Origin of the sequence: Leclercia adecarboxylata (genome assembly GCF_023639785.1) — a bacterium.
Classification (GTDB): Bacteria; Pseudomonadota; Gammaproteobacteria; order Enterobacterales; family Enterobacteriaceae; genus Enterobacter; species Enterobacter adecarboxylatus_D.
In genome coordinates, this window is the sequence record NZ_CP098325.1 from 1888921 (window position 1) to 1944194 (window position 55274).

Annotated in this window: 61 protein-coding genes and 1 other annotated feature (2 of these 62 only partly in view); of the genes, 40 read left to right on the top strand and 21 right to left on the bottom strand. The window is 56.6% G+C overall.

Annotated elements, in window-relative coordinates:
• Positions 1-109, bottom strand: the 5' portion of a protein-coding gene (sppA, locus tag NB069_RS08985) for a signal peptide peptidase SppA (RefSeq protein WP_250589026.1). 1748 nt of this gene lie to the left of the window's left edge; 109 of the gene's 1857 nt are visible here — the first part of the coding sequence; its start codon is at positions 107-109; the stop codon falls past the left edge of the window.
• 165 nt (positions 110-274) lie between these two features.
• Here sppA and NB069_RS08990 point away from each other — a divergent pair, with 165 nt between their 5' ends.
• The 3 genes from NB069_RS08990 to NB069_RS09000 all read left to right on the top strand — a co-directional run bounded on the left by NB069_RS08990 (position 275) and on the right by NB069_RS09000 (position 3896).
• Positions 275-826, top strand: coding sequence for an NAD(P)H nitroreductase (locus tag NB069_RS08990; RefSeq protein ID WP_039029033.1), 552 nt, complete (start codon positions 275-277; stop codon positions 824-826).
• A gap of 117 nt (positions 827-943) precedes the next feature.
• Positions 944-1987 (top strand): selenide, water dikinase SelD, encoded by a 1044-nt coding sequence (gene selD / locus NB069_RS08995; RefSeq protein WP_250589027.1) that lies wholly within the window; start codon positions 944-946, stop codon positions 1985-1987.
• A gap of 4 nt (positions 1988-1991) precedes the next feature.
• Positions 1992-3896: a DNA topoisomerase III gene (locus tag NB069_RS09000; RefSeq protein ID WP_250589028.1), complete on the top strand. Its 1905-nt coding sequence runs from the start codon at positions 1992-1994 to the stop codon at positions 3894-3896.
• Between the two features lie 117 nt (positions 3897-4013).
• On the opposite strand, the gene gdhA is transcribed toward NB069_RS09000, so the two are convergent.
• On the bottom strand, positions 4014-5357 hold the full coding sequence (gene gdhA / locus NB069_RS09005) for an NADP-specific glutamate dehydrogenase (protein ID WP_250589029.1): 1344 nt from the start codon (positions 5355-5357) through the stop codon (positions 4014-4016).
• A 236-nt stretch (positions 5358-5593) separates the two neighbouring features.
• Between gdhA and NB069_RS09010 the strand changes: the two genes are divergently transcribed.
• The gene (locus NB069_RS09010; RefSeq protein WP_250589030.1) at positions 5594-5869 is read left to right on the top strand and encodes a YnjH family protein; all 276 of its coding nucleotides are present in this window, start codon (positions 5594-5596) and stop codon (positions 5867-5869) included.
• Here the strand turns inward: NB069_RS09010 and NB069_RS09015 are convergent.
• Positions 5820-6245: a pyrimidine (deoxy)nucleoside triphosphate diphosphatase gene (locus tag NB069_RS09015; RefSeq protein WP_250589031.1), complete on the bottom strand. Its 426-nt coding sequence runs from the start codon at positions 6243-6245 to the stop codon at positions 5820-5822. The two genes, NB069_RS09010 and NB069_RS09015, sit on opposite strands and share 50 nt — an antisense overlap.
• 139 nt (positions 6246-6384) lie before the next feature.
• Here NB069_RS09015 and NB069_RS09020 point away from each other — a divergent pair, with 139 nt between their 5' ends.
• Both NB069_RS09020 and NB069_RS09025 read left to right on the top strand, forming a co-directional pair.
• Positions 6385-6885, top strand: coding sequence for a carboxymuconolactone decarboxylase family protein (locus tag NB069_RS09020; RefSeq protein WP_250589479.1), 501 nt, complete (start codon positions 6385-6387; stop codon positions 6883-6885).
• Entirely contained in the window at positions 6878-7501 is a 624-nt protein-coding gene (locus NB069_RS09025; protein WP_250589032.1) for a CDP-alcohol phosphatidyltransferase family protein, read from the top strand. The genes NB069_RS09020 and NB069_RS09025 overlap by 8 nt, the downstream gene beginning before the upstream one ends.
• On the opposite strand, the gene NB069_RS09030 is transcribed toward NB069_RS09025, so the two are convergent.
• The 6 genes from NB069_RS09030 to xthA all read right to left on the bottom strand — a co-directional run bounded on the left by NB069_RS09030 (position 7502) and on the right by xthA (position 13718).
• Positions 7502-8809, bottom strand: coding sequence for a sulfurtransferase (locus tag NB069_RS09030; protein WP_250589033.1), 1308 nt, complete (start codon positions 8807-8809; stop codon positions 7502-7504).
• 87 nt (positions 8810-8896) lie between these two features.
• Positions 8897-9529: an ATP-binding cassette domain-containing protein gene (locus NB069_RS09035; RefSeq protein ID WP_250589034.1), complete on the bottom strand. Its 633-nt coding sequence runs from the start codon at positions 9527-9529 to the stop codon at positions 8897-8899.
• The gene (locus NB069_RS09040) at positions 9529-11064 is read right to left on the bottom strand and encodes a thiamine ABC transporter permease (RefSeq protein ID WP_250589035.1); all 1536 of its coding nucleotides are present in this window, start codon (positions 11062-11064) and stop codon (positions 9529-9531) included. Before NB069_RS09040 ends, NB069_RS09035 begins: the two co-directional genes overlap by 1 nt.
• Positions 11037-12200, bottom strand: a complete 1164-nt coding sequence (locus NB069_RS09045) for an ABC transporter substrate-binding protein (RefSeq protein WP_434543622.1) — start codon at positions 12198-12200, stop codon at positions 11037-11039. Before NB069_RS09045 ends, NB069_RS09040 begins: the two co-directional genes overlap by 28 nt.
• Before the next feature lie 21 nt (positions 12201-12221).
• The gene (locus tag NB069_RS09050) at positions 12222-12902 is read right to left on the bottom strand and encodes a TVP38/TMEM64 family protein (protein WP_250589480.1); all 681 of its coding nucleotides are present in this window, start codon (positions 12900-12902) and stop codon (positions 12222-12224) included.
• 6 nt (positions 12903-12908) lie between these two features.
• Positions 12909-13718: an exodeoxyribonuclease III gene (gene xthA, locus NB069_RS09055; RefSeq protein WP_250589037.1), complete on the bottom strand. Its 810-nt coding sequence runs from the start codon at positions 13716-13718 to the stop codon at positions 12909-12911.
• Between the two features lie 444 nt (positions 13719-14162).
• Between xthA and astC the strand changes: the two genes are divergently transcribed.
• From astC to ves, 7 genes are all read left to right on the top strand, one after another.
• On the top strand, positions 14163-15383 hold the full coding sequence (astC, locus tag NB069_RS09060; protein ID WP_250589038.1) for a succinylornithine/acetylornithine transaminase: 1221 nt from the start codon (positions 14163-14165) through the stop codon (positions 15381-15383).
• Entirely contained in the window at positions 15380-16414 is a 1035-nt protein-coding gene (astA, locus tag NB069_RS09065; RefSeq protein ID WP_250589039.1) for an arginine N-succinyltransferase, read from the top strand. The genes astC and astA overlap by 4 nt, the downstream gene beginning before the upstream one ends.
• Positions 16411-17898 (top strand): succinylglutamate-semialdehyde dehydrogenase, encoded by a 1488-nt coding sequence (astD, locus tag NB069_RS09070; RefSeq protein ID WP_250589040.1) that lies wholly within the window; start codon positions 16411-16413, stop codon positions 17896-17898. Before astA ends, astD begins: the two co-directional genes overlap by 4 nt.
• A complete protein-coding gene (astB, locus tag NB069_RS09075; protein WP_250589041.1) occupies positions 17885-19210 on the top strand; it encodes an N-succinylarginine dihydrolase in 1326 nt (441 codons plus the stop codon). Before astD ends, astB begins: the two co-directional genes overlap by 14 nt.
• Before the next feature lie 10 nt (positions 19211-19220).
• Positions 19221-20186: a succinylglutamate desuccinylase gene (gene astE / locus NB069_RS09080; protein ID WP_250589042.1), complete on the top strand. Its 966-nt coding sequence runs from the start codon at positions 19221-19223 to the stop codon at positions 20184-20186.
• 338 nt (positions 20187-20524) lie between these two features.
• Positions 20525-21013, top strand: coding sequence for an ATP-independent periplasmic protein-refolding chaperone Spy (gene spy / locus NB069_RS09085; RefSeq protein WP_039029050.1), 489 nt, complete (start codon positions 20525-20527; stop codon positions 21011-21013).
• Positions 21014-21306: 293 nt separating this feature from the next.
• A complete protein-coding gene (ves, locus tag NB069_RS09090; protein WP_250589043.1) occupies positions 21307-21864 on the top strand; it encodes an environmental stress-induced protein Ves in 558 nt (185 codons plus the stop codon).
• On the opposite strand, the gene cho is transcribed toward ves, so the two are convergent.
• Complete coding sequence (gene cho, locus NB069_RS09095; protein ID WP_250589044.1) at positions 21833-22720, bottom strand: excinuclease Cho; 888 nt, start codon at positions 22718-22720, stop codon at positions 21833-21835. The genes ves and cho overlap by 32 nt on opposite strands.
• An 85-nt stretch (positions 22721-22805) precedes the next feature.
• A complete protein-coding gene (nadE, locus tag NB069_RS09100; protein WP_250589045.1) occupies positions 22806-23633 on the bottom strand; it encodes an ammonia-dependent NAD(+) synthetase in 828 nt (275 codons plus the stop codon).
• Between the two features lie 230 nt (positions 23634-23863).
• Between nadE and osmE the strand changes: the two genes are divergently transcribed.
• From osmE to chbG, 7 genes are all read left to right on the top strand, one after another.
• Positions 23864-24205, top strand: coding sequence for an osmotically-inducible lipoprotein OsmE (osmE, locus tag NB069_RS09105; protein ID WP_039029054.1), 342 nt, complete (start codon positions 23864-23866; stop codon positions 24203-24205).
• A 275-nt stretch (positions 24206-24480) separates the two neighbouring features.
• Positions 24481-24798 carry a PTS N,N'-diacetylchitobiose transporter subunit IIB gene (chbB, locus tag NB069_RS09110; RefSeq protein WP_250589046.1) on the top strand — a complete coding sequence of 106 codons (318 nt, stop codon included), beginning with the start codon at positions 24481-24483 and terminating at the stop codon, positions 24796-24798.
• 84 nt (positions 24799-24882) lie between these two features.
• Positions 24883-26241 (top strand): PTS N,N'-diacetylchitobiose transporter subunit IIC, encoded by a 1359-nt coding sequence (gene chbC, locus NB069_RS09115; RefSeq protein ID WP_250589047.1) that lies wholly within the window; start codon positions 24883-24885, stop codon positions 26239-26241.
• 46 nt (positions 26242-26287) lie between these two features.
• Positions 26288-26641 carry a PTS N,N'-diacetylchitobiose transporter subunit IIA gene (gene chbA / locus NB069_RS09120; RefSeq protein WP_250589048.1) on the top strand — a complete coding sequence of 118 codons (354 nt, stop codon included), beginning with the start codon at positions 26288-26290 and terminating at the stop codon, positions 26639-26641.
• 28 nt (positions 26642-26669) lie between these two features.
• Positions 26670-27488, top strand: coding sequence for a transcriptional regulator ChbR (gene chbR / locus NB069_RS09125; protein ID WP_250589049.1), 819 nt, complete (start codon positions 26670-26672; stop codon positions 27486-27488).
• A 103-nt stretch (positions 27489-27591) separates the two neighbouring features.
• A complete protein-coding gene (locus NB069_RS09130) occupies positions 27592-28947 on the top strand; it encodes a 6-phospho-beta-glucosidase (protein ID WP_250589050.1) in 1356 nt (451 codons plus the stop codon).
• An 11-nt stretch (positions 28948-28958) separates the two neighbouring features.
• Positions 28959-29714 carry a chitin disaccharide deacetylase gene (chbG, locus tag NB069_RS09135; RefSeq protein WP_250589051.1) on the top strand — a complete coding sequence of 252 codons (756 nt, stop codon included), beginning with the start codon at positions 28959-28961 and terminating at the stop codon, positions 29712-29714.
• Positions 29715-29800: 86 nt separating this feature from the next.
• On the opposite strand, the gene katE is transcribed toward chbG, so the two are convergent.
• Positions 29801-32059, bottom strand: a complete 2259-nt coding sequence (katE, locus tag NB069_RS09140; protein WP_250589052.1) for a catalase HPII — start codon at positions 32057-32059, stop codon at positions 29801-29803.
• Between the two features lie 211 nt (positions 32060-32270).
• On the opposite strand from katE, the gene cedA reads away from it, so the two are divergent.
• Positions 32271-32510: a cell division activator CedA gene (cedA, locus tag NB069_RS09145; RefSeq protein WP_250589053.1), complete on the top strand. Its 240-nt coding sequence runs from the start codon at positions 32271-32273 to the stop codon at positions 32508-32510.
• A 58-nt stretch (positions 32511-32568) separates the two neighbouring features.
• Here the strand turns inward: cedA and NB069_RS09150 are convergent, their stop codons facing one another.
• The 4 genes from NB069_RS09150 to hxpB all read right to left on the bottom strand — a co-directional run bounded on the left by NB069_RS09150 (position 32569) and on the right by hxpB (position 36352).
• Positions 32569-33960, bottom strand: coding sequence for an L-cystine transporter (locus NB069_RS09150; RefSeq protein WP_250589054.1), 1392 nt, complete (start codon positions 33958-33960; stop codon positions 32569-32571).
• Positions 33961-34089: 129 nt separating this feature from the next.
• The gene (locus NB069_RS09155; protein WP_039029065.1) at positions 34090-34680 is read right to left on the bottom strand and encodes a metal-dependent hydrolase; all 591 of its coding nucleotides are present in this window, start codon (positions 34678-34680) and stop codon (positions 34090-34092) included.
• A gap of 92 nt (positions 34681-34772) precedes the next feature.
• Positions 34773-35534, bottom strand: coding sequence for a 2-dehydro-3-deoxy-D-gluconate 5-dehydrogenase KduD (gene kduD / locus NB069_RS09160; protein ID WP_250589055.1), 762 nt, complete (start codon positions 35532-35534; stop codon positions 34773-34775).
• A 149-nt stretch (positions 35535-35683) separates the two neighbouring features.
• Entirely contained in the window at positions 35684-36352 is a 669-nt protein-coding gene (gene hxpB, locus NB069_RS09165; protein ID WP_250589056.1) for a hexitol phosphatase HxpB, read from the bottom strand.
• A gap of 144 nt (positions 36353-36496) precedes the next feature.
• Here hxpB and NB069_RS09170 point away from each other — a divergent pair, with 144 nt between their 5' ends.
• Complete coding sequence (locus tag NB069_RS09170; protein ID WP_250589057.1) at positions 36497-37033, top strand: YniB family protein; 537 nt, start codon at positions 36497-36499, stop codon at positions 37031-37033.
• A 39-nt stretch (positions 37034-37072) separates the two neighbouring features.
• Here the strand turns inward: NB069_RS09170 and NB069_RS09175 are convergent, their stop codons facing one another.
• The 3 genes from NB069_RS09175 to pfkB all read right to left on the bottom strand — a co-directional run bounded on the left by NB069_RS09175 (position 37073) and on the right by pfkB (position 39350).
• Positions 37073-37933, bottom strand: a complete 861-nt coding sequence (locus NB069_RS09175) for a fructosamine kinase family protein (protein ID WP_250589058.1) — start codon at positions 37931-37933, stop codon at positions 37073-37075.
• Positions 37934-38037: 104 nt separating this feature from the next.
• Entirely contained in the window at positions 38038-38328 is a 291-nt protein-coding gene (gene ghoS, locus NB069_RS09180; protein ID WP_250589059.1) for a type V toxin-antitoxin system endoribonuclease antitoxin GhoS, read from the bottom strand.
• Between the two features lie 89 nt (positions 38329-38417).
• A complete protein-coding gene (gene pfkB / locus NB069_RS09185) occupies positions 38418-39350 on the bottom strand; it encodes a 6-phosphofructokinase II (protein WP_250589060.1) in 933 nt (310 codons plus the stop codon).
• Between the two features lie 292 nt (positions 39351-39642).
• Between pfkB and NB069_RS09190 the strand changes: the two genes are divergently transcribed.
• Entirely contained in the window at positions 39643-40401 is a 759-nt protein-coding gene (locus NB069_RS09190) for a DUF481 domain-containing protein (protein ID WP_250589061.1), read from the top strand.
• A 255-nt stretch (positions 40402-40656) separates the two neighbouring features.
• Positions 40657-40890 (top strand): hypothetical protein, encoded by a 234-nt coding sequence (locus tag NB069_RS09195; protein ID WP_072036628.1) that lies wholly within the window; start codon positions 40657-40659, stop codon positions 40888-40890.
• A gap of 187 nt (positions 40891-41077) precedes the next feature.
• Here the strand turns inward: NB069_RS09195 and yniD are convergent, their stop codons facing one another.
• Both yniD and yncL read right to left on the bottom strand, forming a co-directional pair.
• Entirely contained in the window at positions 41078-41185 is a 108-nt protein-coding gene (gene yniD, locus NB069_RS09200) for a small membrane protein YniD (protein ID WP_223074218.1), read from the bottom strand.
• A 100-nt stretch (positions 41186-41285) separates the two neighbouring features.
• Positions 41286-41378 (bottom strand): stress response membrane protein YncL, encoded by a 93-nt coding sequence (gene yncL / locus NB069_RS09205; RefSeq protein WP_072036629.1) that lies wholly within the window; start codon positions 41376-41378, stop codon positions 41286-41288.
• A 327-nt stretch (positions 41379-41705) separates the two neighbouring features.
• Between yncL and thrS the strand changes: the two genes are divergently transcribed.
• From thrS to selO, 16 genes are all read left to right on the top strand, one after another.
• A complete protein-coding gene (thrS, locus tag NB069_RS09210; protein WP_250589062.1) occupies positions 41706-43634 on the top strand; it encodes a threonine--tRNA ligase in 1929 nt (642 codons plus the stop codon).
• Between the two features lie 3 nt (positions 43635-43637).
• Positions 43638-44180, top strand: a complete 543-nt coding sequence (gene infC, locus NB069_RS09215) for a translation initiation factor IF-3 (protein ID WP_023616141.1) — start codon at positions 43638-43640, stop codon at positions 44178-44180.
• A 97-nt stretch (positions 44181-44277) separates the two neighbouring features.
• The gene (gene rpmI / locus NB069_RS09220) at positions 44278-44475 is read left to right on the top strand and encodes a 50S ribosomal protein L35 (RefSeq protein WP_003030583.1); all 198 of its coding nucleotides are present in this window, start codon (positions 44278-44280) and stop codon (positions 44473-44475) included.
• 51 nt (positions 44476-44526) lie between these two features.
• The gene (gene rplT / locus NB069_RS09225; protein WP_000124850.1) at positions 44527-44883 is read left to right on the top strand and encodes a 50S ribosomal protein L20; all 357 of its coding nucleotides are present in this window, start codon (positions 44527-44529) and stop codon (positions 44881-44883) included.
• Between the two features lie 117 nt (positions 44884-45000).
• Positions 45001-45124, top strand: a sequence feature (Phe leader region).
• A complete protein-coding gene (gene pheM, locus NB069_RS09230) occupies positions 45006-45050 on the top strand; it encodes a pheST operon leader peptide PheM (RefSeq protein ID WP_001386830.1) in 45 nt (14 codons plus the stop codon). (Overlaps the previous feature by 45 nt.)
• Before the next feature lie 40 nt (positions 45125-45164).
• Positions 45165-46148, top strand: coding sequence for a phenylalanine--tRNA ligase subunit alpha (gene pheS / locus NB069_RS09235; protein ID WP_250589063.1), 984 nt, complete (start codon positions 45165-45167; stop codon positions 46146-46148).
• Positions 46149-46163: 15 nt separating this feature from the next.
• Positions 46164-48551 carry a phenylalanine--tRNA ligase subunit beta gene (pheT, locus tag NB069_RS09240; protein WP_250589064.1) on the top strand — a complete coding sequence of 796 codons (2388 nt, stop codon included), beginning with the start codon at positions 46164-46166 and terminating at the stop codon, positions 48549-48551.
• A 4-nt stretch (positions 48552-48555) separates the two neighbouring features.
• Positions 48556-48855 carry an integration host factor subunit alpha gene (gene ihfA, locus NB069_RS09245; RefSeq protein ID WP_006820203.1) on the top strand — a complete coding sequence of 100 codons (300 nt, stop codon included), beginning with the start codon at positions 48556-48558 and terminating at the stop codon, positions 48853-48855.
• Between the two features lie 101 nt (positions 48856-48956).
• Positions 48957-49937: a vitamin B12 ABC transporter permease BtuC gene (btuC, locus tag NB069_RS09250; protein WP_250589065.1), complete on the top strand. Its 981-nt coding sequence runs from the start codon at positions 48957-48959 to the stop codon at positions 49935-49937.
• A 270-nt stretch (positions 49938-50207) separates the two neighbouring features.
• Positions 50208-50369, top strand: coding sequence for a hypothetical protein (locus NB069_RS09255; RefSeq protein WP_250589066.1), 162 nt, complete (start codon positions 50208-50210; stop codon positions 50367-50369).
• Between the two features lie 398 nt (positions 50370-50767).
• Entirely contained in the window at positions 50768-51382 is a 615-nt protein-coding gene (locus NB069_RS09260; RefSeq protein ID WP_250589067.1) for a hypothetical protein, read from the top strand.
• Between the two features lie 356 nt (positions 51383-51738).
• Positions 51739-52290, top strand: coding sequence for a glutathione peroxidase (locus tag NB069_RS09265; protein WP_250589068.1), 552 nt, complete (start codon positions 51739-51741; stop codon positions 52288-52290).
• Complete coding sequence (gene btuD, locus NB069_RS09270; RefSeq protein WP_250589069.1) at positions 52290-53045, top strand: vitamin B12 ABC transporter ATP-binding protein BtuD; 756 nt, start codon at positions 52290-52292, stop codon at positions 53043-53045. The genes NB069_RS09265 and btuD overlap by 1 nt, the downstream gene beginning before the upstream one ends.
• A 72-nt stretch (positions 53046-53117) precedes the next feature.
• Positions 53118-53582: an NlpC/P60 family protein gene (locus NB069_RS09275; RefSeq protein WP_250589070.1), complete on the top strand. Its 465-nt coding sequence runs from the start codon at positions 53118-53120 to the stop codon at positions 53580-53582.
• A gap of 284 nt (positions 53583-53866) precedes the next feature.
• On the top strand, positions 53867-54580 hold the full coding sequence (locus NB069_RS09280; protein WP_250589071.1) for an EAL domain-containing protein: 714 nt from the start codon (positions 53867-53869) through the stop codon (positions 54578-54580).
• A gap of 61 nt (positions 54581-54641) precedes the next feature.
• A protein-coding gene (selO, locus tag NB069_RS09285; protein WP_250589072.1) for a protein adenylyltransferase SelO crosses the window boundary here: on the top strand, positions 54642-55274 show its start. Its footprint extends 810 nt past the window's final position; 633 of the gene's 1443 nt are visible here — the first part of the coding sequence; its start codon is at positions 54642-54644; its stop codon lies off the right edge, out of view.

Genomic DNA, 55274 nt, shown 5'->3' on the forward strand with positions numbered 1-55274 from the left:
CCATTACAATCAGGATGAAAAAGAGATTCATCACCAGGTTGCGGACGAAATTAAGCAGTCGCCACGTCCATTTAAAAAAGCCGGCAAGCAGTCGCCAGAGGGTTCGCATGTATTCTCCCTGTCCAGATAATGACCTGTCCGTCCACGCTGGACGGTGTTGTCGGGCTATCGTAATGACCCGACCGTCACTTGTCAGCAGGAATCGCCTGCTACGCTGTAACAAAATCTGCCGTCGTGTTAATTTTGAGTAAATTTTAAGACAGGAGTTAACCCAATGGATGCACTCGAACTGCTTGTTAACCGTCGTAGCGCCTCGCGCCTGGCGGAACCTGCTCCGGCCGGCGAACAGCTGGACAACATTCTCCGCGCCGGGATGCGCGCCCCGGATCACGGCACCTTACAGCCGTGGCACTTCTTTATTATCGAAGGTGACGGTCGCGATCGCTTCAGCACCCTGCTGGAGAAAGGCGCCATTGCTGCCGGGCAGGATGAGAAGGCGATTGAGAAAGCCCGCAACGCGCCGTTCCGCGCCCCGATGATCATCGCCGTGGTCGCCAAATGCCAGCCGCAGCATAAAGTGCCGGTCTGGGAGCAGGAGATGTCTGCCGGTTGTGCGGTGATGGCGATGCAGATGGCGGCGGTTGCGCAAGGCTACAACGGTATCTGGCGCAGCGGCGCCCTGACCGATAGCCCGGTTGTACGTGAAGGACTCGACTGCGGCGCAGACGATAAAATCGTCGGTTTCCTCTATCTCGGCACCCCGCAGCTTAAAGCCTCAACCACCGTTTCCGTGCCCGATACCGCACCTTTCGTCACCCGATTCTGAGCCACGACATAAAAACTGTCTGGATCCTGAGCAAGCGCCGCAGAATTCAGACAGTCATACTTATCACTTAATGGAATGAGCGCTAACATAGTGCAATTGTAATGAAAGGAGATTGTCATGAGCGAGCAAGCCATTCGTTTAACGCAATACAGCCATGGAGCCGGTTGCGGTTGTAAAATTTCACCTAAAGTGCTGGAGACCATTCTGCACAGCGAGCAGGCGAAGTTTGTCGACCCGAACCTGCTTGTGGGCAACGAAACCCGCGATGATGCCGCAGTCTACGATCTGGGCAACGGCACCAGCATTATCAGCACCACCGATTTCTTCATGCCCATCGTCGACAACCCGTACGACTTCGGGCGCATTGCGGCCACCAATGCCATCAGCGACATTTTTGCCATGGGCGGCAAGCCGATCATGGCGATTGCGATCCTCGGCTGGCCGATCAATACCCTGGCCCCGGAGATCGCCCGCGAGGTGATCGAGGGGGGGCGTTTTGCCTGCCAGCAGGCGGGGATTGCCCTGGCGGGCGGCCACTCTATCGACGCCCCGGAGCCGATTTTCGGCCTGGCGGTAACGGGCGTGGTGCCGACGGAGCGCGTTAAACGTAACAGCACCGCAGAAGCGGGCTGCAAGCTGTTTCTCACCAAGCCGCTGGGTATTGGCGTACTCACCACCGCCGAGAAAAAATCGCTGCTGCTGCCGGAGCACAAAGGGCTGGCGACGGAAGTGATGTGCCAGATGAACCTGGCCGGCGCCGCCTTTGCCAATATTGACGGCGTGAAGGCGATGACCGACGTGACGGGCTTCGGGCTGCTGGGCCACCTCAGCGAAGTGTGCCAGGGCGCGGGCGTTCAGGCCCAGGTCTGGTATCAGGAGGTGCCGAAGCTGCCGGGCGTTGAAGCCTATATTGCCCAGGGCGCCGTTCCGGGCGGGACGCAGCGTAACTTCGCCAGCTACGGCCATCTGATGGGTGACATGCCTGCCGAGTGGCGCGATCTGCTGTGCGATCCGCAAACCTCCGGCGGCCTGCTGCTGGCCGTGACGCCAGAGGCCGAAGACGACGTCCGCGCAACCGCCGCCGAGTATGGCATCAGCCTGACCGCCATTGGCGAGCTGGTGACCGCCCGCGGCGGCCGTCCGATGATTGAGATCCGTTAATTCAATGCGGTTATTTATTGCCGAAAAACCGAGCCTCGCCAGGGCGATTGCGGATGTCTTACCCAAACCGCATCGCAAGGGCGACGGCTATATTGAGTGCGGAAACGGGCAGGTGGTCACCTGGTGTATCGGCCACCTGCTGGAGCAGGCCCAGCCGGATGCCTACGACAGCCGCTACGCGCGCTGGAATCTTAACGATCTTCCTATCGTGCCGGAAAAGTGGCAGCTGCAGCCGCGCCCGTCGGTGACCAAACAGCTGAACGTCATTAAGCGACTGCTGAATGAGGCGGCGGAAGTGATCCACGCCGGTGACCCGGATCGTGAAGGTCAGTTGCTGGTGGATGAGGTGCTGGATTACCTGAGCCTGGCGCCGGAAAAGCGCCAGCAGGTGCAGCGCTGTCTGATTAACGACCTCAACCCCCAGGCGGTGGAGCGGGCTATTTCGCGTTTGCGCGCCAACAGCGAGTTTGTACCGCTCTGCGTTTCGGCGCTTGCCCGCGCCCGCGCCGACTGGCTGTACGGCATCAACATGACCCGCGCCTACACCATCCTCGGGCGAAACGCCGGGTATCAGGGGGTGCTCTCGGTGGGCCGGGTGCAGACCCCGGTGCTGGGGCTGGTGGTGCGCCGCGACGAAGAGATCGAAAACTTTGTCGCCAAAGACTACTTCGAGGTGAAAGCCCATATTGTTACCCCGAAGGATGAACGTTTTACCGCGGTGTGGCAGCCGAGTGAGGCCTGCGAGCCTTACCAGGATGAAGAGGGGCGTCTCCTGCATCGTCCTCTGGCCGATCACGTGGTGACCCGCATCCAGGGCCAGCCCGCCGTCGTCACCAGCTATAACGATAAACGGGAATCAGAACCTGCGCCGCTGCCGTTCTCGCTTTCTGCTCTGCAGATTGAGGCGGCAAAACGCTATGGCCTGAGTGCGCAAAACGTACTGGATATTTGCCAGAAGCTCTACGAGACGCACAAGCTGATTACCTATCCGCGTTCCGACAGCCGTTACCTGCCGGAAGAGCATTTTGCCGGACGTCACGCGGTGCTGAACGCCATCGCCGTCCACGCGCCTGATTTAGTGCCGCAGCCGGTGGTCAACCCGGACACCCGCAATCGCTGCTGGGACGACAAAAAGGTGGATGCTCACCACGCCATCATTCCGACGGCGCGCAGCAGTTCCGTCAACCTGACGGATAACGAAGCGAAGGTCTATAACCTGGTGGCCCGCCAGTATCTGATGCAGTTCTGCCCGGATGCGGTGTTCCGCAAGTGCGTCATTGAGCTGGAGATCGCCAAAGGCAAGTTCATTGCCAAAGCCCGGTTCCTCGCGGAAGCAGGGTGGCGTACGCTGCTGGGCAATAAAGAGCGGGACGAGGAGAACGACGGCACGCCGCTGCCGGTGGTGGCGAAAAACGACGAGCTGCTGTGCGAGAAGGGCGAAGTGGTGGAACGACAGACGCAACCGCCGCGTCATTTCACCGACGCCACAATCCTCTCCGCCATGACCGGGATCGCCCGCTTTGTGCAGGATAAAGATCTGAAGAAGATCCTGCGTGCTACCGACGGGCTGGGCACGGAAGCGACCCGCGCCGGGATCATCGAGCTGCTGTTTAAACGCGGTTTTCTGCACAAGAAGGGGCGTTATATCCACTCCACGGACGCAGGCCGGGCGCTGATCCACTCTCTGCCGGAGATGGCCGCCAGACCGGACATGACCGCGCACTGGGAGTCAGTGCTGACGCAGATCAGCGAGAAGCAGTGTCGCTATCAGGACTTTATGCAGCCGCTGGTGGGAACGTTATTCGATCTGATTAACCAGGCGCGAAACACCTCGGTCCGGGATTTTCGCGGTATGGTGGCGCCGGGCGGCGACAAGAAGAAAAAGTTTAAGAAGAAGAGTGCGGCGTAAAACATATTGCCGGGTGGCGGCTTCGCCTTACCCGGCCTACAACGCATTTCTCCCTCTCCCTGTGGGAGAGGGCCGGGGTGAGGGCATCAGGCCGCACCACCCGCTACATCAACACAATCAGATCACACCCTGACCCATCATCGCATCGGCCACTTTCACAAACCCGGCAATGTTCGCCCCGCGAACGTAGTTGGTCTGCTTCTCTTCTCCGCCGTACTCAACGCAGGCGTGGTGAATATCCAGCATGATGTGGTGCAGACGCGCATCCACTTTCTCCGCTTTCCAGCCCATACGCGCGGCGTTCTGCGCCATCTCAAGGCCTGAGGTTGCCACACCGCCCGCGTTCGCCGCTTTACCCGGCGCGAACAGCACGTCAGCCTGCAGGAACAGGTCAGTGGCTTCGATGGTGGTTGGCATGTTGGCCCCTTCGGCCACGGCCTTCACGCCGTTGGCGATCAGCTGGTGCGCGGCATCCACGTCCAGTTCGTTCTGGGTGGCGCATGGCAGGGCGATATCCACCGGCACGGACCACGGCTGCTTGCCTTCCAGATAGGTCAGACCGAACTCACGGGCGTAGTCGGCCACGCGACCGTCGCGGCTGGCTTTGATTTCGCACAGGCGTGCCAGTTTTTCTGCGGTGAAGCCCGCTTCGTCAACCACGGTGCCGCTGGAATCAGAGGCGGTGATGACGCGCGCGCCGAACTGCATCGCTTTTTCGATAGCGTACTGGGCCACGTTACCGGAGCCGGACACCGCGACGCGCATGCCTTCAAAGCTCATCCCGTGACGCTTCAGCATCGCTTCAGTGAAATAGACCAGACCATAGCCGGTAGCTTCCGGGCGGATGAGGCTGCCGCCGAAGGAGAGGCCTTTTCCGGTAAAGACGCAGGCGCTGTTATTAGAGAGCTTTTTCATCATCCCGGCCATAAAGCCGACTTCACGACCGCCAACACCGATATCCCCGGCCGGTACGTCGGTATCTGCCCCCAGGTGACGGTACAGTTCCGTCATCAGCGCCTGGCAGAAACGCATCACTTCGCCTTCGCTTTTGCCTTTCGGATCAAAGTCGCTGCCGCCTTTGCCGCCGCCCATAGGCAGGGTGGTCAGGGCATTTTTAAAGGTCTGTTCAAAGCCGAGGAACTTCAGAATCGACAGGTTCACCGACGGGTGGAAACGCATGCCGCCCTTGAACGGGCCGATCGCGGAGTTGAACTGCACACGCCAGGCACGGTTAACCTGCACCTGGTTTCGGTCATCAACCCACACCACGCGGAACTGGATCACGCGCTCAGGTTCAACCAGACGCTCGAGCAGGGACATCTGACGATAGCGGGGGTTTTGTTCCAGGAAGGGCCAGAGGGTGGTCATTACTTCACGTACGGCCTGAGCAAATTCACTCTGGTGCGGGTCACGCTGTTGAACACGATTCAAAAAGGAGTCAAGGGAGCAAGCCTGGTCCATAACTATAAGTTCCTCTTATATATTGGGATTATTCTGTTTGTTACAAATATATACATGTTGTTGTGTTTTTCGACTATACCACCCGATGGCCTTTGGAAGGCAAGCAAAATTTCCCCGTCCAGATAAATTCATTAAACGCGCCGGGTCATAACAAAAAACGATGACCGGTGGGATTAAAGCTTCCCGCACTTTTTACCGTTATAGTGATTATCAGGACACAACAGGAAGAGACGTCTATGAAGCGTATTGCGATGGCTGTTTTGCTTGGGGTTTTCTCGGCCGGCAGCCAGGCCGACCAGCGGTTTGGCACCGGGGTGGATGTGAATATCCCGCCGGAGATCTTCAGCTCCAGCGGTCAGCGTCCACCGCCGTGCAACCAGTGCTGCATCTATCAGGATCAAAACTATTCAGAGGGGGCGGTGGTAAAAGCGGAGGGCGTGCTGTTACAGTGCCAGCGCGATCCTAATGCCCTGAGTACGAATCCGCTGGTGTGGCGTCGCGTAAGAGAATAAAGGCCTCCAGCAGGGGGATATCCGCCGGGGCAAGATCGTAATCCAGCGCCTCGCGCGGTGAACACCACACCAGCTGGCTGTGATAATGCGTTTCAGGCGCGCCGGTAAATTCCGGGACGTGCCAGGCGTGCAGATTGATGAGCCGCCGGGACACTTCCCGCTGATGGCTGGCGATATAGCGGCCAGGACGCGCGTCAATGCCGAGCTCCTCGCGCAGTTCGCGCACCAGCGCGTCGGGCTGCGTCTCTCCGGTTTCCACTTTGCCCCCGGCAAACTCCCACAGACCCGGCTGATCCGCATGCTCAGGGCGTTGCGCCAGTAGAATTTTGCCATCCCGTTCGAGAATAGCGCAGACAACATCGAGTGTTTTTAGCATGATCGTCAATAATCGTTGAGAGAATAAAAGTTAGGATCTGCGCACTTAACACGCCAGGGAGCATCCTGTGAAAGAGAGACCGCCAGTCTGGGTTAAACCCATTCAATCCATCCCCGCCATTCTAACGCCAGTCGCCTCGATGCAGAAAAAACATTATGGCGCGGTGCTCAACCCCCTTCGCTGGTGGGGACGCATGCCCCGGCTCTTCTGGCTGGTGGCGCTGTTTGTGGGTTTTCTGGAGCGTAAAAAATCACCGCTTGAACCGGGGCTACGATCGCTGCTGATGACCCGCGTCTCGCAGATCTGCCACTGCGCCTTTTGTATCGACGCCAACGCGCTGCGTCTGGCAGAACGCAGCGGCGGGCTGGAAAAGGTGCAGGCGGTGGCAGCATGGCGGGACAGCAGCCTCTTCAACGATAAAGAGCGCGCCGCGCTGGCCTATGCGGAAGCGGTGACCGCCACGCCGCCGGGGGTTGATGAGGCCACCAAAGTGGCGCTGCGCCGTCACTTTGATGATGAGGCGATCACCGAGATGACGGCGCTGCTCGCGTTCCAGAATCTGTCCGCCCGTTTTAACGCGGCGCTGGATATCCCCTCCCAGGGACTGTGCGCGATGGCAGGAGAAAAACAGGATGCTTGACCGTCACCTTCACCCGCGCATCAAGCCGCTGCTTAACCGGCTGGTGGCCACCCTTGATAAACCGGGCATCACCCCGGACGGTATCACGCTGATCGGCTTCGCTATCGGGGTGCTGGCGCTGCCGTTTCTGGCGCTGGGCTGGTATCTGGCGGCGCTGGTGGCCATTTTGCTGAACCGGTTGCTGGACGGGCTGGACGGGGCGCTGGCCCGACGACGCGGGCTGACCGATGCCGGGGGCTTTCTCGATATCGCCCTCGACTTCCTGTTCTACGCCCTCGTGCCTTTTGGGTTTGCCCTCGCCGATCCTGTTCAGAACGCGCTGCCCGCCGCCTGGCTGCTGTTTGCGTTTATCGGTACCGGGAGCAGTTTTCTGGCGTTTGCGGCGCTGGCCGCGAAGCATGAAATTGATAATCCGGGGTATGCCCACAAGTCGTTTTACTATCTGGGCGGTCTGACGGAAGGGACGGAAACGCTGCTGCTGTTTGTGCTTTTTTGCCTGTTCCCGGCGCACTTCGGCTGGCTGGCGTGGGGGTTTGGCGCGTTGTGCTGGCTCACCACCGCAACGCGCGTCTGGAGTGGGTATCTGACGCTGAAAAACGTTCAGCGCCAGCCGTGATCACAGCGAGCTGTCTGGCCCGCGTTCACCGGTTACCACCGGGTTCTGCGGGTTGCTGCTCCACTCATACCAGCCCCCGTCATAGACAGCGACGTTTTTCCAGCCCATCGCCCGGGCATACATAAAGGTTTCAGATGCCCGCCAGCCGGTACCGCAGTAAAACGCCACCTGCTGATCCGGCAGGATATGCCACTGCTTCCACATGGCGGCGATATCGTCCGCGCTGCGCATGGTGCCGTCCGGGTTATGGAAATTTTCCATATGGGTGGAGTCGCTGCCAGCATGACCCCAGCGGGCGCCTTTAATTTCACCTTTTGGTTTGATGTAACTGTAGCCGCTGGTCACGCCGGTAAACTCCGGCCATGAGCGGATGCTCACCAGCGAGGCATCCTGACGATGCAGCAGGCCGCGGGCCTGTTCGGTGCTCAGCATCAGCTGCGGCTGTCCGGGGATCGGCGCGCCGAAATCGGCCGCCGGTTTGACGTTGTCCGGCGTGCCGCGCTCAACCGGCAGGCCAGCGTCGTCCCACGCTTTCCAGCCGCCATCCAGCAGGCGCACATCTTTCACCCCGGCATACAGCATGATCTGCGCCACGCGGGCTGCGGCATAGACGTCTCGTCCGTAGAGGATCACCGTGGTGTCATGGCGAATACCATGTTTCGCCAGCATCGCCTTGAGGGCGTCGTCAGAGACCTTGTTCCACAGCGGCTCGCTCTCCACCTCGTTAGTGTCGATATAGTCCGCACCGGGAATGTGGCTCAGCAGATAAAATTTCGGCGCGCCCCAGGCGGCCTCAATCACTTTCCACTCCCCGGCTGGGGCGGCGGTCACCGGTTTCCCCTGCTGGAGCTGATGCAGCCACTGGGGGTAAACCAGCTGTTCGAAATGGGCAAGGCGTTGCAGGCGAGCCGGAGTTTGCAGGGCGTCGCCAAGCAACGTTATGTGGCTGAAACCTGCCTCGCTCAGCCGCGCCTTCACGGCCTGGTTATCGCTGTCGTCGCCGTATAACGCGATGGGCGTTGTCGGGGTCAGCTGATGCTGCGTAGCCCAGGCTTTCAGCTGCGCCTCGTTCATCGCCCCAAGCCAGCGGGCAGAGAGATTCAGGGCCGCAGGTTCATGGCCGGAGGTTCCGTTCCGCGTCTGGGGCCAGCCGTTATAAAAGGCGCTGACGCGGGTATCAATGACCGCGCCTTTTTGCTGCTGAAGCTCTGCGAGGGTGAGGGAGTGCGCCATATCAGCGGCGAAAGAAGAGAAAGCGGCGAGACCTAAAGCGGCGGTCAGCGCGGTCAGTTGAGAAACACGTTTCATCGAAATGCCCGTCATTACAGAAAAGAGCCGTGATTGTGGCAATCTCCCCCCGTAAAAACGTTGCGTTTGCGCAGGTTGCCCTTCGATTCATTGCCAGTTCTCCATCGGCAGCACCCGGCCGCCGGGCGGAACGTCGCCCTCATCGTGCGTCACCTGCACCACCGGTATGCCCCGGGTACGCACTTCAGCAAACACCCAGCGGCGAAACTCGTCGCGCAGGGTTTTATCCAGACGACTGAAGGGTTCATCCAGCAGCAATGCCTGGGGTTGGGCCAAAAGGGCGCGCAGCAGGCTGACACGGGCGCGCTGCCCGCCGGAAAGTGTGGCAGGATCGCGATAAAAAAAACCGCTCAACCCGGCGGCGTCCAGCGCGTCGTTGGCCTGCTGTTTACGGGCCTCGCCTTTGACTGATGCCGGGAGCGCCAGCAGCAGATTCTGCCCGACGCTAAAGTGATCGAACAACAGCGCGTCCTGAAACAGCAGCCCCAGGCCACGCTGCTCGGTGGGGAGCGTGTCGCAGCGCCTGGCGTCGATCCACAGCTCCCCGGTAGCACGCAAATCTGCGGGCAGGGCGCCCACCATCCAGGCAAACAGCGACGATTTACCGCTGCCGGAGGGGCCCGTCAGGGTGAGGATCTCGCCGGGCGGCACCGAAAAGTTGACGTTGTGCAGCAGCGTCGACTGGCGCAGCGAGAGTGACATATCCTTGACCATCAGCATTAGCGTAACCCCTGTCGAAAACGGCCAATCAGCCTCGAAAGCACAATGCAGGCGGCGAAAACCAGCATCGGCAGCAGCAGCTGCCACAGCGCCTGCGCCGCCAGCACCGCGCTGCTTCCGCCGCTGCTGAGCGCGACGGCATCGGTGGTGAGGGTGGCAAACCGGCCGCTCCCCAGCCACAGGGTGGGAAGATACTGCGCCACGCTGACGGAAAAGCCGACCGCAAATGCCGTCAGCGCCGGGCGGATCATCTGCGGGCATTTGATCAGCCAGAAAATTTTAAGCGATCCCCATCCGAGGGTACGGGCAGTCAGGATCAGGCGCGGATCGAGCCTGCGCCAGGCCGGTTGCATCACCAGCAGCATCCACGGCAGCACCCACAGCAGATGCCCCCACAGCACGGCGATAAACTGTCCATCGAGCTGTAACAGCAGCGCCAGTTGATACTGCCCGGCCACCAGCGGCAGGGCGGGCAGGGCCAGCGGCAGCCAGACCCAGAACGCGCCGCGCTGCGGGCCCCACTCAAGCCAGAGCAGGATCGTTCCCAGCGCCAGCCCTGCTGAGAGCAGCCCCAGCGTCAGGCTCAGCCCGGCCGTCTCGCGCGAGACGCTGGCGTTGCCCGCCACCAGGACCAGCACCGCAATGCTGGCGAGGCCGGCCAGGGGCAAAAACAGGCCGCAGGCTCGCCCGGCGATCAGCGGGCGCGGCGTGGGGCGCTCCCCGGATACCGCCGGAATACCCTTTTGCCAGCGGCGCCAGCCGATAAACAGCGCGATGGCAATCAGCTCCAGGAGCAGAAGCAGGATCACGCACACCAGCATCCCCCTGGACTGCTGGATGCTGTCGCCCTGCGTCAGCCACTGCCAGGCCAGCACCGCCAGCGTAGGAGGATTGCCCGGCCCGAGGATCAGGGCGACATCCACCACCGACAGCGACCAGGCGATAACCGCCAGCATCACCGCCCCCAGCGCCGGGGCAATGGCGGGCAGGATCAGCCAGCGCAGCGCCTGCCAGCGGCCGTAGCCCAGCGATCGCAGGATCGTGACCTGCTGCGCAAGCGCTTTCTCCGGCAGCGAGGCATAAATCGCCCAGAGCACGAAGGCGCTCTCCTTCACGGCGAGAGTAAGACCCAGCCCGATCCCGTAGCGATCCATTATTGGGGAACAGATCGTACAGACGCGATAAAGCGTGCCGCCTTCGGCAAAAATCAGCAATACGCTGACGGCAAACGCCACGTGGGGGATTGCCAGCAGCCACGGCAGATGGTTGCACAGCCGCCGCCAGCGGCTGCCCGGCCACAGCGCGGCCACCACCGCCAGAGCCAGCATCAGCGCCCCGGCGGCGGCAATCAGAGTGGAAACCAGGGTGGCGATCAGCGCCTGCGGCAGCTGCGGCTCGTCCGCCAGCGCCCGCCAGTTATCCGCAGAAAAAACCGGCGGCAGCAGCAGGCCGAAGGCGGGCAATAACGGCAGATACACCGCACTCAGCACCAGCCAGGCCAGGGCGCTTAGTGGGTGCCGTAGCGGCGAAGCCATTCCTGCTCCAGTGCGTTAACCCAGGCGGCATGCGGTTCTGCAAGCGTCGGCGGAAGATCCGCCGGTATGAACTGACGCAATTTTTCAGCCTGGGATGCAGGCAATTTTTGCGGGTCCAGCACGCTTGGGTCGCCCCAGTTTGCCGGGTCCGCCTTGCGGATCTGCGCCTCGGGCGAGAGTAAGAAGTTGGCGACGACTTTTGCTCCCGCGCTGGCGGAGGCATTAGCCGGGATCGCCACAAAGTGCACGTTGCCGACCATCCCCTGGCGGAAGCCAAAGCTGTAGCTGTCCGCAGGCAGCGCTTTGCTGCTCACTTTCTGCCGGGCGTGGGCCGGGTTAAAGGTGATCGACAGGCGTAAATTGCCGCTGGCCAGCAGGGCATCCATTCGCGCCGGGGACGGCGGGAAGTCTTTGCCCTCGCGCCACAGATAAGGATGCAGTCTGTCCAGATAGGCCCACAGCGGGGCGGTTACGCTGGCAAAGGTGGTGCTGTCCGGCGGCTGTTTCAGCGCCTCCGGCTGGGTGGTTTGCGTCAGCAGGAGCTGCTCCAGAAACGCGGTGCCGGTAAAGTCGGGCGGACGCGGGTAGGTGACGGTGCCGGGATGCTTACTGGCGTAGTTCAGCAGCGCCTCCGGGGTCGCCAGCGGTTCCGCCAGCTGTTCACGGCGGGCAATAAAGGTGAGCTGTGCGCTGCCCCACGGGGATTCAGCCCCTTCGGTGGGGATGGCGAAATCTTCGGTGACCGGTTTAGTGGTATCCACGTAGCGCCAGTTGGGGAGGGTTTGCGCCCAGCCGGTCTGCAGCAGCCCGGCGGTTTTCAGGGTGCGGAAGTTCTCCCCGTTCACCCACAGCAGATCCACCGACCCGTTGGTTTTGCGCCCGGCGCTGGCCTCGGTCTGGATGCGCTTCACCGCGTCGGCGGCATCCGCCAGACGGACAATCTTCAGGTTAATGGCGTAGTGGCTTTTCATCTCACCGCTCACCCAGTCCAGATAGCGGTTCACCGCCTCATCGCCGCCCCAGGCGTTAAACCAGACGGTCTGGCCCCGGGCGTCCTGTTTGATTTTCTGCCAGCCGTCATCAGCCAGCGCGTGTCCTGCCATCAGCAGGCCCGTTAACAACATGCAAAAACGCACCCGGCGCATAATGCCTCCCTGTTATGGAGAAGTTCGGGAAAAACGGGCCAGCAGCCAGCGGGTGATGAGCGGCAGCAGTCCCAGTAGCGTGAAGGCAAAGACCACGCCGGGCGAGAGGATATCACGCAGGGAGGCGATCTGCCCCAACTGGTGTCCGGCATTGAGATAGACAATCGCTCCCGGCAGCATGCCGGCCTGGCTGACCCACCAGTAGCGTCCCATGCCGAGGGTGGTCACCCCGGCGAGCAAATTGACCACAAAAAACGGGAACAGCGGCATCAGGCGCAGGGCAAAGAGATAAAACGCCCCGTCGCGGGAGACGCCTTCGTTAACGGTGCGCATCGGCCCGGCAAAGCGACGCTGCACCCAGTCCCTCAGCAGGTAGCGGCTGGTCAGCATCGCCAGCGTCGCACCCAGCGTTGAGGCGAACGAGACCAGCAGGATCCCCGGCCACAGGCCGAACAGCGCCCCGCCGAGCAGGGTCAGTACGGCCGCGCCCGGCAGCGACAGGGTGGTGATCAGCACATAGACAATAAAAAAAAGCGCGGCGCTCTCCAGAGGCGCCTGCTGGCAATAAAGCAGCAGAGCCTGATGCTGCGCCTGGAGATTTTCCAGCGTCAGGACGCCGGGAGGCAGTTGCGTGAATGTAATAATAAAAGCGCCCAAAAGGGCGCAGATAAGCAAAATTTTACCGCGATCGATACGCATTTACTTCACGTCGAAAGTAGCCCAAACCGGGGCATGGTCAGACGGTTTTTCCATGCTGCGGATCGCGTAGTCGATCCCGGTTTCGATGCAGCGCTCTGCCAGCGGGGCGCTGGCCAGCAGCAGGTCGATGCGCAGGCCGCGATTGTCATCGAAGCCCTTAGAGCGGTAATCAAACCATGAGAAGCGATCCTGGGTTTCCGGGTTGGCGGTACGGAAGGTATCCACCAGACCCCAGTCCAGCAGACGCTCCATCCACTCGCGCTCTTCCGGCAGGAAGGAGCACTTCCCGGTGCGCAGCCAGCGCTTGCGGCTGTCTTCGCCAATGCCGATATCCAGATCGGTATGGCTGATGTTCATGTCGCCCATGATCAGCACCGGGTTCTCTTTTTTCAGCTCGGTTTCAAGGAAGGACTGCAGATCCTGGTAGAACTTCTCTTTCGCAGGGAACTTCAGCGGATGGTCGCGACTCTCGCCCTGGGGGAAGTAACCGTTGATCACCGTGATGTTGCCCAGCGACGAGGGGATTTCCGCCATGATGATGCGGCGCTGGGAATCGTCACCGTCGTCCGGAAAGCCGCGACGCACCGAAACCGGCGTCGCTTTGGTGAGCAGGGCCACGCCGTAATGGCCTTTCTGGCCGTGATAGAAGACGTTGTAACCCAGTTTTGCCACCTCTTCGAGAGGGAACATATCGTCGTGAACTTTTGTCTCCTGCAGGCCGATCACGTCAGGCTGGTGCTGGTCGACGATGGCTTGCAGTTGATGAGGACGGGCGCGCAGGCCGTTGATATTAAAAGAGACAAATTTCATAGTCGCTGCCAGTGCAAGGTGAATAGTGCAAGGATGGTAGCAGAATTTCTGACGGCTGACTTCCGCCGCTGCGTATGTTCGGGCAATTACTGCGACAGCCTGTGCCTGTGGTGCAATTTTTGCACCGTTCTGGCGCGTAACGCCCTCGGATGGCGCGTAAAAGCTATACAAATTTCGCGAGCGATCACAATTCCAGAATTATATTTGGCCTATGCATAATATTTCTGTTTTTCCTTCGGTAAAGCCCCGCTTGTTGTAAAAATATTCACTTTTTATGCAATAACAGTGAATAACTCCATATTGTAACGTATTGATATTTCGTTACCTCAACCCGTTTATGCATTTTTATCGCTGGCTGGCACGAACGCTGCAATCTACATTCACAGGGCAAACACATAAATATTTAACATTTTATCAACCTTTTATTTACCGGATGAGGTCGCTATGTCTCTGTCAATTACGCGTGAAAACTTTGATGAATGGATGATGCCGGTTTACGCCCCGGCGGCTTTTATTCCGGTACGGGGGGAGGGCTCGCGCCTGTGGGATCAACAGGGTAAAGAGTACATCGACTTCGCTGGCGGCATTGCGGTGAATGCGCTCGGGCACGCCCATCCGGCACTGCGTCAGGCGCTGAACGATCAGGCGGCGAAGTTCTGGCACACCGGGAATGGCTACACCAACGAACCCGCACTGCGTCTGGCGAAAAAACTGATCGACGCCACTTTTGCGGAAAAAGTGTTCTTCTGTAACTCGGGCGCGGAAGCCAACGAAGCCGCGCTGAAGCTGGCGCGCAAATATGCTCACGACAATTTTGGCAGCCATAAAAGCGGCATCGTCGCCTTCAAAAATGCCTTCCACGGCCGCACTCTCTTTACCGTCAGTGCGGGCGGGCAGCCTTCTTACTCCCAGGACTTTGCCCCGCTGCCGCCGGACATCCGCCACGCGGTCTATAACGATCTGCAGTCTGCCCGCGAGCTGATTGACGAGTCCACCTGCGCGGTGATCGTCGAGCCGATGCAGGGCGAAGGCGGCGTGCTGCCTGGCGATAAAGCCTTCCTGCAGGGGCTGCGGGAGCTGTGCGATCGCCACAATGCGGTGCTGATTTTTGATGAAGTGCAGACCGGCGTCGGGCGCACCGGTGAGCTCTATGCCTATATGCACTATGGCGTCACGCCGGATGTGCTCTCCACCGCCAAAGCGCTGGGTGGCGGCTTCCCGGTTGGGGCGATGCTGACCACCGATAAATTTGCCCGCGTAATGACCGTCGGCACCCACGGCACCACCTACGGCGGCAACCCGCTGGCGTCGGCAGTGGCAGGTCAGGTGCTGGATATCATCAACACGCCGGAAGTGCTGAACGGCGTGAAGCAGCGTCACGACTGGTTTGTTGAGCGTCTGCAGGCCATTAACAGCAAAACCGGCCTGTTCAAAGAAATTCGTGGTCTGGGGCTGCTGATTGGCTGCGTGCTGACGGACGAATTCGCCGGAAAAGCTAAACTTATTTCACAGGAAGCGGCAAAAGCGGGCGTGATGGTCTTGATCGCCGGGGCTAACGTGGTGCGGTTTGCGCCTGCGCTGATTGTCAGCGAAGAAGAGGTGCGGACCGGGTTAGATCGCTTTGCGCTGGCCTGCGAACAGGTGAAGTCCGGGGTGTCATCATGATGGTCATCCGTCCCATTGAGCGCGGTGATTTATCCGCCCTCATGCAGCTTGCCGGTAAGACGGGAGGCGGGCTGACCTCGCTTCCCGTTGATGAAAAAACGCTCTCGGCGCGCATCGAGCGCTCCATCGAGACCTGGCAAGGGACGCTGCCGAAAGGCGAACAGGGTTATGTGTTTGTGCTGGAAGAGTCCGGGACCGGCACCGTGGCGGGGATCTGCGCCATTGAGGTGGCGGTGGGCCTGAACGATCCCTGGTACAACTACCGCGTGGGCACGCTGGTGCATGCCTCGAAAGAGCTGAACGTTTATAACGCGCTGCCGACGCTGTTTCTCAGTAACGATCACACCGGCAGCAGCGAGCTGTGCTCGCTGTTTCTCGATCAGGCGTGGCGCAAAGAGGGCAACGGCTATCTGCTCTCTAAATCGCGCTTTCTTTTTATGGCCGCCTTCCGCGATCGCTTTAACGAAAAAGTGGTCGCCGAGATGCGCGGTGTGATCGACGAAACCGGCTTCTCCCCGTTCTGGAAAAGCCTGGGCGAACGCTTCTTCTCCATGGAGTTCAGCAAGGCGGACTACCTGTGCGGCACCGGGCAGAAAGCCTTTATCGCCGAGCTGATGCCGAAACACCCTATCTATACCCACTTCCTCAGCCCTGAGGCGCAGGCTGTGATTGGCGAAGTGCATCCGCAAACCGCCCCGGCGCGCGCGGTGCTCGAAAAAGAGGGCTTCCGCTACCGCAACTATGTCGACATCTTCGACGGCGGCCCGACGCTGGAGTGCGATATCGACCGGGTGCGGGCGATCCGCAAAAGCCGTCTGGTGGAGGTGGCAGAAGGCCAGCCTGCGCCGGGCGAATTTCCGGCCTGCCTGGTGGCAAACGAGCAGTATGACCATTTCCGCGCCACGCTGATCCGCGTGGACCCTGATTGTGAACGTCTGGTGCTGACCCCTGCGCAACTGGATGCCCTGAAATGCCGCGCTGGCGATCGTATTCGCATGGTGCGCCTGTGCCCCGAGGAGAAAACGGTATGAACTTATGGATTAACGGCGACTGGGTAACCGGCGAAGGTGAACAACGCAGCAAACACAACCCGGTAGGCCAGGAGATGCTGTGGCAGGGGGCGGACGCCAGCCCTGCGCAGGTTGAACAGGCCTGCCGCGCAGCGCGGGGCGCTTTCCCCGGCTGGGCGAAGCTGCCCTTCAGCGCCCGCCAGGCTATCGTCGAGAAATTTGCCACCCTGCTGGAGGCAAACAAACAGGAGCTGACCAGCATTATTGCCCGCGAAACCGGCAAGCCGCGCTGGGAGGCGGCGACCGAAATCACCGCCATGATCAACAAGGTCGCTATTTCAATCAAGGCGTACCACACCCGCACCGGCGAGCAGCGCACCGAGATGGCGGACGGTGCCGCCACGCTGCGCCATCGCCCCCACGGCGTGCTGGCCGTGTTTGGCCCCTATAACTTCCCGGGCCATCTGCCGAACGGCCACATCGTGCCCGCGCTGCTGGCGGGGAACACGGTGATCTTCAAGCCGAGCGAGCTGACGCCGTGGAGCGGTGAGGTAGTGGTCAAACTGTGGGAGCAGGCCGGGCTACCGCCGGGCGTGCTCAACCTGGTGCAGGGCGGACGCGAAACCGGCCAGGCCCTGAGTGCTCTCAGGGACATCGACGGCCTGCTGTTTACCGGTAGCGCCGGCACCGGCTATCAGCTGCACCGTCAGCTGGCCGGTCAGCCGGAAAAAATTCTTGCCCTTGAGATGGGGGGCAATAATGCGCTGATCGTTGACGACCCGGCGGATATCGACGCGGCGGTTCATCTGACGATCCAGTCGGCCTTTATTACCGCCGGGCAGCGCTGCACCTGCGCCCGTCGTCTGCTGGTGAAAAGCGGGGCAGAGGGGGATGCCTTCCTGGCCCGCCTGGTTGAGGTGAGTGGACGCCTGCTGCCGGGCGAGTGGGATGCCAGCGACCAGCCGTTTATCGGTGGGCTGATTTCCGAGCAGGCGGCGAAAAATGTCTATCACGCCTGGCGGGAGCATGTCGCCCGCGGGGGCCAGTCGCTGCTGGAACCGCGTCTGGTGAAAGCGGGAACCTCTTTACTGACCCCGGCCATTGTTGAGATGACCGGCGTAAGCGACGTACCGGATGAAGAGGTCTTTGGCCCGCTGCTGTGCGTCTGGCGTTATAACGATTTCGACCAGGCTATCGCCATGGCTAACGCCACGCGCTACGGCCTGTCGTGCGGGCTGATCTCCCCGGATCGCGAACGCTTTGACCAGCTGCTGCTGGAAGCCCGCGCCGGGATCGTTAACTGGAATAAACCGCTCACCGGCGCGGCCAGTACCGCACCCTTTGGCGGGGTGGGGGCATCCGGTAACCATCGCGCCAGCGCCTGGTATGCGGCAGATTACTGCGCCTGGCCGATGGCGAGCCTGGAGACACCTGCCATTGTCCTGCCGGAGCAGCTGAATCCGGGGCTGGATTTTACTCGGGAGAAGCACCATGAAAGCGCGTGAAGTTAACTTCGACGGCCTGGTGGGGCTGACCCACCACTATGCCGGGCTGTCGTTCGGCAACGAGGCCTCTACAAAACACCGCTTTCAGATCTCCAACCCGCGGCTGGCGGCAAAGCAGGGTCTGTTGAAGATGAAGGCGCTGGCGGATGCGGGCTTTCCTCAGGCGGTGATCCCGCCCCAGGAGCGGCCCAACGTCGGCGTGCTGCGTCAGCTCGGGTTTACCGGTACCGACGAGCAGGTGGTGGAAAAGGCGGGCACCCAGATGCCGCAGCTGCTCTCTGCCGCCAGCTCGGCGTCCTCTATGTGGGTGGCCAACGCCGCCACGGTGGCCCCGTCTGCGGATACCCTCGACGGGAAAGTGCACCTGACGGTGGCAAACCTGAACAACAAATTTCACCGCGCCAGTGAAGCCGGCACCACGGAGCAGGTACTGCGCGCCATCTTCCGCGATGAGTCCCGGTTTAGCGTGCATACGGCCCTGCCGCAGGTGGCGATGTTCGGCGACGAAGGGGCGGCCAACCATAACCGCCTCGGCGGCGATTACGGCGAGCCGGGCCTGCAGCTGTTTATCTATGGCCGTGACGAGGGGGCGGGCCGCGCGCCTGCCCGCTACCCGGCCCGTCAGACTCTGGCCGCAAGCCAGGCCGTGGCGCGCCTGAATCAGGTCAATCCGGGGCAACTGATGTTTGCCCAGCAAAACCCGCTGGTGATTGACCAGGGGGTGTTCCATAACGACGTCATTGCGGTATCGAACCGCCAGGTGCTGTTCTGCCACGAGCAGGCGTTTGTAAATCAGCCTGCGCTGTTGCAGTCGCTGCGCGAACGCGTGCCCGGCTTTCTGCCCATTGAGGTGCTGACCGGAGCGGTCTCTGTGCAGGACGCAGTGGCAACCTACCTGTTTAACAGCCAGCTTTTAAGCCGCGATGACGGCAGTATGATGCTGGTGCTGCCCCGGGAGTCTCAGGATCATCCGGGCGTCTGGCGCTATCTGAACGATCTGGTCGCCGGGGATAACCCTATCAGCGAGCTGCGGGTGTTCGATCTGCGTGAAAGCATGGCCAACGGCGGCGGCCCGGCCTGTCTGCGCCTGCGCGTGGTACTGACCGCTGAGGAGCAGCGCGCGGTGAATCCGGCGGTGATGATGAATGATACCCTGTTCAACACCCTTAACGACTGGGTGGATCGCTACTACCGCGACCGCCTGACCCAGGCCGATCTGATCGACCCTATGCTGTTGCGTGAAGGACGCGAGGCGCTGGATGCCCTGACCCGCATTCTGCAGCTCGGCTCCGTCTATCCGTTCCAGCAATAAAGGAGGCGTTATGGAAAACTTTCTGGCGCTGACGATGGCCGATGAGATGCCCGCCCGACGTGAAGGCCACGGGGCGTCGTTGCACTGGCGCTGGCTGGCGCGCGGCGTGCTGGAGCTGACTCCGGAGGTGGCAGGCGAGCGCGCCCTGGTGCTCTCTGCCGGGATCCACGGCAACGAAACGGCGCCGGTGGAGATTGTTGACCTGCTGGTCAGGGCGCTGTTTCGCGGTGAATTGCCCCTGCGCTGCCGTTTGCTGGTTATTTACGGCAATCCGCCGGCGCTGCGGGCCGACAAGCGCTACCTGACCTGCGACATCAATCGCCTGTTCAGCGGGCGCGGAGCGCAGTTCCCGGCCTGCGAGGAGACCGAACGGGCGGCATTGCTGGAGAGGCTGGTTGGCGCGTTTTATCAGCAGGCGGGAGCCGACCGCTGGCACCTCGATCTGCATACCGCTATTCGCGCTTCTTATCATGAGCGATTTGGCGTTCTGCCCCTGCGCGGTCAGCCGTGGGACGAGGCCTTTATTCAGTGGCTGGGGGATGCCGGGCTGGAGGCGCTGGTGTTTCATCAGGCATCGGGCGGCACATTTACCCATTTCACCTGCGAACGCTTTGGCGCGCTGTCCTGCACGCTGGAGCTTGGGAAAGCGCTGCCGTTCGGGCATAACGATCTGACGCGCTTTGCCACCACCCATCAGGCGCTGCGGGCGTTGCTAAGCGGTGAGGCCGCGACGCCACATGCAGAGCCGGTGGTGCGGTATCGGGTTGTGCAGCAGATCACCCGGCGCAGCGAGGCCTTTGTGCTGCACATGGCCGGGCATACTCTCAACTTTACCCCTTTCCGGCAGGGCGTTTTACTGGCGGAAGACGGGGACGAGCGCTACGAAGTGCAAAACCCGACCGAATATGTTCTGTTCCCCAATCCGGCCGTCGCCTTTGGCCTGCGCGCCGGGCTGATGCTGGAAAAAATCGTCTGATAAGTACCCGGCCCCAATAAGCGCAACGCGACGGGGCCGTCTATTAACCTATAGATTTCTCTTAACACTTTTTTATTGCAGATTATTCCTGGTAGTTTGCTTTATTATTAATCTCTTTGCCGGTATACTTCTTCACAATCTCTTTAAAATCATCAGCATGCATATTATTGTTTCAACTCTCCACGCTTTATCCTTATTTTCTCCATATTTGACGATAATTTGTTTTTTACACTTTCATTGTTTTACTGTTGCTCTGACTAATTGACGATAAACCCCGTAAAGTGAATCTCGTCAACACGGCATAGCGCCGAAGAATAACTGAAAGGAAGGACAAAATTATGCGTAAATTAACTGCACTGTTTGTTGCCTCTACCCTGGCTCTGGGCGCTACCAGCGCGGCGTTCGCCGCAGATACCGCCACCACCACGGCAGCACCGACCGAAGGCAAAATGATGCATCATAAAGGTAAGCCGGGTATGCATCACGATATGATGTTTAAAGACCTGAACCTGACGGATGCGCAGAAACAGCAGGTTCGCGACATTATGAAAAGTCAGCGTGACCAGATGAAACGTCCGCCGGTAGAAGAGCGTCGCGCAATGCACGACATCATCGCCAGCGACAGCTTCGATAAAGCGAAAGCAGAGGCGCAGGTCGATAAAATGGCCGAGCAGCATAAAGCCCGCATGCTGGCGCACATGGAAACCCAGAACAAGATCTACAACATACTTACCCCGGAACAGAAAAAGCAGTTTAATGCTAATTTTGAGAAGCGTCTGACAGAACGTTCAGCGCCGGAAGGTAAAATGACCCCGCCAGCCGAATAATCGGTTCAGCCATTCAAGACCGCCGGAGTCTTGTCCACCCAAGCGCAATCGCTGTGGACAGGTCCGGCGGTTTTTTCTTTTCCAGCCTCTTGCCAGCCGCCGCCATCCCGGTATTCTCCTGTTATCGAGCTGCAGAATGTGTTTGAAATCTCTGACGTTACTTTTTTTCGTCGTCGGACTAAGGCCCACCCGCACATCTGCCGATACTGATCCGCAGCGACCTAACGATAACAAACAATAAGCAACCGTCCTGGGCGGGGTGCTCTGGCGCGCATGCGCCATTTGGAGTGGTGATGGACTTTTTTGATATCCGCAAAATGCCGGTCAACCTCTGGCGCAACGGCGCCGGCGAGACGCGCGAAATATGTTGTTTCCCTCCCGCAACCCGGGACTTTAACTGGCGGGCCAGTATTGCGTCCCTTGCCAGCAACGGCGACTTTTCCGTTTCCCCCGGCATCGACCGGGTGATCACCCTGCTGGAAGGAGGAGAGGTCAATCTGGATGGCGGGAATGCGTTTAATCACCGGCTGCGACGTCATCAACCCTTCAGCTTTGCCGGAGAATTGCCGGTAAAGGCGCAGCTGCTGGAAGGGCAGATGTCGATGGACTTTAACATCATGACCCGCCGGGACATCTGCCGGGCGAAGGTGCGGGTGGCTGACCGCACCTTCACCACCTTTGCCTCACGCGGCGGAGTGGTGTTTGTGCTGAGCGGCGCCTGGCAACTGGGCGACAAACTGCTCACCGCCGATCAGGGCGCTTACTGGCATGATGGTGACCACACCCTGCGGCTGCTCAGGGAAGAGGGCAGGCTGTTGTTCAGCGAGATTTTCTGGCTTCCGGGTCATTGAGCGGAATGATCTCGTAGTTACCGGCCAGCAGCGGTTTGCAGAGAATTTTATACCCATCCTGATCAAAACCGGCGGGCGTTCGCAGCAGCTCCGTCGCCTCGTCGAGGTTTTCGACCGCGCCCAGCCAGAGCCAGTTGTGGATGATATGGTAGTGGGTCATCTCCGGGCGCGACTCTTTGAGCGCCACGGCGCAGTCCCACGGCCAGCAGGTGACGCCAATCGCCTGCAACCCTTCAAGCAGCCGCTGCTGGTGGGCCTCAACGCTCTCTTTTCCACAGCATGCCCCCGCGCAGCGCTTCAGCGCCGAGCGGAAACAGGCCCGCCCGCGGGTTACCGACTCCAGCCCAAGCAGGCCGTAGCAGAGCTGGCGCTCATCGGCCAGCGTCTGTAAGGTTTGCAGCGCTGCCCGGCGATTAGCAAACAGGCCATACAGGTTCGGGGTGTGAGAGAAATCGACCTCCCGGGCATACAGGATCTGCGGTTTGCCCTCGGTGATCTGCAGCGAACAGAGCTGGCGGTTGCGGCGTAACCGTTTGTTGAACAGCGGTTGCTGCTCCTTGATGAGACGGGCTTCCAGTAGCAGAGCGCCCAGCTCACCGGCGGTTTGCGTCCAGGTGATCCGTCGGGACTGACGCAGCATGGCGGCCTCATCCGGGGTGCGTAAATGTGACAGCACCCGGCTGCGAATATTGACGCTCTTGCCGATATAAAGCGGCATGGCGTCGCTTTCGCCATGAAAGAAGTAGACGCCGGGCTGCTTAGGCAGTGCCTCAAGCCACGGGCGCAGATGTTCGGGATATTCATAGATGGCGGCCGCTTCAAACTCAAGCCGCGGTGCCGATTGACGCCTGCTCACAACATACTCCTGATACTGTTCAGGCATACAGTGTAGCAGCACTCGGATGGTTAAAAAAGAGGCGGCAGACGCCGCCCCTGCAGAATTACTGTTTCCAGAAGTCGTCGAATACCGTGATCGGCGGGCGACGTTTGTGCTCGGTCTTCAGATACCAGCCCTCAATAATACGGGCGGTGCCTTCGTCCAGCGTCTTGCCTTCCAGATAATCATCAATGTTTTCATAGGTTACGCCCAGCGCGGCTTCGTCTGGCAGGGAAGGGCGATCGTCTTCCAGATCCGCGGTTGGCGCTTTCTTATAAAGATGTTCCGGGCAGCCCAGCGTGGCCAGCAGCTGTTTGCCCTGGCGTTTGTTGAGACGGAAAAGCGGATTGATGTCGGTGCCGCCGTCGCCATATTTGGTAAAGAACCCGGTCAGCGCTTCGGCCGCATGGTCAGTACCTACCACCACGCCGCCGGTCATTCCGGCGATGCTGTACTGGGCTTTCATTCGCTCGCGGGCTTTTTCGTTGCCGCGAACAAAATCGCTCAGCTCAATTCCGGCTTCACGCAGCGCTTTTTCGCTGGCCAGCACCGCTTCTTTAATGTTTACGGTCAGTACGCGATCGGGCTGGATAAAGGCGATGGCATCCTGACAGTCCTGCTCGTCAAACTGCACGCCGTAAGGCAGGCGCACGGCGATAAACTGCAGGTCGTTGTTGCCTGTCTCTGCCCGCAGTTCGCTGATGGCCATCTGGCTCAGTTTACCGGCGAGAGTGGAGTCCTGCCCGCCGCTGATGCCCAGCACCAGCGTCTTCAGGAACGGGAAACGGGTTAAGTAAGATTTCAAAAAATCAACGCTGCGGCGGATCTCTTCATCCGCATTGACAGTGGGTTTGGTGCCCAGCGCCTGAATAATCTCTTGTTGCAGAGCCATCTAGCCCCTCCGTTACACAAATTTGCCTGATGAATGTTCTGTTAAAGCTAACCTGTCATGGGGAAAACGACAAGGATCACAGTTTCGAATCGGCGAAATAGACCCCTATAGCAGGTTATCTTTGTTTTACAGGAATTTTCCGAAAAAACCTTGCCGTCACGCTTAGGGTTGAAAAATGTGGTTTTCTATTCCAGGCTTACTTAACACGCTGATAAACAAGAGGACGGAATATGAACAAGAACGTAGCAGGAATGTTAGGCGCAGCGGCTGTACTGACTTTACTGGCGGGTTGTACCGCTTATGACCGCACAACAGATCAGTTTAAAGAGCCGGTAGTTAAAGACGTTAAAAAAGGGATGACCCGCGCTCAGGTAGAACAGCTGGCTGGCAAGCCATCTTCTGAGGTGACGATGATCCACGCTCGCGGTACCTGCCAGACCTACATCCTGGGTCAACGTGATGGTAAAACCGAAACCTATTTTGTTGCATTAGATGACACAGGTCACGTTATGAACTCAGGCTATCAGACCTGTGCTGAATACGATACCGATCCGCAGGCACCTAAAGCCTAATCAGGCCCTTTCCTGAGCAGACAGACAAACCGGCCCGCTGGCCGGTTTTCTTTTTCCCGCCCCTTAATCTTATTTCTTATCGCGAATTATTTGCCTGAAATGTGAAGGCAGTCATAACCGCAGGTCAATGAGAGACAATTCTAAAACATTCTGGATTATCGCCAGCATTTCGCTTGCCGTATACTCATCCCATCAGATAGGCCAGCGAGAAGAGACGCCAGGTGACGGCGCTGATATCGCGGCTAACGCGGTGGCCATATAAGAGGGAAGTGATTATGGAAAAGAAACATATCTATCTGTTTTGTTCAGCGGGCATGTCAACGTCACTGCTGGTGTCAAAGATGCGCGCGCAGGCAGAGAAGTACGAAGTGCCGGTTGTGATTGAAGCCTTCCCGGAAACGCTGGCAGGTGAGAAAGGCCCCAATGCAGACGTTGTCCTGCTGGGTCCGCAAATTGCGTATATGCTGCCGGAAATTCAACGTCTGTTACCGACTAAACCGGTGGAAGTGATCGACTCTGTGCTGTACGGCAAAGTGGATGGTTTGGGTGTTCTTAAAGCTGCTGTAGCGGCGATTAAAAAAGCTGCTAATTAATTTAATTTTTTATTTTTCCCGTCAAAGAGCAATTTCACACACACTTACGCCGCAATATTATTGCGGCATTTAAGGGCATTTTCTATGAGTAGATTTATTGCTGCGCTTGAAAAGGTACTCCTTCCTTTTGCAGTTAAAATAGGAAAGCAACCGCATGTCAACGCCATTAAAAACGGCTTTATTAAAGTAATGCCGTTAACGCTGGCCGGGGCCATGTTCGTTTTAATTAACAACGTTTTTCTTAGCTTCGGTGATGGTTCATTTTTCTATTCATTAGGTGTTCGTTTAGATCCCTCAACTATTGAAACGTTAAATGGTTTCAAGGCCATCGGCGGCAATGTGTACAACGGTACGCTGGGTATTATGTCGCTGATGGCACCTTTCTTTATCGGGATGGCGCTGGCAGAAGAGCGTAAAGTCGACTCGCTGGCCGCCGGTTTATTATCTGTCGCTGCCTTTATGACCGTGACCCCTTACAGCGTTGGTGATGCTTATGCGGTAGGGGCCAACTGGCTGGGCGGGGCGAACATTATTTCCGGCATTGTGATCGGTCTGGTCGTGGCGGAAATGTTTACCTTCATTATTCGTCGCAACTGGGTGATCCGCTTACCGGACAGCGTCCCGGCATCGGTGTCGCGCTCCTTCTCGGCGCTGATCCCAGGCTTCATTATTCTCTCCATCATGGGGACCATCGCCTGGGCGCTCTCTCACTGGGGCACTAACTTCCACCAGATCATTATGGACACCATCTCCACACCGCTGGCATCCATGGGCGGCGTCGTAGGCTGGGCTTACGTGATCTTCACCTCCCTGCTGTGGTTCTTCGGTGTTCATGGCTCTCTGGCGCTGGCCGCGCTGGACAGCGGCATCATGACCCCATGGGCACTGGAAAACGTGGCTCTCTACCAGCAGTACGGCTCCGTTGACGCGGCGCTGGCGGCAGGTAAGACCTTCCACGTCTGGGCGAAACCGATGCTCGACTCCTACATCTTCCTGGGCGGTACCGGGGCTACGCTGGGCCTGATCATCGCGGTGTTTATCACCTCCCGTCGTGCGGATCACCGCCAGGTGGCGAAGCTGGCCCTGCCGTCAGGCATCTTCCAGATTAACGAGCCAATCCTGTTCGGTCTGCCGATCATCATGAACCCGGTGATGTTTATCCCGTTCGTGCTGGTGCAGCCGCTGTTGGCCGCCATTACCCTGACGGCGTATTACCTGGGCATTATCCCGCCGGTCACCAACATTGCACCATGGACCATGCCAGCGGGTCTGGGCGCCTTCTTCAACACGAACGGCAGCGTAGCGGCCTTCCTGTTGGCGATATTTAACCTGGGCGTGGCAACCCTGCTCTATATGCCGTTCGTCGCCATCGCGAACAAGGCCCAGACCACCATTGATGAAGAAGAGAGCGAAGAAGATATCGCCCTCGCACTGAAATTCTGATGTCGTATGACGCGGGGTAACCCGCGTCAGTACAGGAGAACACGAGATGTTTGATTTAGAAAATGTTACTGAAGAGCCACAAGACGTAGCCGCAAACGACCTTGAAGAAGTGGTGATGGGTCTAATCATCAACTCCGGGCAGGCTCGCAGCCTGGCGTACGCGGCGCTGAAAAAAGCCAAGCAGGGCGATTTCGCTTCCGCCAACGAGATGATGGCCCAGTCGCGCACCGCGCTGAATGAAGCCCATCTGGTGCAAACAAAACTGATCGAAAGCGATCAAGGTGAAGGTAAAATGAAGGTGAGCCTGGTGCTGGTACATGCCCAGGACCATCTGATGACCTCCATGCTGGCGCGTGAGCTGGTGGCGGAACTCATCGAACTTCACGAGAAAATGCAGTAAGTCAGTCTGATAGCAGGAGGTCAGCGTCATGGAAATCACTACCGCCCGGGAACAACAGCTGTTTAATGGTAAAAATTTTCATGTGTTTATCTACAACAAGGTGGAGAGCATCAGCGGTCTGCATCAGCATGACTACTATGAGTTCACCATTGTGCTGACCGGCCGCTATTTCCAGGAGATCAACGGCAAGCGGGTGCTGCTGGAGCGCGGGGACTTTGTCTTTATCCCGATGGGCTCGCACCATCAGAGCTTTTACGACTTTGGCGCCACGCGTATTCTCAATGTCGGCATCAGTAAACGCTTCTTCGAGACTCACTACTCGCCGCTGCTGCCGTTCTGCTTCGTGGCCTCGCAGGTTTATCACATCAACAGTGAATTCCTGAACTGGATCGACACCGTTATTGCCTCGCTCAACTTCCGTGACAATGAGTTCGATGAATTCATTGAAACGGTGACCTTTTACGTCGTCAACCGTCTTCGCCACTATCGCGAGGAACAACAAACGACTGACGATATTCCACAATGGCTGCGTACGACCGTTGAAATGATGCACGACAAGCTGCGTTTTGGTGAAAACGCGCTGGAGAATATGGTGGCGCTGTCGGGTAAATCCCAGGAATACCTGACCCGTGCGACCCAGCGTTATTATCAGAAAACGCCGGTGCAGATTATTAATGAAATACGGATCAATTTCGCCAGAAAACAGCTGGAAATTACCAACTATTCGGTGACGGATATTGCTTACGAGTCCGGTTACAGCAGTCCGAGTCTGTTTATTAAGACCTTTAAGAAATTGACCTCATTTACACCTAACAGCTACCGGAAAAATCTCACGGTTATTAATTAACGTCCGGCGGTATTACCGCCGGGAATATCTATTTAAATGATTGCCCAAAATAAGTGGGACGGGATCGCTATACTCAAATGGCGGATCGCCAAGGGAGAATATTATGCAAAAGAAACTTAAAGTAGTAACCATCGGCGGCGGAAGCAGCTATACCCCGGAATTACTGGAAGGCTTCCTCAAGCGTTATCATGAACTGCCGGTCAGCGAATTGTGGCTGGTTGACGTGGCCGAGGGCCAGGAGAAGCTGGATATTATTTTTGACCTGTGCCAGCGCATGGTGAAAAAAGCGGGCGTGCCGATGACCGTGCATAAAACCCTCGATCGCCGTCAGGCGCTGAAGGATGCCGATTTCGTCACTACCCAGCTGCGCGTTGGCCAGCTGAAGGCCCGCGAACTGGATGAGCGTATTCCGCTGAGCTACGGCTATCTGGGCCAGGAGACCAACGGGGCAGGCGGCCTGTTCAAAGGGTTACGCACCATTCCGGTGGTGTTCGACATCATTAAAGACGTGCAGGAGATCTGCCCCAAAGCCTGGGTTATCAACTTCACAAATCCGGCCGGGATGGTGACTGAAGCGGTCTACCGCCACACCAGTTTCAAACGCTTTATCGGCGTCTGCAATATTCCCATCGGCATGAAGATGTTTATTCGCGACGTGCTGGCCCTGACCGACAACGACGAGCTTTCCATCGATCTGTTTGGTCTGAACCACATGGTCTTTATTAAAGACGTGCTGGTCAACGGCAAGTCACGCTTTGCGGAGTTGCTTGACGGCGTGGCGAGCGGCACCCTGAAAGCAAGCTCGGTGAAGAACATTTTCGACCTGCCGTTCAGCGAAGGGCTGATCCGCTCCCTGAACCTGCTGCCGTGCTCTTATCTGCTTTATTACTTCAAGCTGAAAGAGATGCTGGCGATAGAGATGGGCGAGTACTACAAAGGCGGCGCCCGCGCGCAGGTCGTACAGAAAGTCGAAAAACAGCTGTTCGATCTCTATAAGAATCCGGATCTGAACGTCAAGCCGAAGGAGCTGGAGCAGCGCGGCGGGGCCTATTACTCCGACGCCGCCTGCGAAGTGATCAACGCCATCTACAACGACAAGCAGGCGGAACACTACGTCAACGTGCCGCACCACGGCCACATTGATAATATTCCGGCTGACTGGGCGGTGGAGATGACCTGCATTCTGGGCCGCGACGGCGCGAAGCCGCATCCGCGTCTGACCCATTTCGATGACAAAGTGATGGGCCTCATCCACACCATCAAAGGCTTTGAGGTGGCGGCAAGCCAGGCGGCCATTAGCGGCGAGCTGAACGACGTGCTGCTGGCGCTGAACCTGAGCCCGCTGGTACAGTCCGATCGCGATGCCGAGAAGCTGGCACGCGACCTGATTCTGGCCCATGAAAAATGGCTGCCGAACTTTGCTGCTACTGTTGATAAACTCAAAAGCGAGCAGCACTAAGAGGGATCGCTATGGAATATCTGCTGATCGTCAATGCCGATGATTTTGGCCTGTCAAAAGGGCAGAACTACGGCATCGTGGAAGCCTGTCGGCACGGTGTGGTGACCTCCACCACCGCGATGGTTAATGGCGATGCCATTGAGCACGCCGCCGTCCTCAGCCGGGATCTGCCTGAGCTGGGGGTGGGCATGCACTTTGTGCTGACCCTCGGCATGCCGCTGACTTCCATGCCCGGGCTAACGCGTGACGGCGTGCTGGGCAAGTGGATCTGGGAGATGGCAGAGCAGGGGACACTGCCGCTGGAGGAGATTGCCCGCGAGCTGGACTGTCAGTTCAATCGCTTCGTCGATCTCTTCGGGCGCGAGCCGACCCATATCGACAGCCATCACCATGTGCATATGATCCCGGCCATCTTCCCGCTGGTGGCCGAATTTGCCCGCCGCAAAGGGGTGGCATTACGGGTGGATCGTCAGGTTGAAGGGATCGAGCCGGATGCCTTGTTGCCGCCGACGTCCGACGGTTTCAGTAGCGCATTCTATGGAGATGAAATCAGTGAAGCGCTGTTTTTGAGCGTGCTGGACAGGTCACTACAGCAGGGAGAGCGATCGCTGGAGGTGATGGCGCATCCGGCTTTTGTTGACGCCACCATCCGTAAAAGCGCCTACTGCTGGCCGCGGCTAACGGAGCTGGACGTGCTCACCTCGACGTCGCTGAAATATGCCATTGCCGAGCGTGGGTACCGGTTGGGGACGTTCAGGGATCTGTGAGGAAATGCCGGGTGGCGCTTGCGCTTACCCGGCCTGCAAAATCACGTAAATTGCCGGGTAAGGCGTAGCCGCCACCCGGCTCTGTTTTACGCCGGAATGGCCGCAATCTTACTGCTGCGCGACCACACCCGGTGGGCCGCCATCAGCAGCGTCAGCTCATCCATAAACGCCCCAGCGGCAGTATCGCCCTCGATAATCCCTTCCTCGCCCTGATCCGCCACCTTCAGCAGCGGCTTGAACTGACGGGCATCGCCGGCCAGCGCAATGGGCTTGAGGTGCTTATACGCCTCCATCAGGTAGTAGGCCGCATCGCCGTTGGTGAGCAGGCTCTGAATATCGCCGCACGGTACCACCACCGCATCTACGGTCAGCGACGGGGAACCGGCAAAGGTCGCCGCCACCGGCAGAACCGAGCCGTCATCGGCGGTCACTTCGCCCATTCGCGAGTACAGCAACTTCGCATGCACGCCTTTCGCCTTCAGCGCCTGGAGTACCGCCAGCACATCGCTGGCACGCGGGGTATCGTTCAGCAAGACGGCCACCACGCGACCTTTGATATCGCCCCCCGGAACGGCATACAGACTCAGCGACGGATCCTTTTTCACGCCGTTAACATCCTGCGGCGGAGCCAGGTTGCGCTGCTCGTCGGTAAGGGTGATACCCAGATTGTCCGCCACGCCCTGGGCCAGGGTGATATCAATATGCGCCAGCTGATCGACCACCCGCTCGCGGATATAGGCGCGCACCACTTTGCTCAACTCAAAGCTGAAGGCACCGATAATATGTTCCTGCTCCACCGGCGTCTGGCTGTGCCAGAACAGGCGTGGGTGGGCGTAATATTCAGCGAAAGAGGGGCTGCGCTCGCGGATTTTTGTCCCTTCCACGCGCTCCTGGTACGACTCAAAGCCGCCACGTTTTGGCCCCGGTGGGGTTTCGCGCGGCCAGTTGTCGTTGATCGAGTTCGGCTCGTAGTTTGCCGGGTTGGTATCGATCTCCATGCGGTGCATCCCGTCCCGCTGGAAGTTGTGGTACGGACAGGTCGGCCTGTTGATCGGGATTTCGTGGAAGTTAGGCCCGCCCAGACGGCTGATCTGCGTATCGGTGTAGGAGAACAGACGCCCCTGCAGCAGTGGGTCGTTGGTGAAATCCAGCCCCGGAACGATATGCCCGGGGTGGAAGGCGGCCTGTTCGTTCTCGGCAAAGAAGTTGTCCGGGTTACGGTTGAGCACCATTTTGCCCACCAGCTGCACCGGTACCAGCTCCTCAGGGATCAGCTTGGTCGGGTCGAGAATATCGAAATCGAATTTGAACTCGTCCTCTTCCGGGATCAGCTGGAAACCGAGCTCAAATTCCGGGAAGTCGCCCGCTTCAATGGATTCCCACAGGTCGCGGCGGTGGAAGTCCGGATCGCGCCCGGTGAGCTTCTGCGCTTCATCCCATACCAGCGAGGCTTTACCGGCCACCGGCTTCCAGTGGAAGCGCACAAAGGTGGCTTTGCCTTCAGCATTGATCAGACGGAAGGTATGGATGCCAAAGCCTTCCATGGTGCGATAGCTGCGTGGAATACCGCGGTCGGACATCGCCCAGATCACGTTATGCAGGGTTTCCGGCTGCAGGGAGACATAATCCCAGAAGGTGTCGTGTGCGCTCTGGCCCTGCGGGATAGCCCAGTGAGGCTCCGGTTTTACCGCATGTACAAAATCGGGGAACTTGTGTGCGTCCTGAATAAAGAAGATCGGTGTATTGTTGCCCACCAGATCAAAAATGCCCTCTTCGGTGTAAAACTTGGTGGCGAAGCCACGAATATCACGCACCGTATCGGCGGAGCCTGCGCCGCCCTGTACCGTAGAGAAACGAACAAAGACCGGGGTAATTTTATCCGGGTCGGAGAGGAAATCGGCTTTAGTCAAATCGCTCAGACTTTTATAAGGCTGAAAATAGCCGTGCGCGGCCGAACCGCGGGCGTGGACGATGCGCTCCGGGATGCGCTCATGGTCAAAGTGGGTGATCTTCTCCCGCAGAATAAAGTCTTCCAGCAGGGTTGGGCCACGCGTTCCGGCGCGCAAAGAGTTTTGATCGTCACTGATGCGCACCCCCTGGTTAGTGGTCAGGGGGACGTTTTCGCCGCCCTTGCGGACCTCCTCCAGCGCATTGAGTTTCTGGTTGCCGGTATCGGGTGCCTTCAGGCTACCTGGCGCTGTAGGTTCCTGACCCGGTGGCGTAGGAACCGGGCTGGCGCGGTGTGAACCATCCGCCGGGGCCAGCGAGTCCATTCCTGGCTGTGCTTCATGAGCGTCGTGAAGCGGGGACTGTTCGGGTTTATGCGTGTTATCTTTTTTCGACATTGCACTCGTCTCCTGTTTTCATCGCTGAAACGCGGTCGTATTTGCCTTAAAACCCAATAACTATAGAACATTAAGGGTTATGAGCCGGGTGAAAACCTGTTTTCTTACTGCGCTCAGGCTTCCGGTGGCACGTGAGGCGCGACGCAGGAGGGGCAATCGGCTATGATAGGAATTTGCTGATTTTTGAGTTTGTTTAGTGAACCCGCTGCTTATGAAACCTCTTCGCCAACAAAATCGTCCCGTTATTAGTTACCAGCCCCGGGTTGAACCCGCGCCGCCCGAACATGCCACTAAAATGGATGGCTTTCGTGACGTCTGGCTGTTACGCGGCAAATATGTGGCCTTCGTGCTGATCGGCGAACGTTTTCGTCGTTCTCCGGCGTTTACTGTGCCTGAGTCGGCTCAGCGCTGGGCGATCCAGGTTCGTCAGGATGAAGATGTTGAGGATTAAGAGACATAAAAAAACCGCCGTCATTGCTGAAGGCGGTTTTTTTTAGCAGAGGAAGCGATTAACGGTGCGCGAGTTCCGCGTCGTCTTCACTTTCCAGAACGGCTTTATCGGTCTGCTTCAGCCACTGGCTGGTCAGCGTTCCCGCCGTCATGGAGCCGCTGACGTTCAGCGCGGTACGACCCATGTCGATCAGCGGTTCAACGGAGATCAGCAGTGCCACCAGCGTCACCGGCAGACCCAGCGCAGGCAGAACAATCAGCGCGGCGAAGGTCGCGCCGCCGCCCACACCGGCTACACCGGCAGAGCTTACGGTCACAATCCCGACCAGGGTCGCAATCCACATCGGATCCAGGGGGTTAATCCCCACGGTTGGCGCGACCATCACCGCCAGCATGGCCGGGTAGAGACCTGCACAACCGTTCTGGCCAATGGTGGCACCGAAGGAGGCGGAGAAGCTGGCGATCGATTCCGGCACGCCCAGACGACGGGTCTGCGCTTCCACGTTCAGCGGAATGGACGCTGCGCTGGAGCGGCTGGTAAAGGCGAAGGTCAGCACCGGCCACACTTTGCGGAAGTATTTCAGCGGGCTTACGCCATTCACGCCCAGCAGGATTGCGTGGACCACAAACATAATGCCCAGGCCCAGGTAAGATGCAACCACGAAGCTACCCAGCTTAATGATGTCCTGCAGGTTTGAGCCTGCAACCACTTTGGTCATCAGCGCCAGTACGCCGTACGGGGTCAGCTGCATCACCAGACGCACCAGCTTCATCACCCAGCTCTGCAGGGTATCGATGGCGGTCAGTACGCGCTGGCCTTTCGGGGCGTCATCTTTCAGCAGCTTCAGTGCAGCCACGCCGAGGAAGGCGGCAAAAATCACCACGCTGATGATGGACGTCGGGTTTGCACCGGTCAGGTCGGCAAACGGATTTTTAGGGATAAAGGAGAGCAGCATCTGCGGAACGGTCAGATCCGCCACTTTACCCGCATAGTTGGTCTCGATGGCGGTCAGGCGCGCGGTTTCCGCGGTGCCCTGCACCAGACCTTCTGCCGTCAGGCCAAACAGGTTGGTCACCAGCACGCCGACCAGCGCCGCGATAAGCGTGGTAAACAGCAGTGTACCTATGGTCAGAAAGCTGATTTTGCCCAGCTGTGAGGCGTTATGCAGACGGGCTACCGCGCTCAGAATAGAGGCGAAGACCAGTGGCATGACGATCATCTGCAGCAGCTGCACATAGCCGTTGCCGACCACGTTAAACCACTGGATAGACTCTTTCAGCACCGGGTTGCTGGCACCGTAAATGGCCTGCAGCGCCAGGCCAAACACCACGCCCATGACCAGACCGACCAGAACCTTTTTGGCCAGGCTCCACTGTTTGTGGCGCGACTGCGCCAGCAACAGCAGTAAGCCGACGAACACCACGATGTTCGCGATTAATGGAAAATTCATCCCCGTTCTCCTGATTTAATATCAGATCGGTATCAATCCGACCTTGTTGGCGCAAGGTTATCAGAAGTGTGATCCCGCTGCTTATATCCAAATGGAATGGGTTATTCCAAACGCGCTAATTTTGTCTGATTAGCGCTCAATCTGATGATGGATAAAGCGGTTGAACTGAAATTGCAGCGAATTAATCATGTGTGAGGACCAGCGTACGGCGCCGTTTTCCGGTAACGTCTGGGGCATCCACACCGCCCAGGCGAACAGCGCCATGCACAGGGCACGCTCCAGCTGGTTACCTTTTTGTGGCCGGAGGATCGGCAGACGAAAACGCCATCGGCAGGGCCACAGCAGGGGAACGCCGGCCGGCGTCAGCATGTCGGCCAGAATATGGCTCAGATACCCCAGCACCATCCCCTGGATGGCGTCAGCCGGGATCAGCCAGCTGTCCGGCACTTTTAAATAGAAGAGGGTGAGGGCGGCGAACACCGCCAGCAGGCTATGGGTAAAGCCGCGATGCCCGCAGGCGCGGGCAATGGGTTTGGAGATCCACTTCAGCCGCTGCCCGAGCAGCGACTTGGGATGATCGATATCCGGCAGCAGGCAGGTCAAAACCGCCGATGGCACGATATGCCACCAGTCACCCTGCGCCAGCACCGGTGTAAGCTCCGCGTTTTTGGCAAACACTGCGCAGGCGAGAGAAAAGAGCAGATGACCTTCCGCCGTCATGATAAAACCCACTAAACTGTCGATGCATCCAGTATAGGGATTTTATACAGTATACGGAAGTAGTGACGGTGTAACTCTTTGTCACAAAGCTGTTAACGAGCCAGCCAGCCTCCATCAACGGCCAGGGTGTAGCCGTTGACATAGTCCGACGCCGAAGAGGCCAGAAAGACTGCCGGGCCCTGAAGATCGTCCGGTGTGCCCCAGCGCCCCGCCGGGATGCGGTCGAGGATCTCTTTGCTGCGCTGTTCGTCATCCCGCAGCTGCTGGGTGTTATTGGTTGCCATATAGCCCGGCGCGATGGCATTGACGTTAATGCCGTGCTGCGCCCACTCGTTGGCGAGCAGGCGGGTGATGCCCAGGACGCCGCTCTTTGAGGCGGTATAAGAGGGGACGCGGATCCCGCCCTGGAACGACAGCATGGAGGCGATATTAATGATTTTGCCGCCCCGGCCCTGGGCAATGAACTGGCGAGCCACGGCCTGAGAGAGGAAAAAGACCGACTTCAGGTTGAGGTTCATTACCTCATCCCAGTCCTTCTCGCTGAAGGTAAGGGCATCTTCCCGACGAATGGTCCCGGCGTTATTCACCAGGATATCCACACGTCCCATCCCGTTAACCGTCTCTTCGACAATGCTGTCAATGCCGTCCTGCCTGCTGAGGTCGGCCTGAATAGCCAGAAACCGACGTCCCAGCGCCTTAACGCCTGCGGCAGTCTCTTCGGGTATGCGACGGTTGACGCTGACGATGTCGCAGCCAGCCTGCGCCAGACCTAGCGCCATACCCTGGCCGAGGCCGGTATCACAGCCGGTAACAATGGCAACTTTTCCTGAAAGATTAAAGGCATCCAGTATCATACGGACCTCAGAATATAGGGGGGGTATTATTGTTCTGAGATAAGCATAGAAGCAGTTGAAAGGAAGATCAAATTAAAATGAAATGCTGTTTTAAAAATTTATAGGGTGACGGTCATGGCGGGCATTCGTGCGCTGCCCGCCATCGACAATTACCCGCGCAAATGCGTGACGGTGAGTTCTTGCAGAGAGGCCAGTTTCACATCCGCCAGCGCGTAGCGGGCATCGTGCTGGTTCTCTTCAGCAGGCACGACGATAGAGCGCATCCGCGCCGCTTTGCTGGCGATCATGCCATTTACGGAGTCTTCCAGGGCTACACAGGAGGTCGGGTCAACGCCCAGCTTCGCGGCGCAATCCATGTACACCTGCGGGTGTGGCTTGCTGTAAGGCAGCTTCTCAGCGGAGGCCATTGCATCAAAGCTGTCGCGTAGATCGAACATGATCAGCACCTTCTCCAGCATATGCAGCGGCGAGGCGGAAGCCAGACCGACCTTCAGCCCCTGTTGCTTGCAGAGCGCCACGGCTTCACGCGCGCCTTTAAGCAGCGGGCGGTTCTCTTCCACCAGCGTAATGGCGCGGTTAATAATGCGATCGGTCACCTCATCACGGCCCGGACCGACCCAGGGCTGGTGGGCATACCAGAGCTCAACCACCATATCGATGCGCAGGCCAAGCGTATCCGGCAGCTCGTGGCGGCGGGTGATATCCACCCCCAGGCTGGCCATGACATCCAGCTCAGCCCGATCCCACAGCGGCTCGGAATCAATCAGTAATCCATCCATATCAAAAATCGCAGCAACAATTTGACGCGGCGTCGACATTCAACCTCTCCTTTCGTTGGTTTCAGCAGGGGTATGAGCTACCTCACCCTGGCAATTTAGCATATCACCCGTAAAGAGCGGGCGAAAATGACAACCAGCAGGTAGACTTAGCCTCAAAGGATGTAATTTAAAAATGAGGAACCAATGACATATCAACAAGCTGGACGCATCGCGATACTGAAACAGATTGCCGGATGGGTGATTTTCATTCCGTCAGTGATCTCGACCATTATCTCCGTCCTGAAATTTATCTATGACCACAGCGAGAAACAGGCCGGGATCAACGCCGTGATGCTTGATTTCGCCCATGTCATGATTGAGATGATGCGATTTAATACCCCGTTCCTGAATTTCTTCTGGTACAACTCGCCGACGCCTGACTTTCGGCAGGGGATGAACATCGCGTTCTGGATCATCTTTGCCCTGATCTTTATTGCTCTGGCGCTGCAGGCGTCCGGGGCGCGGATGCGTCGTCAGTCCCGCATGATCCGTGAAGGACTAGAAGCTCAGCTGATTCTGGAAAACGCAAGAGGGGAAGAGGGATTAACGCGCGAGCAGATTGAATCACGCATTGTGGTGCCAAATAACACCATTTTCCTGCAAATTTTTACGCTCTACGTGCTGCCGGTGTTGATGATTGTCGCCGGGTATTTCCTGTTTTCTCTGCTCGGCCTGCTGTAAACGTTCGCTGCCGGGCCACACTGCCCGGCAGCCTGCGCGCTATGCCGCCAGCACTCTTTCCAGCGCTCTCTGCGCATTCACCAGATGCTCCCCGCCAAACAGAATGGCACGGTTCATTAGCGTATAAAGCTGATAAACCGGCTGCCTTTCGAGGAAATCTGCCGGAAGCGGGGATATGGACTGGTAGCCGTCGTAAATCTGCGGCGGCTGCTCAGGGTGCAGGGGCAGCATGGCGAGATCGCACTCTCTGTCTCCCCAGTAGCAGGCCGGGTCAAAGATATAGGGGCCGTCCGGTCCCAGGGCGCAGTTGTCCGACCATAAATCGCCGTGCAGTAGAGAAGGCTGGGGCTGGTGCGAGGCCAGGCGCTGCTGAATATGATCGACAATGGCGTCGATATTGCCAAACTCCAGCCCTTTTTCCGCCGCCAGTTCAAGCTGCCAGCCGATACGCTGTTCAGCAAAGAAGGTCGACCAGCGCCGTTGCCAGGCGTTGGGCTGGGGAGTGGTGGAGAGATCGTTATCAAAATCGAGACCAAACTGCGGCTGTTCGCTCCACTGATGCAGGCGGGCAATTTGCTGCCCCAGAATAAAGGCGTTATGGGCATCCAGCGGGCGGGGCGGGAGATAATCCATCACCAGAAAGCTGTAGTCCCGATCGCTGCCAACGGCCCGGACGTGAGGCACATGAACGGTTTTGCTGCGGGAGAGCAGTTCCAGCTGGTCAGCTTCCGCCGTGAAGATGGGTAACAGCTCGCGTTCGTCACATTTTACGAAGAGATCGCGACCCGCATAGCGTAGATGCCATGCGGCGTGGATCTCACCCCCTGGCAGCTCATTACGCAGTTCAATTTCACCTTCGCCCAGTTGTTCACTTAAAAGATGACTGATAGCCTGCCACATGATCGCTCTCCCATGTTGTCTGCCAGATCATAAAGTTAGCGTGAAACAGTGGTAAAAAAATACGAGCTAACGCACAGTTGGGCCGTTTGGCTGGCCCTGGGCATTTATTGTTGCGCTTTTTGCCAGTCTTCCCAGCGTGTCACCTCAACCAGAGGCTCTTTTCCGGTTGCGTCCTGCACCAGTCCTGATGCCAGGGCTTTTACCTCATCTTCACTCAGCGGGGTCACCAGACCATAAGTATGGGTACCCAGTTCATGGAGCGTGCCCTCATCGTCGGTCATGGTCAGTAAAAAACCGCCGCGGGTAAGATTGTTGTTGATTTCATTGAGCTCTGTCAGCGTGTCTTCATGAACCTTTATGGTTACCACGTAGCGCGCGATATCTCCGCTGCTCATAATTCACCTCGTTGTTATCCCAAAAGTTTTTTTAGCATAGTTGATTCATGCCATTTGTCGCCCTCGCCGGGTAACCGGGAGGGCAGCAATTACGCAGTGGCCAGATAAGTGAATATCTTTTGCGTGTCCTCAAGCGAGCACAGGCGGGTGCCATGATTGATGGTCGCCGCGCTGCCTGCCGCCACGCCAAACTGGGTCATTTCCCGTAAGGATGCGCCCTGAGCCAGCTTCAGGGTCATCGCGCCCACCATGCTGTCACCCGCGCCGACGGTGCTCTGGCTTTTCATTGGCGGGGGCACTACCTGTACCGAGCCGGTTTCATCTACGGCCAGCGCACCCTGTGGACCGAGGGAGACAACCACCCGCCGCGCTTTACCGCTTTTCACCAGCTCCTCGGCGGCCTTACGCACGTCATCCGGCTGGCTCAGATCGCGATTAACCAGCGCACTCAGTTCTTTATGGTTGGGTTTGACCAGCTCAATGTTGCCGAGGGTCAACGCAGCGCTGAGCGCCTCACCGGAGCTGTCGACGATACAACGGATGCCGTTCTGCTGGGCGGCGCGGATCAGCTGCGTCAGTTTTTCGGTTTTGACGCCGGGCGGCAAACTGCCGCTGATAACCAGTAAGGCACCGCTCTCGATAGCCAGCACTTTCTCTTCGAGCTGGCGAAACTCATCATCGCTCAGCGTTGCCCCGGGCATGACAAAGCGGTATTGCTCGTGGGTGGATTCAACGTGGACATGCAGGTTTTGCCGCGTCCAGTCCCGGGCTTCGACGGTATCGACGGCGACCTGTTCGTCAGCGAGGAGGGCGACCAGATGTTCTCCCGTCGCCCCGCCTGCGGGAAAGATGGCCGTGGCTTTGCCGCCAAGGTGAGCGATCGCACGGGCAACGTTAATGCCGCCGCCGCCGGGTTCGAAAACCGGTGCGCTGCAGCGGAGTTTACCTTCAGGATAGAGTTGTGCCGTCAGGGTTGCGCTGTCCAGTGAAGGGGAGAGCGTCAACGTAAAGATACGATCCATGCTTATCTCCTGTAAGTGGGGTTTGCATTAAGCCTGGCACTTAAACCACCGAAGCGAAAGTAATAACAATATGATTTCCAATATAAATACCTTTACCAACCCTGACTTTTATTTATAAATATCGGGCTGGTTTAAGATCGTTCTTATTCCAAAAATGAAACAAGAAATCATTGCTATGTTATTTGAGCCTTTTTATAATTTGTAACCTTTCTAAGGATCCCATGGCATTGATCCGCAAGAAAGTTTCCGGGACCGTAATGGTCTCTTTTTTTGTTGTACGGACTCTTTATAAATGAAGCTCTTAAAGACAGTACCCGCCGCGATGATGTTGGCGGGAGGCCTGCTTGCGTCACTGAATGCGGCAGCCGATGATTCCGTTTTTACTGTCATGGATGATCCCTCCACTGCACAGAAACCCTTCGAAGGCAACCTTAACGCAGGTTATCTGGCGCAATCGGGCAATACGAAAAGCTCCTCCCTGACCGCCGATACCACCCTGACCTGGTACGGCAATACCACGGCCTGGTCGCTGTGGGGTAACGCCAGCAACACCTCTTCTAACGATGAGCGCTCTTCCGAGAAATATGCGGTGGGCGGGCGTAGCCGTTACAACATGACTGACTATGACTATCTGTTCGGTCAGGCAAGCTGGTTAACCGATCGCTACAACGGCTACCGGGAGCGTGATGTGGCAACCGCTGGTTATGGTCGCCAGTTCCTCAATGGTCCGGTACACAGCTTCCGCTTTGAATTTGGTCCGGGTGTTCGCTATGACGAGTACACCGACGGTGATACGGAAACCCAGCCGTTGGGTTACGCGTCCGGAACCTACGCCTGGCAGATGACTGATAACGCCAAATTCAGCCAGGGCGTTTCCGTCTTTGGTGCTGACGATACAACCGTCAACTCCGAGACCGCGCTCAACGTGGCAATCAACGCCCACTTCGGGCTGAAAGTTGCATATAATGTGACCTGGAACTCCGAGCCACCTGCCTCTGCACCGGAACACACCGATCGCAGAACGGTTGTCTCTCTGGGCTACAAGATGTAATTTCCGCGGGCCAATAACATATTGGCCCGTTTTTAATTTTTGTGCTGATAAATAACAAACGCTGTTTTAAAATATAGCCGTAGCCGATATCTCCATATTCTCTCCATAATTCCTCGTCTTGTTACTATTCAGATTATTTGACACGAATTGATAAATATTTTGACTATGCAAAAGTGTGATCCAGATCTAAACTGTGAGTACAGGCTAGATATTGCCTTAAGTTGGTCTGTATTAATTCAGTAAGAGAAAAACATTATGAATAAAATCACAACTGCATCTGCAGCATTAGTTCTTTCTGCATTGTCATTCGGCGTCTTTGCCGCTGACTCTGTATATAATTCTGCCAGTGACACCTCTACACAAATTGGCATTACCAAGGCCTCTGATGTAGAAGCAGGTTCGAACATCGCCCCGGGCTCACAGTCCACTGGGCAGTCCATGGATGACGCGTTCGACGTGCATAAACTGGTTGCCGGTGAATGGTCCTGATAGTTTTGTCTGACGTGCTAAATGCATTTTCGGCCCATTATTGCCGCTAAAAAAAACCGGATCCTGATGTACCGGTTTTTTTATATCTGTATTTTGTGTAAAGATAATTAAAACGTAAGTTTATATTTGTGCTTGTTTTGCAAACAAGCCGCTGAATACCCTTACTGTTGTGGCAGGGAAGATGAGATTAACCCCAAAGCATTGCCGCCCAACGTAATAACAGCATGGCGACACATATGGCGATTAAAACAATCACCATCTTCCAGTGTTTTTTTGAAAAGCGTTTCGTCGGCATCGCATCATCCTTGTTCTTTGGTGAATAGAGTTTACCAAAGAGCAGTGATAATTGCGCTCTGCCGGAATGCTAAAATTTCAGGCGCTTGCAACAACGAGCGTCAAAACCAGTGAAACTTGTCTGCCAGAATCACGAGTAATGCGGTGGCAGAAAGAATGTTAAGGATAACGACTGTTCTGCTTGATACGTTCATAATTCGCCCCAATAGTATGTTGAAGGACCTGTTCAAGAATAGCTCAGTAACCCGGTATTGCGAGAAACTGTCTGAAATTCCACGTTAAACTCATGCAAAAGTACTAACGCATGCAATCCATCTGTAGGGGTGTTTTCACCCTTTTGTTAGTGTTACCATCTACGCGCTGATCGTAAATTGTCATTTATCTGATTTCGATCCTGTGCATGGTTGCGGGCCAATTTGACGATTGTTGGTCAGATGGTTTTGCAATCCACTGTAAACTAAAGATTATTCTCTTTGCATATGCTCTTATGTGTGGGGCATCACTGCAAATAAGGACATAAAATGCCTGTTATTACTCTTCCTGATGGCAGCCAACGCCATTTTGACCGCGCCGTAAGCCCAATGGATGTTGCGCTGGATATCGGTCCGGGTCTGGCGAAAGCCACTATCGCTGGCCGCGTAGACGGTGAGCTGGTTGATGCTTCCGATTTAATTGAAAACGATGCGAAGCTGTCGATCATCACCGCGAAAGACGAAGAAGGTCTGGAGATCATTCGTCACTCCTGCGCACACCTGCTCGGTCATGCAATCAAACAGCTGTGGCCTAACACCAAAATGGCTATCGGCCCGGTTATCGACAACGGTTTCTACTACGACGTTGATCTTGACCACACGCTGACCCAGGAAGATATCGAAGCCCTCGAAAAGCGCATGCACGAGCTGGCTGAGAGCAACTATGACGTCATTAAGAAGAAAGTCAGCTGGCACGAAGCGCGTGAAACCTTTGTGAAGCGCGGCGAAAGCTACAAGGTCACTATTCTTGATGAAAACATTGCTCATGATGACAAGCCTGGCTTGTATCACCATGAAGAATACGTCGACATGTGCCGTGGACCGCACGTGCCGAACATGCGCTTCTGCCATCACTTCAAACTGATGAAAATCGCAGGCGCTTACTGGCGTGGCGATAGCAACAATAAGATGTTGCAGCGTATCTATGGTACCGCGTGGGCTGATAAGAAAGCCCTGAACGCGTACCTGCAGCGCCTTGAAGAAGCGGCGAAGCGTGACCACCGTAAAATCGGCAAACAGCTCGACCTGTACCACATGCAGGAAGAAGCGCCGGGTATGGTGTTCTGGCATAACGACGGCTGGACAATCTTCCGTGAACTGGAAACTTTCGTACGTTCCAAGCTGAAAGAGTACCAGTATCAGGAAGTGAAAGGCCCGTTCATGATGGACCGTGTGCTGTGGGAAAAAACCGGCCACTGGGACAACTACAAAGATGCGATGTTCACCACCTCTTCTGAGAACCGTGAATACTGCATCAAGCCGATGAACTGCCCGGGCCACGTTCAGATCTTTAACCAGGGTCTGAAATCCTACCGCGATCTGCCGCTGCGTATGGCGGAGTTCGGTAGCTGCCACCGTAACGAGCCGTCAGGCGCGCTGCATGGCCTGATGCGTGTTCGTGGCTTTACGCAGGATGACGCACACATTTTCTGTACTGAAGATCAGGTGCGTGATGAAGTTAACGCCTGTATTCGTATGGTCTACGATATGTACAGCACCTTTGGCTTCGAAAAGATCGTGGTCAAACTCTCAACTCGTCCTGAAAAACGTATTGGCAGCGACGAGACCTGGGATCGTGCTGAGGCGGACCTGGCCGTCGCCCTGGAAGAAAACGGGATCCCGTTTGAATACCAGTTGGGCGAAGGCGCATTTTACGGTCCGAAAATTGAATTTACCCTGTATGACTGCCTCGATCGTGCATGGCAGTGCGGAACTGTACAGCTGGACTTCTCCCTGCCGCAGCGTTTAAGCGCCTCTTATGTTGGCGAAGACAACGAGCGTCAGGTTCCGGTAATGATCCACCGTGCGATCCTCGGTTCTCTGGAGCGCTTTATCGGCATCCTGACCGAAGAGTTCGCCGGCTTCTTCCCAACCTGGCTTGCGCCGGTGCAGGTAGTCGTGATGAACATTACTGATTCTCAGTCTGAATACGTTAAAGAATTGACGCAGAAACTACAAAATGCGGGCATTCGCGTAAAAGCGGACTTGAGAAATGAGAAGATTGGCTTTAAAATCCGCGAGCACACTTTACGTCGTGTCCCGTATATGCTGGTCTGTGGTGATAAAGAGGTGGAAGCAGGCAAAGTTGCCGTTCGCACCCGCCGTGGTAAAGACTTGGGCAGCATGGACGTAAATGAAGTGATTGAGAAGCTGCAACAAGAGATTCGCAGCCGCAGTCTTCAACAACTGGAGGAATAAGGTATTAAAGGCGGAAAACGAGTTCAAACGGCACGTCCGAATCGTATCAATGGCGAGATTCGCGCCCAGGAAGTTCGCTTAACAGGTCTGGAAGGCGAGCAGCTGGGGATTGTGAGTCTGAGAGAAGCAATCGAAAAGGCTGAAGAAGCTGGAGTAGATTTAGTTGAAATCAGCCCTAACGCCGAACCGCCAGTTTGTCGTATCATGGACTACGGCAAGTTCCTTTATGAAAAGAGTAAGTCTTCTAAGGAACAGAAGAAGAAGCAAAAAGTTATCCAGGTTAAGGAAATTAAATTCCGCCCTGGTACCGACGATGGCGATTATCAGGTAAAACTCCGCAGCCTGATTCGCTTTCTGGAAGATGGCGATAAGGCCAAGATCACACTGCGTTTCCGCGGTCGTGAGATGGCCCACCAACAGATCGGGATGGAAGTGCTTAACCGCGTCCGTGACGATCTGAGTGAACTGGCAGTAGTCGAATCCTTCCCTACGAAGATCGAAGGCCGCCAGATGATCATGGTGCTCGCTCCTAAGAAGAAACAGTAAGGCCTTCAAGTAGCAATTCCTGTGGAGCCTACAGGCTTCGCAGGTTTTGTTCGCCTACGTTTCGTTTATTTAACAATGCGAAGTGGAAGTTATTAAAATGCCAAAAATTAAGACCGTACGCGGTGCTGCTAAGCGCTTCAAAAAAACCGGTGGTGGTGGATTTAAGCGTAAGCACGCAAACCTGCGTCATATTCTGACCAAAAAATCTACTAAACGTAAACGTCACCTGCGTCCAAAAGGCCTCGTGTCTAAAGGCGATCTGGGTCTGGTTATCGCGTGCCTGCCGTACGCATAAGCCGTTAACGTTTAATTTTTTTACTAAGAATATAGATACAGGAGAGCTCACATGGCTCGCGTAAAACGTGGTGTAATTGCTCGTGCACGTCACAAGAAAATTCTGAAACAAGCTAAAGGCTACTATGGTGCGCGTTCACGCGTATACCGCGTTGCCTTCCAGGCTGTTATCAAAGCTGGTCAGTACGCTTACCGTGACCGTCGTCAGCGTAAGCGTCAGTTCCGTCAGCTGTGGATTGCACGTATCAACGCAGCAGCACGTCAGAACGGTATTTCTTACAGCAAATTCATCAATGGCCTGAAAAAAGCCTCTGTTGAAATCGACCGTAAGATCCTGGCTGACATCGCCGTATTCGATAAAGTAGCGTTCACCGCTCTGGTCGAAAAAGCGAAAGCAGCACTGGCATAAGCCAGTTGAAAGAGGGAGCTTTGCTCCCTCTTTTCGTTTCAACAGCATCAAAACATTGACAATTTTCTGTCGACCCTTTTCAATAAGGCGACAGGTTCCATACCACACAAGGTAACGCAAGCATGAATGCTGCTATTTTCCGCTTCTTCTTTTACTTTAGCACCTGACATCAGGAGGCTAGCGCGTGAAAGACGAAACGGAAAACAGCGCCAGAAAGCCTCCTGATGGAGGCTTTTTTCGTATCTGCCGCTTGTAAATATCGCTACATAACGAGGAAAACCATGTCACATCTCGCAGAGCTGGTTGCCAGTGCAACGGCTGCCATTAACCAGGCCTCAGATGTTGCCGCGTTAGACAACGTCCGCGTCGAATATCTGGGCAAGAAAGGGCATCTGACCCTTCAAATGACTACCCTGCGTGAGTTGCCGCCAGAAGAGCGCCCGGCTGCAGGTGCGGTAATTAACGAAGCCAAAGAGCAGGTTCAGCAGGCGCTGAACGAGCGTAAAAATGCGCTGGAAAGCGCCGCGCTGAATGCGCGTCTGGCTGCCGAAACCATCGACGTCTCCCTGCCGGGTCGTCGGATTGAAAACGGTGGCCTGCACCCGGTCACACGTACTATCGACCGTATTGAAAGTTTCTTCGGTGAGCTCGGCTTTACCGTGGCGACCGGCCCGGAAATCGAAGACGATTACCATAACTTCGATGCCCTGAATATCCCAGGCCACCACCCGGCACGTGCTGACCACGACACTTTCTGGTTCGATGCAACCCGTCTGCTGCGTACCCAGACCTCTGGCGTGCAGATCCGCACCATGAAAGAGAAGCAGCCGCCAATCCGCATCATTGCCCCGGGCCGCGTCTATCGTAACGACTACGATCAGACCCACACCCCAATGTTCCACCAGATGGAAGGGCTGATCGTTGATAAAAATATCAGCTTTACCAATCTGAAAGGCACCCTGCACGACTTCCTGAGCAACTTCTTTGAAGAAGATCTGCAGATTCGTTTCCGTCCGTCCTACTTCCCGTTCACCGAACCTTCTGCCGAAGTTGACGTGATGGGTAAAAACGGCAAATGGCTGGAGGTGCTGGGCTGCGGTATGGTGCACCCGAACGTTCTGCGTAACGTCGGCATTGACCCGGAAGTCTACTCCGGCTTTGCATTCGGTATGGGTATGGAACGTCTGACCATGCTGCGTTACGGCGTGACCGACTTACGCGCTTTCTTCGAAAACGATCTGCGTTTCCTCAAACAGTTTAAATAAGGGCAGGACAGAACAATGAAATTCAGTGAACTGTGGTTACGCGAATGGGTGAACACCGCGCTCGACAGCGAGGCGCTCTCTAACCAGATCACCATGGCAGGCCTGGAAGTGGACGGCGTTGAACCTGTTGCAGGCGCCTTTAATGGTGTCGTTATCGGCGAAGTGGTGGAGTGCGGCCAGCACCCGAACGCAGACAAACTGCGTGTGACGAAAGTGAACGTGGGTGGCGAACGCCTGCTTGATATCGTTTGCGGCGCCGCAAACTGCCGTCAGGGCCTGAAAGTGGCCGTGGCGACCGTGGGCGCGGTGCTGCCAGGCGATTTCAAAATCAAAGCGGCGAAACTGCGTGGCGAGCCTTCTGAAGGCATGCTGTGTTCCTTCTCCGAGCTGGGTATTTCCGATGACCACTCTGGCATCATTGAGCTGCCAGCGGATGCGCCGATCGGTACCGATCTGCGCGAATACCTGAAGCTCGATGACAACACCATCGAAATCAGCGTGACCCCAAACCGTGCCGACTGTTTAGGCATTATCGGCGTCGCCCGCGACGTGGCGGTCCTGAACCAGGCTGAGCTGAACGCACCAGAGATTACTCCGGTTACCGCGACCATCAACGACACGCTGCCCATTCAGGTTGAAGCGCCAGACGCCTGTCCGCGCTACCTGGGTCGTGTGGTTAAAGGCATCAACGTTAAGGCCCCAACCCCGCTGTGGATGAAAGAGAAGCTGCGCCGCTGCGGCATTCGTTCCATTGATGCGGTCGTTGACGTAACCAACTACGTTCTGCTGGAGCTGGGTCAGCCGATGCATGCGTTCGACAAAGATCGCATTGAAGGCGGCATTGTGGTGCGTATGGCGAAAGAGGGCGAAACCCTGGTTCTGCTCGACGGTAGCGAAGCCAAACTGAGTGCCGACACCCTGGTGATCGCCGATCGCGGCCAGGCGCTGGCTATGGGCGGCATCTTTGGTGGCGACCACTCTGGTGTGAATGATGAAACCCAGAACGTGTTGCTGGAGTGCGCCTTCTTCAGCCCGCTCTCCATTACCGGTCGCGCGCGCCGTCACGGCCTGCATACCGATGCCTCTCACCGCTATGAGCGCGGCGTGGATCCAGCGCTGCAGTACAAAGCGATGGAGCGTGCTACCCGCCTGCTGATCGACATCTGCGGTGGCGAAGCCGGTCCGGTTATCGATGTGACCAGCGAGGCGCATCTGCCGAAGCCTGCAACCATCACCCTGCGCCGCAGCAAGCTGGATCGCCTGATTGGCCATCACATTGCCGATGCACAGGTGAGCGACATTCTGCGCCGTCTGGGCTGCGACGTGACCGAAGGTCAGGACGAGTGGACCGCTGTCGCCCCGAGCTGGCGTTTCGATATGGAGATCGAAGAAGATCTGGTGGAAGAGGTGGCCCGCGTTTACGGCTACAACAACATTCCTGATGAGCCTGTACAGGCAGGTCTGGTGATGGGGTCCCATCGTGAAGCCGACCTCTCCCTGAAGCGTGTGAAAACCATGCTGAACGACAAAGGCTACCAGGAAGTGATCACCTACAGCTTTGTTGACCCGAAAGTGCAGCAGTTGATCCACCCAGGCCAGGAAGCGTTGATCCTGCCAAGCCCGATCTCCAGCGAAATGTCCGCTATGCGTCTGTCGCTGCTGACCGGCCTGCTGGGCACCATCGTTTACAACCAGAATCGTCAGCAGAGCCGCGTGCGCATCTTCGAAACCGGTCTGCGCTTTGTACCGGATACGCAGGCGAACCTCGGCATCCGTCAGGATCTGATGCTGGCGGGCGCAATCTGCGGTAACCGCTATGAAGAGCACTGGGATCTGAGCAAAAACAGCGTTGATTTCTACGACCTGAAAGGCGATCTGGAATCTGTTCTGGATCTCACCGGTAAATTGTCTGAAATTGAGTTCCGCGCGGAAGCCATTCCGGCCCTGCATCCGGGCCAGAGCGCCGCGATTTATCTGAAAGGTGAACGCGTTGGTTTCATTGGTGTTGTGCATCCGGAACTGGAGCGCAAACTGGATCTCAACGGCCGTACACTGGCGTTTGAGCTGGAGTGGAACAAGGTCGCAGACCGCGTCATTCCTCAGGCTCAGGAGGTTTCTCGCTTCCCGGCAAACCGTCGTGATATCGCCGTCGTGGTGGCCGAAAATGTGCCTGCCGCAGATATTTTGGCCGAATGTAAGAAAGTTGGCGTAAATCAGGTAGTTGGCGTAAACTTATTTGACGTGTACCGCGGCAAGGGCGTAGCAGAGGGCTTTAAGAGCCTGGCTATCAGCCTGATCCTTCAGGATACCAGCCGTACACTCGAAGAAGAGGAGATTGCCGCTACCGTCGCCAAATGTGTAGAGGCATTAAAAGAGCGATTCCAGGCATCATTGAGGGATTGAACCTATGGCGCTTACAAAAGCTGAAATGTCCGAATATCTGTTTGATAAGCTTGGGCTTAGCAAACGGGATGCCAAAGAGCTGGTTGAGCTGTTTTTCGAAGAGATCCGTCGCGCTCTGGAAAATGGTGAGCAGGTCAAACTCTCCGGCTTTGGTAACTTTGATTTGCGCGACAAAAATCAACGTCCGGGTCGTAACCCGAAGACGGGTGAGGATATTCCCATTACAGCTCGCCGCGTGGTGACCTTCAGACCCGGACAGAAGTTAAAGAGCCGTGTCGAAAACGCTTCACCCAAAGCAGAGTGAGATGATCTAACCAAAAAGGCCGCATTCGCGGCCTTTTTTCTTTGCGCTGCTCTGAACCCACCGTAAAATCAACTACATCATTCATCCGCAAAATGAGTCCAATGCCTGAATTTGCCCGTCAGCATTACCGTTCCGACCTGCGTAAATTGCTCTTGCTGCTGATAGCGCTGGTTATCGCGCTGGGCATGAGCCTGTGCGCGGGCGACCAATGGATCGGGCCGTCGTCGTGGTTTAGTCCCCAGGGGGAGCTGTTTATCTGGCAGATCCGTCTGCCGCGTACCCTGGCAGTGGTGCTGGTGGGGGCGGCACTGGCGCTGAGCGGCACTATCATGCAGGCGCTGTTTGATAACCCCCTTGCGGAGCCGGGCTTATTAGGCGTGTCAAACGGGGCCGGTGTCGGGCTGATTGCTGCCGTCATGCTTGGCGGGGGCAGCATGTCTGGATGGGAACTGAGCCTCTGCGCCATTGCCGGGGCGTTGATCATTACCCTTATTTTGCTGCGCTTTGCCCGCCGTCATCTATCGGTAAGTCGCCTGCTGCTCGCTGGGGTGGCGCTGGGTATTATCTGCAGCGCCCTGATGACCTGGGCGGTCTACTTTTCTACCTCGTTTGATCTGCGCCAGCTGATGTACTGGATGATGGGCGGGTTCGGCGGCGTAGACTGGGGAGAGGGCTGGTTGATGCTGCTGCTGGTACCCGCCATCATCTGGGCCTGTTTCCAGGCCGCACCGCTGAACATCCTGGTGCTGGGGGAGGTTTCGGCCCGGCAGCTGGGCCTGCCGATCACCTTCTGGCGTAACATTCTGGTGATCGCTATCGGCTGGATGGTGGGCGTAAGCGTGGCGCTGGCGGGCGCTATTGGCTTTATCGGCCTCGTTATCCCCCATATGCTGCGTTTATGCGGCATAACCGATCACCGGCTTCTGCTGCCTGCTGCGGCCGTGACAGGCGGCGCTACGCTGCTTATTGCCGACATCATCGCGCGCCTGGCGCTGACGGCGGCAGAGTTGCCCATCGGCGTCGTCACCGCTACGCTGGGTGCACCGGTATTCATCTGGCTATTATTAAAAGCAAATCACTGAACAAATGGAGTGGAAGGCATGTATAGCGGCTCGATTCTGACTATATTTCGCCTGCAACTTGCCTGTCTGATGGTCATTACTCGGTGTAATCCCTCTCAATTAAAGGGTGTATATCACCCGGCTGCGCAGGCTTTCACCCCAACGAACAGAGTTAACAACTCAGCCCCCTTATAAAATAACGGGAATGAAATTGAAAATACCCGGATGACCGTGACAACTGAAGAATACGTTCTACTATTTAGCAGGGAAAAATGAAAACATGGAGTTTTTATGGCGATTGTTATGCTTGCAGCCTTATCCGCAGTACTGATTGTGTCCGGGCTTATCCACTTTTTAAAGCAGCTCATTAGCACCTGGTGTGACCCGGAAAGTCCCGATGCGGGTAAAAACACTTCAGGAATAGCTGAAGGGCAGCTTGACGTTCACCCGTAAAGAGCAACAGGCGTCACCGGCCGGACACTCTGCCAAACCGGTTATCCGGGCGGTACGTGGCCTGATGCGCAAGCCCGGTCGGCGCCATTGCTGGCTTCTCAATGATATTACGGGATGAGGCTGTCTTTAGGCGGCGGTTAAAATAAAGCGGTTCGCCTGATACAGGCCTGCATAATATAAGCACTGTCGTGAAGAATATATAATATTCACACCCTTTAAAAGGCTATTCCCGCCCGACTTAATTTCAACTTTACAGACAAACGTCGCTACTGGAAAAAATAACCGCTTGTGCTGATATCTCCATAATCAACCTGATGAGAATTTATCGCATCAACTTGCAAAGTGAAATTTGAGAATGTAAATTACCATCTTAATTCATTACAGTTATTAGAGGAAAAATGAAAATTCGCCTGCGAACCCCATTATATTTGGTAGCTTTATCTTCGTCACTGATATCTGTATCGGCAAACGCTATTCCTCCTGTGCGTGCCGTGGATGTTAAATCTTTTGACGTCGGCGGCGTTAAAACAGGGATGAGTATTGAAGAAGCACAAGCTGCAATGCAGAAAAACTTTGGTATTTCACCTGCTCAAATAAGAGCGTCTAAGTCGATGAAAGGTCAGACTCCAGATTTTGTCACAGGGAGTCAGCAGATTATGCACCTGGTATACGAAGATAAAGGAACCCGCATGCAGGTGAGTTTCGATCCTCGTGTTCCTTATAATAAGTCTAATCCAATGGCTGTTTCGCAGGTGATCTATGAAATACCCTGGACGAAAAAAAATGAAGACAATATGGTCAAGGCTGCCCTGAATAAATATGGTCCGGTATCTACGGGTGGAGTATTTCCTGTCTGGTGTGAAAAACCGATGCCAAGTTCAGGCATGGGCTGTGTGAGCGGTACAGCAAGCCTCACGATGGGAAATACCAAAATTCAGCTAAACGATCCTTCATGGCATAACGCCGTCGTTAAGTATATGGATCAACAGAAACAGACCACGCCTAAGCTGTAAAAAATGCATCCGGATTCATGCTGGCTTTATTTATGTTAGTCATTGAATCCGGATTGATTCAATCAGAGTAAAACCTTCCTTGTTCTGATAAAGAACCCAGCGGCTATTATAAAGGTCTTCAAATACCACCACGGTACCCAATATTTCATCACGGGGTTCTTCAGAAAACTCTTCGACCTTTGCTTTCGTGGCGCAGCGCGAACAATAACGATTGACCGGGCGCTACGTTAAAGCAGCCCGGGCTCCCCTGTAAAATTATGATTCACAAAAGATTTGCAGAACCTGGCCTTTATCGGGCTATTATTTAAAGCGGGCCGCTAAAGCTGCCAATCTGAACGACAACCTGAGGGACTGCTATGCCGAACGATATTCTGAACACCGAAGTGACGACCATCGATGGAGAAAAGACCACCCTGGAAGGCTATAAGGGCAAGGTTCTGCTGGTGGTGAATGTAGCCTCTAAATGCGGCCTGACGCCGCAGTACGAGCAACTGGAGGCGATGCAAAAGGCGTGGGAAAAAGAGGGCTTCACCGTGCTTGGCTTCCCGTGCAACCAGTTTCTCGGCCAGGAGCCAGGTAGCGAAGAAGAGATTAAAACGTTCTGCAGCACCACTTATGGCGTCACCTTCCCGATGTTCAGCAAAGTGGATGTGAACGGTGACAATCGCCACCCGGTCTATCAGAAGCTGGTGGCGGCCGCGCCGACCGCTGTTGCGCCAGAAGGCAGCGGCTTCTATGAGCGTATGGCCAGCAAAGGGCGCGCGCCGCTCTACCCGGACGACATCCTGTGGAATTTTGAAAAGTTTCTGATCGGACGTGACGGCAACGTGATCCAGCGCTTCTCCCCGGACATGACGCCTGACGATCCGGCCATCACCGCCGCAGTTAAGCAGGCGCTGGCCAGCTAATGACCGTTCTGATGCAGCTCAGCGGCGTGGCGGTAAAAGGGCGGTTGGGCCCGCTCGACATCGCCGTCAATTCCGGGGAGATCGTTCATCTCGTCGGCCCGAACGGCGCCGGGAAAAGCACCTTGCTTTCCCGAATGGCGGGGTTGACCGGGGGCGAAGGGGAGATCACCTTGCTTGAAGAACCGCTGTCCCGGTGGTCTTCCGCGTCACTGGCCAGCCGAAGGGCGTATCTGGCGCAGCAGCAAACTGCGCCATTTGCCATGCCGGTCTGGCACTATCTGACGCTGCACCAGCTCTCTGATCGGCAAAAGGGGCTGTTAAATGCCGTCGCGGCAATGCTGGGTATTGAGGATAAGCTCTCCCGGCACGTCAGCCAGCTTTCGGGCGGAGAGTGGCAACGCGTGAGGCTGGCGGCGGTGATCCTGCAAATTCATCCGCAGGGCAATCCCCACGGAAAGCTGCTGTTGCTTGATGAGCCGATGAGCAGCCTCGACGTGGCCCAGCAGGTGGCGCTCGACAGAGCGTTAAGTGCGCTGTCGCGGCAGGGGATTGCGGTGGTAATGAGCAGCCATGACCTCAACCATACGCTGCGTCATGCGCACCGCGTCTGGCTGCTGAAACGGGGGCAGCTCATCGCCAGCGGCGCGCGTGACAGCGTCCTGACGCCCCCCAATCTGGCGAAAGCTTATGGTATGCCTTTCCGCCGTCTGGACATTGAAGGTCACAGAATGATCGTTTCAACGTCTCAGGAATAACCGCTTGTTGCACAGCGACATATTCACAGGCTAAATTACAGAAAATCCAAAAATTCAGAGGAGTCGTCGGGAATGCGATTCTGTTTTCTCCTGGTCGCCGCGCTATTTCTGGCAGGATGCAGTAGCCATCGCACGCCGCCGCCGAACGCGCGGCTGTCTGATTCTATCGCGGTGATTGCGGGTCTCAACGATCAACTGCACAGCTGGGGCGGTACGCCTTACCGCTACGGGGGAATGTCGCGCGGCGGCGTTGATTGCTCGGGTTTTGTTTTGCTGACGTTTCGCGATCGGTTTGCGTTGCAGTTGCCGCGTGAAACCCGCCAGCAGGCGACAATAGGCACTGAAATTGATAAAGACGATCTGTTGCCGGGGGATCTGGTGTTCTTTAAAACCGGGTCAGGCGAAAGCGGCCTGCACGTCGGAATATACGATACAGACAATCAATTTATTCATGCTTCAACCAGCCGCGGCGTGATGCGCTCTTCTCTCAATAACGTTTACTGGCGCAAAAACTTCTGGCAAGCCCGGCGCATTTAACCTCGTCGCGCCGTCCGGCGCGACGCTGGTGTTTCCATTAAATGAGATTCGTTTCATGCCAATAATTTTGGATGTCCAGCAGGCTGAATTAATTTCAGGCAATTCTGGCAGTCAGGAAAACTGGCTATTAAGATTTATCCAGGATAAGATTATTTTCAGGACTAAGGAAAATCCGAAAATTAAATGGAACGAATGAGATTATTCTTTATAAAATCCAAATGGTTGAATTACTTCAGCATATGTTTCAGGATGTCTTGTATCGTCTTTAAATCAGGACGGACGCGATGATTGTGATGCTGGATATTGCTTATCAAACTGAATTTTTATTAGTCCCCGCGCGCCATGATTCGGGAGCGCTGATCGGTCTGGAAATAAACGTTAACTTCGTTGGCGTTAACAACCAGGTGCGTATTCCTACCGAACTGGTGCGCCCTTTGCTGTCCCCTGCGCAGGAGTTAATGCTCTTTCAGGAGCAGCTCGCCCTGCTCGAAACCTGTAAGCTCTTTTTTATTCAGCAGCAGCTTATTGCATGGATAAATATTTCGTCGGTAATAGTTGAATACCTGATAACAAATGACGAAGGTGTTTCAATATGTGAACGATATCCGTGGCTGGAGTTTACCATTTATGAGAACTACCCGGATCTCAATAAAGGCAATATGAATACCACGCTAATGAATTTTGCTTTGCGCTATCCGCTGGTGCTGGGCAATTTTGGCGCCGGTGATGCTTCAACCAAAGCCATTTTTGACGGCATGTTTAAACGTGTGGCGCTGGACAAAAACTTCATTCAGCAACAGCTCACTGAAAATACATTCGATCCCTTTTTGCGGGCGATCTTCATCCAGATATCACCCTACTGTCAGTCGCTGATGGTTGCGGGCGTGGACGATGACGTGGTCCTGCAACGGTTGTCGGTATACGGCTTTAGCGCCATGCAGGGTGGCCTGTGGCCTGCCGTTCCCCTTGAACGCATCACCGCCCTGGTGCAGGGATAACCCTTGCCTTACCCGGTGTTTAACCGCTGCTAAACCCACTACACTAAAAGCAGGAGGACCTATGACCCTGTCTTTTACCGCGCACTGGCATGATGAATTACCCGGCTTTTATACGGCCCTGAAACCCACTCCCCTGAGCAATGCCCGCCTGATCTGGCATAACAGGGCGCTGGCCGCGGAACTGGGGATCCCGGAATCGCTGTTCAGCCCGGATCAGGGGGCTGGCGTGTCTGGCGGCGAAACCCTGCTGCCCGGCATGCAGCCGCTGGCCCAGGTCTACAGCGGACATCAGTTTGGCGTCTGGGCCGGTCAGTTAGGGGATGGGCGAGGGATCCTGCTCGGCGAACAGCTGCTCGCTAACGGACAAACCCTGGACTGGCACCTGAAAGGCGCCGGGCTCACGCCTTATTCACGTATGGGCGATGGCCGCGCCGTGCTGCGCTCCACCATCCGCGAAAGCCTTGCCTCCGAAGCGATGCACGCCCTGGGTATTCCCACCACCCGCGCGCTGTCGATTGTCACGAGCGATACCCCGGTGGCCCGTGAGACCATGGAGCAGGGCGCGATGATGATCCGCGTTGCTCAGAGCCACGCCCGCTTCGGCCATTTCGAACACTTCTACTATCGCCGCGAGCCGGAGAAAGTGCGCCAGCTGGCTGATTTTGTCATTCGCCATCACTGGCCCCAGTGGCAG

Excerpts from the sequence above, each read along its gene's own strand:
- btuD (WP_250589069.1), top strand. The coding sequence starts at position 52,290 with ATGACCGTTCTGATGCAGCTCAGCGGCGTGGCGGTAAAAGGGCGGTTG.
- chbB (WP_250589046.1), top strand. The coding sequence starts at position 24,481 with ATGGAAAAGAAACATATCTATCTGTTTTGTTCAGCGGGCATGTCAACG.
- NB069_RS09035 (WP_250589034.1), bottom strand. The coding sequence starts at position 9,529 with ATGCTGATGGTCAAGGATATGTCACTCTCGCTGCGCCAGTCGACGCTG.
- NB069_RS09025 (WP_250589032.1), top strand. The coding sequence starts at position 6,878 with ATGCTTGACCGTCACCTTCACCCGCGCATCAAGCCGCTGCTTAACCGG.
- pheS (WP_250589063.1), top strand. The coding sequence starts at position 45,165 with ATGTCACATCTCGCAGAGCTGGTTGCCAGTGCAACGGCTGCCATTAAC.
- NB069_RS08990 (WP_039029033.1), top strand. The coding sequence starts at position 275 with ATGGATGCACTCGAACTGCTTGTTAACCGTCGTAGCGCCTCGCGCCTG.
- NB069_RS09155 (WP_039029065.1), bottom strand. The coding sequence starts at position 34,680 with ATGACGGCGGAAGGTCATCTGCTCTTTTCTCTCGCCTGCGCAGTGTTT.
- NB069_RS09190 (WP_250589061.1), top strand. The coding sequence starts at position 39,643 with ATGAAGCTCTTAAAGACAGTACCCGCCGCGATGATGTTGGCGGGAGGC.
- nadE (WP_250589045.1), bottom strand. The coding sequence starts at position 23,633 with ATGGCTCTGCAACAAGAGATTATTCAGGCGCTGGGCACCAAACCCACT.
- chbR (WP_250589049.1), top strand. The coding sequence starts at position 26,670 with ATGGAAATCACTACCGCCCGGGAACAACAGCTGTTTAATGGTAAAAAT.
- hxpB (WP_250589056.1), bottom strand. The coding sequence starts at position 36,352 with ATGTCGACGCCGCGTCAAATTGTTGCTGCGATTTTTGATATGGATGGA.
- NB069_RS09170 (WP_250589057.1), top strand. The coding sequence starts at position 36,497 with ATGACATATCAACAAGCTGGACGCATCGCGATACTGAAACAGATTGCC.
- astE (WP_250589042.1), top strand. The coding sequence starts at position 19,221 with ATGGAAAACTTTCTGGCGCTGACGATGGCCGATGAGATGCCCGCCCGA.
- gdhA (WP_250589029.1), bottom strand. The coding sequence starts at position 5,357 with ATGGACCAGGCTTGCTCCCTTGACTCCTTTTTGAATCGTGTTCAACAG.
- NB069_RS09150 (WP_250589054.1), bottom strand. The coding sequence starts at position 33,960 with ATGAATTTTCCATTAATCGCGAACATCGTGGTGTTCGTCGGCTTACTG.
- ghoS (WP_250589059.1), bottom strand. The coding sequence starts at position 38,328 with ATGAGCAGCGGAGATATCGCGCGCTACGTGGTAACCATAAAGGTTCAT.
- NB069_RS09275 (WP_250589070.1), top strand. The coding sequence starts at position 53,118 with ATGCGATTCTGTTTTCTCCTGGTCGCCGCGCTATTTCTGGCAGGATGC.
- cedA (WP_250589053.1), top strand. The coding sequence starts at position 32,271 with ATGAAACCTCTTCGCCAACAAAATCGTCCCGTTATTAGTTACCAGCCC.
- yniD (WP_223074218.1), bottom strand. The coding sequence starts at position 41,185 with ATGCCGACGAAACGCTTTTCAAAAAAACACTGGAAGATGGTGATTGTT.
- NB069_RS09195 (WP_072036628.1), top strand. The coding sequence starts at position 40,657 with ATGAATAAAATCACAACTGCATCTGCAGCATTAGTTCTTTCTGCATTG.
- xthA (WP_250589037.1), bottom strand. The coding sequence starts at position 13,718 with ATGAAATTTGTCTCTTTTAATATCAACGGCCTGCGCGCCCGTCCTCAT.
- rpmI (WP_003030583.1), top strand. The coding sequence starts at position 44,278 with ATGCCAAAAATTAAGACCGTACGCGGTGCTGCTAAGCGCTTCAAAAAA.
- katE (WP_250589052.1), bottom strand. The coding sequence starts at position 32,059 with ATGTCGAAAAAAGATAACACGCATAAACCCGAACAGTCCCCGCTTCAC.
- thrS (WP_250589062.1), top strand. The coding sequence starts at position 41,706 with ATGCCTGTTATTACTCTTCCTGATGGCAGCCAACGCCATTTTGACCGC.
- NB069_RS09265 (WP_250589068.1), top strand. The coding sequence starts at position 51,739 with ATGCCGAACGATATTCTGAACACCGAAGTGACGACCATCGATGGAGAA.
- selD (WP_250589027.1), top strand. The coding sequence starts at position 944 with ATGAGCGAGCAAGCCATTCGTTTAACGCAATACAGCCATGGAGCCGGT.
- NB069_RS09015 (WP_250589031.1), bottom strand. The coding sequence starts at position 6,245 with ATGCTAAAAACACTCGATGTTGTCTGCGCTATTCTCGAACGGGATGGC.
- btuC (WP_250589065.1), top strand. The coding sequence starts at position 48,957 with ATGCCTGAATTTGCCCGTCAGCATTACCGTTCCGACCTGCGTAAATTG.
- rplT (WP_000124850.1), top strand. The coding sequence starts at position 44,527 with ATGGCTCGCGTAAAACGTGGTGTAATTGCTCGTGCACGTCACAAGAAA.
- NB069_RS09280 (WP_250589071.1), top strand. The coding sequence starts at position 53,867 with ATGATTGTGATGCTGGATATTGCTTATCAAACTGAATTTTTATTAGTC.
- astD (WP_250589040.1), top strand. The coding sequence starts at position 16,411 with ATGAACTTATGGATTAACGGCGACTGGGTAACCGGCGAAGGTGAACAA.
- astA (WP_250589039.1), top strand. The coding sequence starts at position 15,380 with ATGATGGTCATCCGTCCCATTGAGCGCGGTGATTTATCCGCCCTCATG.
- astC (WP_250589038.1), top strand. The coding sequence starts at position 14,163 with ATGTCTCTGTCAATTACGCGTGAAAACTTTGATGAATGGATGATGCCG.
- NB069_RS09030 (WP_250589033.1), bottom strand. The coding sequence starts at position 8,809 with ATGAAACGTGTTTCTCAACTGACCGCGCTGACCGCCGCTTTAGGTCTC.
- pheT (WP_250589064.1), top strand. The coding sequence starts at position 46,164 with ATGAAATTCAGTGAACTGTGGTTACGCGAATGGGTGAACACCGCGCTC.
- NB069_RS09255 (WP_250589066.1), top strand. The coding sequence starts at position 50,208 with ATGGCGATTGTTATGCTTGCAGCCTTATCCGCAGTACTGATTGTGTCC.
- ves (WP_250589043.1), top strand. The coding sequence starts at position 21,307 with ATGGACTTTTTTGATATCCGCAAAATGCCGGTCAACCTCTGGCGCAAC.
- NB069_RS09010 (WP_250589030.1), top strand. The coding sequence starts at position 5,594 with ATGAAGCGTATTGCGATGGCTGTTTTGCTTGGGGTTTTCTCGGCCGGC.
- astB (WP_250589041.1), top strand. The coding sequence starts at position 17,885 with ATGAAAGCGCGTGAAGTTAACTTCGACGGCCTGGTGGGGCTGACCCAC.
- chbC (WP_250589047.1), top strand. The coding sequence starts at position 24,883 with ATGAGTAGATTTATTGCTGCGCTTGAAAAGGTACTCCTTCCTTTTGCA.
- spy (WP_039029050.1), top strand. The coding sequence starts at position 20,525 with ATGCGTAAATTAACTGCACTGTTTGTTGCCTCTACCCTGGCTCTGGGC.
- ihfA (WP_006820203.1), top strand. The coding sequence starts at position 48,556 with ATGGCGCTTACAAAAGCTGAAATGTCCGAATATCTGTTTGATAAGCTT.
- chbA (WP_250589048.1), top strand. The coding sequence starts at position 26,288 with ATGTTTGATTTAGAAAATGTTACTGAAGAGCCACAAGACGTAGCCGCA.
- pfkB (WP_250589060.1), bottom strand. The coding sequence starts at position 39,350 with ATGGATCGTATCTTTACGTTGACGCTCTCCCCTTCACTGGACAGCGCA.
- chbG (WP_250589051.1), top strand. The coding sequence starts at position 28,959 with ATGGAATATCTGCTGATCGTCAATGCCGATGATTTTGGCCTGTCAAAA.
- NB069_RS09175 (WP_250589058.1), bottom strand. The coding sequence starts at position 37,933 with ATGTGGCAGGCTATCAGTCATCTTTTAAGTGAACAACTGGGCGAAGGT.
- NB069_RS09130 (WP_250589050.1), top strand. The coding sequence starts at position 27,592 with ATGCAAAAGAAACTTAAAGTAGTAACCATCGGCGGCGGAAGCAGCTAT.
- NB069_RS09020 (WP_250589479.1), top strand. The coding sequence starts at position 6,385 with ATGCAGAAAAAACATTATGGCGCGGTGCTCAACCCCCTTCGCTGGTGG.
- yncL (WP_072036629.1), bottom strand. The coding sequence starts at position 41,378 with ATGAACGTATCAAGCAGAACAGTCGTTATCCTTAACATTCTTTCTGCC.
- NB069_RS09000 (WP_250589028.1), top strand. The coding sequence starts at position 1,992 with ATGCGGTTATTTATTGCCGAAAAACCGAGCCTCGCCAGGGCGATTGCG.
- NB069_RS09260 (WP_250589067.1), top strand. The coding sequence starts at position 50,768 with ATGAAAATTCGCCTGCGAACCCCATTATATTTGGTAGCTTTATCTTCG.
- osmE (WP_039029054.1), top strand. The coding sequence starts at position 23,864 with ATGAACAAGAACGTAGCAGGAATGTTAGGCGCAGCGGCTGTACTGACT.
- NB069_RS09040 (WP_250589035.1), bottom strand. The coding sequence starts at position 11,064 with ATGGCTTCGCCGCTACGGCACCCACTAAGCGCCCTGGCCTGGCTGGTG.
- kduD (WP_250589055.1), bottom strand. The coding sequence starts at position 35,534 with ATGATACTGGATGCCTTTAATCTTTCAGGAAAAGTTGCCATTGTTACC.